Here is a 57,671-nt window from a genome sequence, read left to right on the forward strand (position 1 = left end):
TGTGATATCAATATGCAGCAAATCCGGGTACAGCTGTAAGGACAGCAGGAACAGGACTAAGGGTGTGATTCCCAACAGTACCAGGATCAGGATCAGCCGGATGACCATGAAAGACTCTGCCCGATACGAGTCTGTTTCTTCCACGCTGCGTGACATTCTCGTCGCGGGAGTTTCCACGTAAGGTGTAATCTGTGAAGCACTCAGCCTCTCAAACGAACCCTGTGTGTGTCGCCTGATTATCCGGCGGGAACGGGTTTCATGATTTAATTTCATCAGCATGTTCAGCCCTCCTACATCAGGGACATTCGTGGATTGAAAACAACAAATCTCAATTTCAGTAGAGAAGCAAATCGCGGGCCAGAACAACAAAATCCGTTTTTTGTGAGGTGAACACGAAATTCTTCGCGCTGCTGGTTTTGATTGACAAAAGGGACCCCGGGGTCTATATTTGGTAAAAGATGCATCACTTATACATGTTTAAGTTCGAGGTTGAATCATGCAGCTTACCATCCAGACCGATTATGCGTTGCGGACGCTGATGTATCTCGCTTCACGCGATGATCGAGCGACTGTAGCAGAGGTCGCGGCCCTGTTTGATATTTCCGCCAATCACGTGGCGAAGGTTGTCAACCAGTTGTCTCGCCTGGGTTACATTCGCAGTGTGCGGGGCCTGGGAGGCGGGATCGAACTGGCGATGCCTCTATCCGAGATTCGACTGGGGGAGGTCATCGAACGCTTCGAAGGGAATCTGCATCTGCTGGAGTGTGTGGGAACGGAGGGCGTCTGTGTGATCCAGCCCTTCTGTAAATTGAAGGGGGTGCTGGCGGAAGCGGAACGGCTGCAACGGGAGTATCTCAACAGCGTGACCCTGGCAGATGTGGCGCCGTCCCGCAGACAGTTGAAACAGGTGACCTGAATCCCCCGGGACGCTCGTTTGAAATCGGCCGACAGGAACATGAAGAATGAAGCACCTTTCGAATAAGCCTCTGCAGGAAACAGTGGAGGGAGCACAGTTCGAAGTCCATTTACAGGCACTGATTGAATCTGTAGGCGATGCCGTTGTCAGTGTGGATCGCGAAGGTCGGTTTGTGTTATGGAATCCGGGGGCAGAACGACTTTTTGGCTATACAGCCGAAGAAGCGTTGAGGGAGACGTTGGATCTGATCATTCCAATGGATTCTCGTGCAGCGCACTGGGCGGGCTTTGAAGAAGCGATGCGTACCAATCAAACACGATTGGGCAGTTCTGTTATCAGGGTACCCATGTTAAGAAAGGATCAAAGCCGGTTTCCAGGTGCATTAACTGTCGGGATCGTGCGTGGTGCTCAAGGGCAGATCAGACAGATTGGTGCCATCATTCGCAATGAAGAGGCAAAGTAGAAGAATGCCTGTGAGGAATTTCAGGCTGCAGTCAGTCCACATAGATCAAATAGGCACGAATGCAGAAGGAGAATTTGTCTGGGTCGAAAATGGTGTTCCGCCGAAATGGGGTGATCAAGAGCTGCACTGGTTTTCCGAGATTGTACCACAGCGCAGATTGATGGACTGGTATGCGTTATCTCCCGACAGGTGGTATGAATTTGCCCGACTATTCAGATTACAGCTTAGAGAACAGACTTCGAAATGTGAGAAATTAAGGCAAATGGCGCAGAAGAGTCAGCTGAACCTGGTTTATCAACAGGGGACTCTGAAGCAGAACATCGCTACTGTTTTGGAAGGGTTTGTAATTGAACTGGAGTGCCAGCGGCGTTGGGAATCAGGCTTGATGATTGGCGGTTATACAAAACCAGTCAGGGAGCAGATCCTTGCGTTGGGGGGATTGTGGTTTACCAAGCATAAAACCTGGATGATGCCGGATGAGTCGAGCTGGAAGGTGATTGTTGATTTGCTCCCCGGTGATTTTTAAGTGCTCTGATGATGAGATGGGAAAGTGTGATGGATGCAGGTAGACGAAAATGGGCAGAACTGAGATTTATACTACAGGGGGCCATTCTGGTGGTGGTACTTTCCAGTCTGTTCCTGCTGCTGGAAGAGGTGCCTGCGGAAGAATCTCAGCAGAAAGCGGATCTTCCCAGACAGCTGCATTATCCGACAACCGCCGTTGAGGCCCGGGTCCGGGCACGCATCTTACACGAAACCGTGCATGGTGCGCTGCAGGTAATTCATCGGGACTTCTTCGAGGAAGAGGAGAGCCGGGTGATTCCCTCGCATTCGCTGGAAGATGTGTTTAAGGAACTGGAGCGGAGCCAGGGCATCAAGGTGCGCTGGCTGGCCGTGAACGCGCGGGCGATGAATGTCGACAATGAACCGCGGACGGAGTTTGAGAAACAGGCCGTCAAAGTGCTTTCGGCTGGGAAGGCCGAGTTTGAACAGGTCACCGACAAAGAGTATCAGTTTACGGGAAGCATCCGGCTGGCTTCACAGTGCCTGAAATGTCATCTGCCCATGCGAAAAAGTAACGAGGCGCGGGTGGCCGGGCTGGTCATCTCGATGCCCCTCAAAGCAGCGGACAAAGAGAAATGAGCCGGTCGAAGCATGCCGATTGCTATGTAACGGACTTGGACAATCCCCGTGAATCCCTCGAGATTCAGGGCACCAAACTTGATTTGTAAACAAGGTTAATTTAGATTCACGTCAGCCTTGACGGTTAGTTGCTTCGGTTTTTCGCATAGTCCCGGAGTAACGGGCCCGCCCAATGACTGGCGCTTAACTTATTGGGCGGGTCTTTTTTTGTATCCACTCAAGACAAGTGATTCCGAATGTTCGACGTAGTTTGAGATTTTCGCTGAGACGCACTTCATGTGCAGTGATTTACCAGGAGGCAGAGAGAACGATGAGAGCGATGCGAAACTGTCTGGTTGTTGTGATGTTGAGTGCCTGTCCCCTGGCCGTAGTTACGTTGGCCCAGCCTCCCGCGGAGGAGAAGGCGAAACAAAGTGCCTTCCCGAGGGAAGGAAAGCAAGACGCCTCAGAGAAAGCGGCTCCGCAGTTGTCACTGCCCGAGGCGCGTGAGCGCGCCCGACTGGCGCACCGTTTTTACTCGGCTACGCTGGACGCGATGCACCGGAGTTATTTCAACAGTGCGACAGCGCCGGTGCCGGCTCGTGTAATGGAGCGAATGTTTGCCGACCTGGAAGCGGATGAAAACATCAAAGCCCGTTGGATTGCCGTGAATGCCAACGCCATGAGTGTCGATCATGAGCCCGAAACGGAATTCGAAAAACAGGCAGCCCAGGAGATCGCAGCTGGGAAAGGAACTTATGAGCGGATCGAGAACGGCGTCTACCAGCGGGCAGGCGCCATTTCATTAATGAATCACGGCTGCCTGACCTGCCATCTCGGGTTTGGAAAAAAGAATACCAAAGATCGCTTCGCAGGCTTGATCATTTCCATCCCGGTTAAAGGCGCGCCCGTGAAAGCAAAGACGGGGAGTAACGGAAACTGAGTCGGAGATAAACTGCACGAAACTCGGAAACGGAATCTAAGCAGATTCGCTCTGCAATTAACGAAAATAAAATCGGCCAGGAGACATCGTCAGATCGACAATTCCCTCCTGGCCTTTTGTCGTTCATTTCTCGCTGAGCAGATGATCTGCTTGACTGCTCTTGTGGGAATAATTCACCTGATGCGGCAGCATTTCCTGATTGCCCTTCATGTCTTCTGCTGAGGTGACGAGGCGCAGGTTGCCGGACTCGGGAACAGGCAGGACGATTTCCCACTCCTGGAAGTTGGTTGCTGTGGGACGCACCGGTTGCTCATTCACTTTGACCTGTTTCACGTCGTAATTATCTGAGGTGACGCCGCGAACCAGGATTTGCCCGGATTGCTGCGGTTCGATGTGAGTGATGACCGTGACGGGGGGTAAATCGTCAATGGGTTCCAGGTCGAAGTAGTCTTTGAGCGAGTACGCATAGTCGGAGTCGCCGGCGGCACGCGGGAAGAAGACGGTGGTGTTGACTTCAGAAAAATTCAGACGCCGATACTCGTGCCGGTGCATGACACAACGCCATAATCCATAAGCACAATCGTGCAAGTCGAAATCTTCAATGCGAACACAGGGAGTCCCGCAGTGGAAGGCCCAGTGTGAATCCCAGACTTTAGTATTCCGCATCAGAAACGGATGCTGGTAGTCGGGGCCGATCCCTTCGACATCACTGTCTTCCTTGTTGAATCTTCCCCCGGCAAAACCGCCGAGGTTGATGGCAAACAGTCGCTGGCAGTGTGCTTCGTTTCCATCGAAGCGCACAAAGGGCAGAGTGCGAATATCGACTTCTTTCATGGAACCATCTTTTTGCAGGATGGGCAGGGTCGGGTTGAAATCTTTCCGTTCGACCACTTCAAAACGGAACCCGTCTTCATCACATTCGGCGGCGACGTTTCTGGTAAAGGTATTCAGGCTGTTAGCCCACCAGAACCCGGAGCCCAGGTTTAAATCGTAAGGCAGCACCTGCTTGGGAAGTGGTTTACCGCCCAGTGCCTGGACCGCCAGATTGCGGTCAAAGATATTATAAACTTCGGTTCCATCTTCCAGGAAAAATCCGTGACCGACACTTTTGTAACCGACGCAATCCTTGACCACCAGGTACTGGGTTCCGTGGACCGTGATCCAGCGGTTATGACTGTCCCAGACCGAGAGCCCCGTCAGACTGCTGCCACGCATGGAATCGCCGACAAGGTGATAGTGGATGGGGTATTTTCCGAGCGTGTCTTTTTTCCCCAGATGACGAAACTCGGCATAGCTGATGCTGCCCTTGGAATCAGCGTGATACATCGTGTGTCCGCGAATCCCTTCCGGGTCGGCTGACTCGACAATCACGTTACGGGAAAGGTTAGCCACTTCGGCCCGATATTCACCACTTCCCAGATGATCAAACTCCAGCGGTTTGTCGAAGCTGACGATCTGCCACTTCGAATCAAAGCCGCCCCAGTGCCGCATTTTGGTGATGACTCTTTCTTCCGTCGTGGGATTATCTGCGACACTGTTATCGTCGCCTGATTTTCGGTGCCGGGTGCCGATGTAGCCAAACTGTCTGGTGGTGCCCGAAAGAATGATGCGGTCTCCGACTTTCCAGCCGGGAAGGGGATACGGCATCACGACCCGCGCTTCACCCACTTTGGCAGTCTGATAAGGGAGCTTGACCCAGGTACGTTCCAGGGGAGCACCATGAATATCCATGCGACCGCCGCAGCAAATGATGGCCGGGCAGGTCTCTTTGTTCATGCCCTCAATGTAGTGCAGGCGGATGAGAGCCGTATGTTTCGCGGGGATGGGGGAATCAGGACGTCCCACTTCGAGGGTGGGGGCAGGACGCGCGAACGAAAATGCGTTCTTCGCGTTTTTTCCGTCCGACTCAACGACCATCTGACAATCAAAGCCTTCTTCACAGTAGTGATCGAGGTCTTCGATCCGAATCAGCCCGACTTCGAGTCGGGTATTGCGATCGGAAGCGAATTTGAGTGTTCCCGAGATCTGGATACCACGAATGACGTCTTTCGAATCCACATCATAGACGATCTGGTGATCACGCTGAATTAAGACCTGGGCACCCGCGCCAGGGACTTTGCCTCCCTGCCAGGTTTCAGCGGAAGACCATGGTCCGCTTTGAGCGGAATGAATGACTTTCATTTCTGCATGGTTATGCGTTTCATGTGCCAGCAGGGGCGAAGCTCCGATGACCAGACAGGTAAGTCCAGCGAGGAAATGCACGAGCAGATTTGATGGGAAATGATGCATGGAATCTCTTCTTAAAACGAATTGATAATTTTGGCTATATCCGGCTGCTGTAAGCAGGTTGTGTTATTCATCCAGTTGGTCAGCATCCTGCGTTTTACGCCTGCGGACCGGTCGTTTCGTCAATTGAACATTTTCGAGTTCGATCGGTGTCAACTGGTTATTTCCTTCTTCGACGGTAATGGTGATCTCTGAATCCTGGGGGATCGAATATTTTTTCCCCAGTTTGTTCCAGGGTTTGTCGGAATTCGGATTGTCGAACCAGAGGATCCCCACTTGATACTCGCCTGCGGGGGCGCCGTCGCCGTGCTGATAGGTGGTGAGCTGAAAATGCCCCTGTTCATTCACCTTGGCCCGTGGTCTGGTGCCCCGTGAATCAAATTCCTCGCCATCGGCAGGATAGAACACCATGACTGCTCCCGATGCCGGTTCTCCGTTGATGGTCAATATTCCCTCTACCGTCTGCAAATCAGGCCGCGGATCTTGATTTCCACAACCAGAGAACAGCAACAGGCTCAAGATCGCGATGCTGCAGGGGACATTGAAAACAGACGACTTCACGGAATCACTCCAGCTAAATGGTGGGGAAGGAATGTGGTAAGAGAACATTCCACAGGGGACGCCGCGGGCAGTTCCCCGGCGTCCTGAACTCAACCAGGTCAAAGCGTTGTTTAAAACTCGCCTACAACTTCTCCGCCTCCGTAAGTGCAGAGCGCGATAAAGGTGAGATTGCTCATGTTTTCGCTGAGGAAACGGACTGAACCATCGGCGAGTGCCACCTGCACGCCTCCTGTATGAAAGGAGAGGGGATTGGCCCACTTGTTGGTCGAGTTGATGAAGTTCGGCCCATAGCGTGTGACGCCATCGTCTTCAAAGCCATACATCCAGCCGGCACAGGGGCCTGCCCAGTAATCAAACCAGCCTCCAAACTCGGGGTTGTTCGTGACGAAGGTTCCCGAAGTGCGGTCCTTGTAAATCCACTGCGATCGTCCCGCTGATTCATGCACGATGATTGTGTTCGATGTGCCATCGACGATATCGCGAAACCGTTTCCCAGATCCACCGCCACCAAAGATCCCCAGATTGGAATCCGCGGTGGCACCAGGCACATACACCTGATGGGAGTTACTGTGAATTCCCCGCTGACCGGCGTAGTCCGAAGTAAATGCGCCTCGGTTGGCATCGATGGTCCAGCCGCTGGAGAGACGCATGCGTAATTCCGGCGTCATCTGTGTGCCACCTGGAGTAGACGGGCATTCAAAGAGTGTAAGTTTGGTTTCGATCGCATCCTGGTTTTCGGTATCCCAGAAGGAGTAATCGTGGTTGTAGATGTTTCCGAGAGATGCCTGATCGAAATAGCTCAATGTCTGTGGGATCCAACTGTTGTAGTGAAAGGATCCATCAGCGCGCTGTCCGTAGTAAGTCTCTAACGGAAAGATCTGGTGGGTGCCTGCGTAGTTGTGCAAAGCCAGCCCGATCTGTTTGAGGTTATTCTTACATTGCGTACGTCGCGCCGCTTCACGCGCCTGCTGAACGGCAGGGAGTAACAGTGCAATGAGGATTGCGATAATCGCGATCACGACCAGCAACTCAATTAAAGTGAACCCGCGGCGCGCACGGTTGGATTGCGAACAGGACATGGGAATCTCCGGAGTAGATCTTAAATCGACAACACACAGGCAAACTGTTTCAGTCGCGGGGTTGTCTGGAAGCAATTCCGGTGGGGCTGGCATCGCTGAGATGTTGGCAGGGAATCACAACAGGAATGATTTCTGTTTTGGTTGAGAGTGAGATTCAGTCTCACTACCAAGAGGATAGTCGGTCAGCATTTGAATGCAAGGGGGATCGTTAGAGATCCCTGAAAAAAAGGCATTCTGGATCAATACGTCTTTTGATAGCCGGCTGTTTCTCAGCTTTTGTGACTGATTTTAGACCAGGAAAACCATCGAAGTGAACTGGTCTCTCTCGTTTCGCTCGCGTTCGCGGCTGGGGACCCGGGCAACCACCAGTTCTTGTGTGTAAGGTGCTGATATTAAGCCGCTTACGCCGTTTCCAGTCGTCTCACCATTCTCAGTTCAATGTGTTCCTGTTTCAGACCGGCGTCTTTGAAGAAGAAATCGGCAGTTTTCCGGAATTCGATTGCACTGCGTGCAATCATTCATCGCCAAGTCTGGTGTGAGCCATTTCATTAAGAGGATACGACGATGAAAAATAACCAGAGACGATTCGAAACGTTGACCCGTTTGACACGACGGCTGCACCAGAGCCTCTTTGCCAGACCACGACGACAGTCTGCTGCCCGGGCACAGCAGCAACGCTTTCAGCCGGCGAACTGTCAGATTGAAACTCTGGAAGACCGCAGGCTGCTCACCGCCGCCTTTTCGGAGTTGCACAATCCGAATCCCAGTGATAATTCCGACTTTGGTGACTCCGTGGTCACGCTGAGTACGGGCAATATTGTTGTCACAGATCCGAATTATGATGGCTGGAGAGGAGCCGTCTATTTGTTTGACGGTCAGACGGGGGACTTGATCAGCACGCTTACGGGAGACACGCGCCATGAACGAGTCGGTATTGGCGGGATAACGGCGTTACCCAACGGGAATTTCGTGGTGAGCAGTCCGAAGTGGAGCGGTGGCAATATGGGCTCGGAAGTGGGGGCGGCCACGTTAGTCAATGGTGTGACTGGCCTGAACGGAGTCATCTCTACGGCGAACAGCCTGGTGGGAAGTTCTGAGGATGACGGCTATGGAGGCGGACGAATTCTGGTTTTGGAGAACGGTAATTACGTGGTCACCAATCCTGGCTGGGATTATGGTGAGATATCCAATGTCGGCGCCGTCACGTTTGGTGATGCGACCACCGGTGTGACTGGTGTGATCTCGGCGGCGAACAGTCTGATCGGTGCCAGTGAGCATGATCGTATTGGACATCACTACGGCAATGATACGGGAATCAAACTGCTGGCGAACGGGAATTACCTCGTCGGCAGTCCGTTCTGGGATAACGGATCCAGCGAAGACGCCGGCGCGTTGACCTGGGGGAATGGCACGACGGGGACAGTCGGTATTGTCTCATCAGCAAACAGCCTGGTCGGTTCTACCACAGATGATTTTGTGGGAGACTTCACCAATGGCGATGTAAACATCACCTTACTGGCCAATGGAAACTATGTGCTCACCAGCCCGACCTGGGATAACGGAACAGTGACTGATGCGGGAGCCGTGACATTCGGTGATGGAACCACGGGAGTGGCCGGTGAGATTTCCTCGGCCAATAGCCTGGTGGGAACGACGGCCGGCGACAAGGTGGGAGCCCTGTATTACCTCACTTCCAGTGTGACAGAACTTGCGAATGGCAATTACGTTGTGTCCAGTCCCACCTGGGACAATGGTACGGTGGTCGATGCGGGGGCCGTGACGTTTGGCAGTGGCACGACTGGTGTTTCCGGAGTCATTTCCGCGACGAACAGTCTCGTCGGCGTGACGAAAAATGATCGTCTGGGGCGAAATGGACTCAATACAAACGGTGTGACGCCCCTTTCCAACGGAAATTATGTCGTCAGCAGTCCGGGTTGGAACAATGGTTCGATTGCGGGGGCGGGAGCGGCGACGTTTGGTGATGGAACTACGGGCATCAGTGGTGTGATCACTGCCGACAACAGTCTCGTCGGTACGACGAAAAATGACCTGGTGGGATACGCCGGGGTCACGGCATTGACCAACGGGAACTATGTGGTGAGCAGTCCTGCCTGGAGTGACGATTTTGAATTGGCAGTTGGTGCTGTTACGTTTGGAAACGGCACTACCGGAATTACCGGGGCGATTTCGTCCGCCAACAGTCTGGTCGGCTCCGGTGGTGCGGATAACGTGGGCCGGGGAGGCGTTGTTGCACTTCCCAATGGTAATTATGTCGCCGTCAGCAATTACTGGTCACGCAAAAAAGGGGCCGTCACTTTTGGGAATGGAACGACTGGAATTACAGGCATTCTTTCAGCTGAGAACAGTCTGGTCGGTACGAGGGATCTATCTTACGTCGGTATGGACGGTGTGACCGTGCTCGCGAACGGGAATTATGTGGTCGTCAGTACGGAATGGGCGAATGCCGAGAATTATGATCTGGGAGCAGTCACCTGGGGGAGTGGAACCGCTGGCGTTCAGGGGGTCGTCTCAGCGGCCAATAGTTTAGTGGGAACCAAACGAGGCGATCATATAGGCTCTGATGGTGTCGTGGCTTTGACGAACGGAAACTATGTGGTCAGTAGTTCGGGCTGGGACAATGGTGCGATCATTGATGCGGGAGCCGTGACCTTCGGTAATGGGACCACCGGCAGCAGTGGACAGGTCTCATCCACCAACAGCCTGGTCGGTTCCACGACTGATGATCAGTTAGGTTACCATTATTACTCGGGGCACTCCGTAACAGCACTTGCCAATGGGAACTATGTCGTTGTGAGTACAGAATGGGACCATGGTTCGATTGTAGATGCCGGGGCAGTGACGTTTGGCGATGGCACGACGGGCATCAGCGGTGAGATCACCTCTGACAACAGCCTGGTGGGAGCGCATGAGGATGACCAGGTGGGAGATCACCGGGCGGGGGTTTCCGGAGTGACGGCACTGCCTAACGGAAACTACCTGGTTACCAGTGCATACTGGGACAATGGTTCTATCGATGAAGGTGGGGGAGTCACCTTCGCTGATGGCACCACAGGGGTGACTGGTTTTCTAACGTCGAGCAACAGTGTGGCATCGGAATTGGGAGACAGTTTTTTGATTAAACTCGTGCGGGATGATGTGAATCAGAGTTTCCTGGTGGCCTACGAGGAAGAAGACACGATCTGGGTCGGTTCGCAGGTTGATGGCTTTAGAGGGACGACCTTTGATCTGATCGAAGATGTGGTCGTTTCAGAGCATGATCCGGAAGAGACGATCGATCTTTCCGGACTGGAACCTGTCACCGAGGGGCCCGTGATCTGGTCGGCTACATCTGATAATCCGGATGTGATTCCCGATTCCGGGCTGACTGTGCTGGATGAGGGGGGCAGGCCGCGATTGCGCGTCTCGCCGCTGACAGGCAGGACCGGCACTGCTGAGATCACCGTGCAGGTTGAAGATGGGGGCCTGGATCATGATCTGACGACTCCCGAAGATAATGGCACGTTCCAGCGTTCCTTTGTTTTCACGATTAACGCGATCGAAGAGTCGACGGAGGAAACTCTCGCGTTGCGAGTCGTAGAGACGCCAACCGACGTGGATGCCAACGGGGAAGCGGCTGCTCTGCCTGGGAATGCAACCTGGATCGGTGAGTGGACCGAGTACTGGGTGGAGATCTGGGTGCAGACCGAAAATCTGAGCAGCGCGGGAGTGGCCCTGGTTGGACTTGAGCTGGAGTATCAGACCGCTGCGACTTCCGCGACTGAAATTCAGTTTGGCCCCGCATTCACTCAGAACCAGTCCGGCACAATTGACGATGTGAATGGCGTCATCAGTCAACTGGCGGCGGTCACTGAGACGGTTGATTTGGGTGTCGACAAACAACTGCTGTTTGCCCGCATCAAATTTGAGGCGCTCGTGCAGGATGAACTGGCTCTGGATCTGGCGGGGCACAGCCTGAGTTCGGAGACTCTGTCGTTCGAGATTACGAGCTCGCTGGTGGGGCTGGGGACCGGGCATGTGGTCGAACCTCTGAACATCGAACATGCCCAAACGGAGATCTGGGCCAATCCCTATGACCTGAATGACGATGGTCAAATCAGTTTCCAGGACCTGCTGCGGTTTGCCAGCGTGTATGGGGCTGTGCCGAGTGAGTCAGGTTCCGATTATGCCTGGCTGGCCGATCTGAATCAGGATGGTCGGGTCAATTTCCGAGACCTGGTCCTGTTTGCGGGTAATTACGGAAAGAACAAACTGCAGAAAGTGAGACCGACTCCGGTTCATTATCCGGACAATTACCCTTACGGCTGGAATCAGCAGCTGCAGGCTGCAAGTCAGCCCGTTGTCGTTTCGACAGCAGCCTCACTGACTCAGTCCAAGGCAGATGTAATGCGGGAGAGTGCCGTTGAGGAATTGAGTCCGCGTCTGTCGTCAACAGAACAACAGAAACTGGAAGAGGTACAGGTCGAAGTCGTCGATCTGGCAGGGACGACGTTGGGACAGGTCGTCGGAGACACGATTTATCTCGACGTAAATGCGGCGGGACATGGCTGGTTCATCGATGACACGCCCCGGGATCACAGCGAATTTCAGGCAGACAGTTCCCTGTCATTGATTGCACTGCCGGGCAGTGAAGCGGCGGGGCTGATTGATCTCTGGACGGTCATTCGTCACGAACTGGGGCACCTGCTGGGCGATGAGCACGCCGAGGAGGGAATTATGGATTCGGTACTGGCGCCGGGAGAGCGGAAACTGCCGGACTGGAATGCTGAGACCGATGACTTCTTTGCTTCACTGAATGCAGACTCGGAGTTGCTGGCATTCTGATGTGTTTTGCTCTACTCCGGCTTGCCGATGGTGTTTGTGAAAAACATAAGCGCTTCCTGAAATGCGAATTCGTGATGTCCGGGGGGCGCGCTGAATTTGGGGGTTTTGCCTCCGACCTGTTGATACAGGGGAGTGATCAGCTTGAGACAGCGTTTCGCTTCGGCGGGGCTGAAGCCGTCCGAGACCGCGTTAGAGATATGCAGCGGACGGGGGGTGACCAGCAGAGCCATCTCGGGGAGGTCGAATTTGGGGAGCAGGCCGGGAATGGCGCCGCAGTGACAGTGGCGCTGACGGTCGCGGATGAAGGAGACGCGCATGCTGCCGAAAATTCCCTGGACGGAAGTGGCTGCGATTCGTGGTTCGAAGGCGGCGGCGGAGAGCGCGAGCAGTCCCCCTGTTGAGACGCCGGTCGCACCGACTTTGGCCGGATTCACCTGCGGATCCGCAAACACGTGCTGCAGCAGGATCTGCTGGTGGGCAAACAGCAGGCCGTACCAGCTATAGCCATCCAGGCGTAACAGGTGATCCAGTTCATGGTGCCGGTCGCTGCCTGGTTCCATGCCGACGTTCTCCATCGCATACACAAGGTATCCCTGTTCGGCAAACTGAGCGGCACAGGCATGCTGATAGCTGTTCGGCTCGGAGAGAATCTGGCTGACTTTGCCATGCCCCATGAAACAGACAATGGTTGGCAGCTTTTTTCCTGGCTTAGTCGGAGGAGCGAGACGGAAGAAGCGAAAGATCCGATGGCCATCATGGTAGACGGCGAATTCCTGTTGATGGAACATGCCTCGATCTAAGGCTGCCCCCACCGGTTTGATTGTGAGCTTTCCCGGATAAGGATAGACGAGCTGTTCCTGGAAGGCCTGGCGTTGCGACTCCTGCCACTGGGCCCATTGACGGTTGTTTTGAAATTCGGGTACTTGCAGCGGACGGGCGCGGGTGGCCTCGGCCTCGTAAGAGTAAGTGGAGGGCACGTTGATTGGTCCGGAGGTGCCTGCCTGAAAACCGGGAACCTGACTGGCGGCGTTCGCGTCCATAATCGCCAGGCATAACCACCAGGGGGGCAGTCCCGAGAGTTTCTGGCCGGCCTGGAATTCACAGAAATAGATTGAAGCGAAGTGAGGTTTGTCTTTCACGGTGCCATTACTCGTGCCCCGATAGGCGGCGTTATCGAGTTTTCGCCAGCCATGGTCGCGGGGAGAGCGTCCCTGGGGGAAAGACCAGGCACCGGTGTTGTTGTATTCAAGCGCCGCGAAGACCACAGTTGGCTTTTTGAACTGCAGTTCGACACGCTGGCCGCTACCGCCATCAAACAGATAGCGAGGCTGTCCCTGCAGTTCCTGTGGTAACGCGAGCATCTGGTAATCGCGATTCAAAAATGTGTTCTCATCTACGCCACTGATTCCGGGGACCAGTGGCGAGCCTGCGGTTTTCTCAATCAGATTGTTCAGCTTCGCAGAGACTTTCTGGCTGGCTTTGAGTTGCTTTAACGTGGCCTGCAGGGTGGCGACGTCATCGACGAGCAACGAAGCGGGGTTGTGTTTGAGTAGGGGGATGATTTCATCTGGTTTGCCCGTGGAGCCGTTGAGGTGCAGTTTGACTCCCTGACGTTTGATGGCGGGGACGAGTGACTCATCGTCGAGCCAGCGGGGCCAGAGGCGGATATATTCCACGCCTGCCTGGGCGAAGGCATCGATGGATTCGGGATCAGGAATGAAGCCCAGTTGCTGCGCCTGGGGTAGCAGTTTACGAAACAGCTGCGCCTGTTCCAGGCTTCTGACGCCGACGATGGTCTGCCGCGGATCGCCCTGTTCGCGCACCGTTTTCGCGACCGCTTCGGCATAAGCGGTGCCTTGTTCCTTGAGGTCCAGCAGTACGTTGATTTTTCCCCGACAGAGCTGCAGGGCTTCTCCCAGAGTGGGGATTCGTTCGCCCGCGTATGCTTTGTTGAATGCAGAACCGGCGTCGAGCTGTTTTAGCTGAGACATGGTTAGCTCGGTGGCCACTCCAGTGCCGTCGGTGGTGCGATCGAGTTTGGCATCGTGGAGCAGGAAGAGCGTGCCATCTTTGCTGGTCCTTACATCGATCTCGACGGCGGTCGCTTTCAATACGATGGCCCGCTGCAAAGCAGACAGTGTGTTCTCGGGCCGGTCACTGCTGGCACCGCGATGTGCCACGATCTGTTGGAGAGTGTCAACGGCTGCTCCCGGATCTGATTCTCCCGGGAAGCTCCAGGCCAGGGGGGAAAGCAGCGTCGTCAGACAGACTGCCAGCACGCAGTAAAGTGAGTGTCTCATCGTGAAAACCTTTGATATTCCAGCTGTAAAGAGGACCAGCTGTCCTCCTGAATTCCGATAACAATTGCGCTGTTTATAACGTACCTAAGGACCTGGTGTTGAGCAAATCATCCGCTGGTGATACGGCACAATATTCATAGACTCTTCATGCAGTATCCAGGAACGAACCAGTATCGGGGGAGAAGCTGGAAACTCAGCTTTCCCGGTTGGTGCCGATCTGTATGATTTGTCAGTTCCTGTTTCACAAAGTGATCGGGGGAGTGGTTTGTGGTTCATCCAGTCAGACCATCTTGTCGAACGGCGTGGGGGCGTCAAGCGGAAAGTATGAGTCGAGATCTTCTGAAAGTTCAGTGAGGTGGGTGTGAGTCTGCTGCGAAATGCTCTGAATGTGCTCCGAAATGATTTGAAAAGGAACGAGACATTGGGAACCGGTTCATTTTGTGCTGGTGAAAAACTGGAAAAATCGACGCCGATTCAGGTGCTTCTGAGTCACTTGTGCGTCGTGTTCCGGTGCACGCATCATCCGCCTCGCGCGCGAAGCACAATTACACAAGAATAGGATTCGGGAAGTGCCGATCAAGGGCATTCTATTCAGTTCTGGAGACAGAACTGCACTGGATATCGGGAAGGAGATTGAGCGCATGCTGAAAATTCATGAACGTGAGGGTAGTGAAGGTGAATCGACAGCCTCTACAGAACTTACCTCCGGTGGACTGGGGGACTGTGCACACGATATACTTTTAAGCAGCCGTGCGGGATACAGTGATTGTGACTCACACGGTAGTTTGTTTTTGTCTACAGAGTCTTCAACGTGTTTTACAACTGGGATGTTCATGAATCGTCTACTGCAAGTCCTCACCATTACACTTGTCTCCTGGCTGCTTGTGGGACCGCTGGCTGCGGAGCTCACGCGCTTTGAAATTACCGTACGCGAACCGTTTGCCGATGGTCAGAAATTTGGGCCTGTCGGAGAGTACGAACGGATTAAGGGCCGCGTGTATTATGAACTCGATCCCGAATTGCCACAAAATCAGAACGTTGTCGATCTGAAGCTGGCACCGCGCAACAAAGCGGGCCGCGTGGAACTGTCGGCGGATCTAATCATTCTGGCGCCTAAGGATTTGAGCAAAGGCAACGGGGCGCTGCTGTATGATGTCAATAATCGGGGCAACCTGACTGCCTTGCGGATGTTAAACTTCGCTTCGGGGGGGAATGATCCCCAAACGCAGAAACAGGCGGGTGACGGTTTTCTGATGCGAGAGGGCTTCACCTACGTTTCCAGCGGCTGGGACGGAGAGCTGCTGCCGGGAAGCAGTCGTCTGAGGCTCGTTCCCCCGGTGATTCAGCAGCCGATCACTGGAAAAGTCCGTTGTGAAATCGTGCCGGGCAAGGACACCACGCGGACTGTGGTCAACTGGGCGAACCATGGTTCCTATCGTCCGACGGCCAAGGGGCTCCAGGAGGCGACGTTGACGCATCGTCTGCTGGCCAGTCATCCTCGGGTGCCGATTCCCCGTTCGGAGTGGAAGCTGCATGTCACGGAAGTCGACAGCGATTCGCACGCACAACTGCCGAAAGTGGAACTCGAGTATCCCGCCGGGCTGAAGAAGCTGCAGATCTACGAACTGATTTATGAGGCCCAGAATCCCGTCGTGATGGGAACCGGCTTCACCGCGGTACGCGATCTGGTTTCGGCTTTGAAGCAGGGGACGGGCGAGGGCAATCCGTTACTGGTCGAAGGCAAGCCTGTGATCGAACGGGCGCACTCTTTTGGTGTCTCACAAAGCGGTCGTTTTTTACGCGAGATGATGTACTGGGGCTTCAATGAAGACGAAGCGGGGCAGCGGGTCTTCGAGGGGATCATTCCTCACGTCTCCGGATCAGGGATGGGATCGTTTAACCATCGTTTTGCCCAGCCCACCCGGCATGCGGGACAGCATGACCATCACGATTACCCGCCGGACCGTTTCCCCTTTGCTTATGCTGCCCAGAAGGATCCGCTGTCGGGGCTGACTGAGGGAATTCTAACCCGGTCCGAAGCCAGCGGTACTGCACCCCTGGTGATGCATACGCAGTCTTCTTCGGAGTACTGGAACCGCAGCGGTTCACTGTCGCATACCGATCCTCTGGGGACTACTGATGTTGCGCTGCCTGAGAATGTGCGGTTCTATATCATCGGCGGGACGCAGCATGGTCCGAGCCGATTCACGACCGAGAAAGGGGATGGTCAGACGGCTCCCAATCCCGCGGATTACAAACCGTTCCTGCGTGCCTTGCTGCTCTCGCTCGATAACTGGGCGAAAGAGGGAACCGCGCCTCCGGCCAGCGTCTATCCGAAGATCAGTAAAGGGACGCTGGTGAGCTGGACTCAGAATGCTACCGGGTTTCCAGAGATTCCCGGCATTCGTTATCCGGGTGTCATTCAGCAACCTGCTTACCTGGATTTCGGTCCCCGCTGGCAGAAGGAACGTATCGTGGATCTGCAACCTCCCTTGCCGCGCGGCGATTACAGGGTACTCGTTCCTCGATCCGGGCCGGATGGGAATGAACTGGGATGTCTGTCGGCTCCCGAGGTCGCGGTGCCGGTGGCCACTTATGCCAGTTGGCGCTTACGCAGCGAGAACGGTCCGGCCGCCAACCAGCTTTACAGTCTGTCGGGTTCGTATATTCCCTTTCCGTTGACGAAAGCAGAACGCGAACAACGGGGAGATCCCCGAGCGTCGGTCGAAGAACGTTATGGCACCCTGGCAGCATATCTTGAACAGCTGGCCGCCCAATGCGAGGCTTATGAGAAAGCAGGCTATCTGCTGCAGGAAGATAGAGAGCGGATTCTGCAATCGCAGCGTGAGCGGGTGGTACCGCTGTTTGCGAAAATCAATGCGAAAGCAGAACCCGCAGAGCAGGGTAAGTGAGGTCCGTCATGACATTGATTACACCTGTCTGTACTTTCTGCAGACAGGTGTAATGCTGCGCCGAGGGGAGTTTTATCTACTTCCCTGATGAGCTCTGATTGTGAGTGGTGTGTGTCTGTAACTACTGACTATTAAAGGGGATGTCTGAAATTGTTTCTGTTATGGTGATGTTTCTGACCTGCGATCTTTGTCAGAAATCTGCAGATTCTTTTCAAAACGCGACCTGAAATCAACTTTGAGTGTACGATTACTTATAGAACCGAAACATCGCGAGTTGGCTTGCCTCGAATGCTGGTTGAAATATTTCATGGAACAGAAAAAACAGGAACTGCAGTTCACAACATTGCTGACGGCCCATCGTCGTCAGTTGTATGCGTTTATCTACTCGCTGCTGACCGATCATACGGACGCGGAAGATGTCTACCAGCGCTGCAGCATGATCCTGTGGGACAAGTTTGATCAGTTTGACGCGGAATGCGATTTTCTGCCCTGGGCCATGGGCATCGCCTTTTATGAAGTGAAAAACTTCCTGCGCGTCTCGTCCCGTGATCGGCACCATTTCTCCGAACAGTTGCTGAACCAGCTCTTTGAGCGAATGCAGGGCAGCAGTGCTCCCAATGTGCAACTCTCATCGTTGGAGAAGTGTTTGAAGTCTCTGCGTCAGAAGGATCTGTGGCTGGTGCAGCAGGTTTACTGGGAACGACGAAAATGTGCGTCCGTGGCGGAGGAGATGGGAATGAAAATCAACGCCCTCTATGACCGGGTGGGCCGCATCCGCAGTCAGTTGAGAGACTGTGTGCTGCGACGTGTGTCGGAGGTGGAACATGCCTGAAAAAGAACAACGGAACGTAGCAGAATTTCAGCGGCTGTTACATCGGCTCGCCGACGGTTCGCTCGATCAGACGGAAACAGAACAGCTGGAGTCGTTGCTGCTGGATCAGCCGGAACGTCAGACACAGTACCTGGAACTGATGTGTCTCGATGCTTCCCTGATGGAGCTGGGGGAAATCAGCAGAAGTGTCCCCGACTATAACATCAGTTACCCGCAAGAGAAGAAATCGGTCCCCTGGGGCGTGTGGATGCTGACAGTTTGTGCCGTGGCCTGCCTGGTCGTGGCGGCTGTCCTCTTTGTTTCCACAGGCAATGAACTCAAAAGCAAGGTAGCGCAACAGGAAGTCCCGACGCAACAGGAAGTCCCCGCACCACTGTCTGGCTCTCACCAGACCGCCGACAAACAGCCAGCGCAGGAACAATTCTCTAAAGCGACATTGATCGCAGGACACCGGGCGGTCTTCCGAGGAACACATTATCCCACGCTGACGGGCAGTCGCCTGCGGTTCGCTGAGAACTATATGCTGCAGGACGGCATGGTCAAAATCCGCTTTGCCTCGGGAGCGGAAGTGATTCTCAAAGCACCCGCACTGTTCCAGGTGGCGGATGAAGAGGAACTGGTAGTGAACCTCGGCAAGTGCTCGGTCTATGCACCCGAGGGGGCCGAAGGTTTTAAAGTCAGCACGCCGACCAGTAATGTGGTTGACCTGGGGACGCGTTTTTCCGTGACGGTTACTGAAGACGGTGCCTCGAATGTGGCCGTTGTGGATGGTGAGGCGGAAGTCTCTTCGCTGAGCGATCCCCGCAAAAAGCGTCTGCTCAAAGGGGAGACCGCTTATGTGGGTACCGACCTGAATGTAATGGACGGAGACCGCGAGCAGTCGCCTCAAGACTATATCGACGCCATCCCCGACCACCTGATTGCTTATGAATCGATTCCGGATGAACAGGGGCGGGCAAAGTCGCTGGCGTCTGTCTCCGTGCAGCGGGCGGGAGTGCAGCGCATTTATCAGGCCGACGATTTCATTCTGCCGGTCGTCAATCATTACCGGCCCGGCTCTCATGCGTTCGGGGTCGTTCCCGCCGAGTCTCCCGCTGAGGAATTTAACCGGTTCGGCCCGATGAATCTGTTGTTTGCTTCGGGTTTCATCAACCCGGGCGGAGAGAAAGAAGTGCACCAGGGCGAATTTCAACTGGGACGCAACGGTACCCCCGGCATGAACCTGGTTTTCGATCAACCGGTGGTGAATGGACCTGGTCCTGACCTGATTATTTTCGATGCCCAGTCGATTGCCCACTCACTGGAGGGGGATGTGTTCCATTTGTACCCGCAGACCGATCACCCGACTGCCCGGCCGATAACGGTGCGGAAGTATGACATCGATGGTCATTCCGAGCAGGCACAGATCATGACCGGCTGCCGTTTGACCCAGTTGAGTCCCGATTTCGCCGACGATGGAACGCCGCTGCCAATCGTAGCACGCTCGCAACTGGTGCATCAGGTTCCCTCGCGGCTGTTTGCCGTCGGGATTGATCTGGATGACATGCAGATTCCGCCGGGCGGATCGATTACCGGACTGTTCCTGCAAGATGCCCAGGACGACGCCGACCGGATTGACCCGGTAGTCATTGTTGGACTTCCCCCCCGTTAAATATTGCTTACACCCTGGAATATTATGCTTCAAAGATTCACAACAACCGTGTGCTGGCTTTTCATGACTCTGCTGACGATGTCTGCGGCAAACGCTGCTGATATCTCGCCGGAAATGATGAAGTTCTTCGAGAACGAAGTCCGTCCGCTGCTGGCGGAACATTGCTGGTCCTGTCATGGGGCCAAGGAACAGAAAGGCGACCTGCGACTCGACACGCGCGGCCACACTCTGCTGGGAGGCGAGTCGGGCACTTCTGTGGTTCCGGGCAAGCCGGAGAAAAGTTTGCTGATTGAGGCGGTGCGTTATGAATCGTACGAGATGCCGCCCGCGGGAAAACTGCCAGAGCAGCAGATCAAGATCCTCGAAAAATGGGTTGCGCTGGGTGCACCATGGCCCGGGGCCGACGATACGGTTCCGCTGCGCAAAGAGCGGGGGCCCCGGTTTACTGCAGAAGACCGCGCCTGGTGGGCGATTCAGCCTCTGCAGGCTGTGACAGTCCCTGCCGCGACCGGTGACGGGAGCAAAAACGAAATCGACCGGTTCATCCTCGCTCGTCAAAAAAAGCAGGGGTTAACACTGGCTCCGGAGGCGGATCGGGAGTCGTTAATCCGACGGGTCTATTTCGATTTGCACGGCCTGCCTCCCACGCCACAGGAGGTGCAGGAGTTTGTGCAGGATCAGCGTCCCGATGCCTACGAGCGGCTGGTCGATCGTCTGCTGGCCAGTCCGCGTTATGGCGAACGCTGGGCCCGGCACTGGCTCGATGTGGTTCGCTATGCGGATTCCGACGGCTACCGGGCCGACGGCTATCGTTCAAATGCCTGGCGCTATCGCGATTATGTGATCCGGTCGCTGAATGAGGATAAGCCTTACAGTCAGTTCGTGCTGGAACAGCTGGCGGGAGACGAGCTGTTTCCTGGTGACGTCGACGCCCAGATCGCCACCGGCTTTCTGACGCACGGGATTTATGAGTGGAACAGCCGTGATGTCGCCGGTCAGTGGGATATCATGTTGAACGAATTGACGGACACGGTCGGCGATGTCTTCCTCGGCGTGGGGATGCAATGTGCCCGCTGTCACGATCACAAGTTTGATCCCGTGCTGCAGAAGGACTATTTCCAGTTACGCGCCTTCTTCGAACCGATTCTGATTGAGACCGCCCAGGAAGTGGGGACGCCGGAGCAACTGAAACAATACCGCAGTGAACTGAGTGCCTGGGAGCAGGCGACCAAAGCGATTCGCGATGAGCTCGCGGTACTGGAAGCCCCGTATCGGAAGAAAGCCCGGGCTGTCATCATCTCTTTTCCGCCTGATATCCAGGCGATGATTCACAAACCGGAAGAGAAACGGTCTCCACGGGAACAGCAGCTGGTCGAGCTGGCATGGCGGCAGGTAGAGCACAACTACCGGAATCTCGACAAACAGCTGAAGGGAGATGCGAAAGAAAAGATTTTGGCCCTGAGGCGTAAGCTGGCGAAGTTCGATCAACTGAAGCCGGAACCGCTGCCGCTGGCACAGCAGGTCCGGGATGTCGGGGCGCAGGCGCCTCAGACCAGGATTCCCAAGAAACGGACCGAATGCGACCCCGGTTTCCTGACGATTCTGGAAACACCGGCGGACGATTATTATGGCGCGCCGCAGCCGGGGACTACCAGTCGCAGGACCGCGTTGGCCCGCTGGCTCACGCAGGACAGTAACCCGTTATCGACGCGGGTGATCGTCAATCGCATCTGGCAATATCACTTTGGCAAAGGGCTGGCGCCGCACAGCAGCGATTTAGGTCGACTGGGTGGCCCGCCTTCGCATCCCGAATTGCTGGACTGGCTGACACAGCGGTTTCTGAACGGAGGCTGGCGGTTCAAGAGTCTGCACCGTCTGATCGTCACCTCAGCCACCTATCGACAGTCGACGCAGCATCCTCAGGAAGCGTCGATGTTCGCCCTCGATCCTGCCAACAAATATTACTGGTGTGCGGAGACACGCCGCCTGGATGCGGAACAGATTCGCGATTCGATCCTGGCGGTGACCGGCCAGCTGGATCTCAAGGCGGGCGGCCCCGGTGTGACTCCCAGCGTCCCTCGCCGGTCCATCTATTTGCGGATGATGCGCAACAGCCGTGATCCATTGCTGCAGGTGTTCGACATGCCCCGGTTCTTCACCAGCGTGTCGGCCCGCGATACGACAACCTCTCCCGTGCAGTCACTGCAGCTGTTCAACAGCCAGCAGATGCTGCGGTTCGCCGATCAGCTTGCGCAACGGGCCTTCCAGGAAGCGGCCGCTGTTCCCTCAGCCGATCAGGAAGAGTTGGCTCTGAGGCGCGCGTGGCAAATCGCCTTCGGGAGACCGGTGACCTCGGGTGAACTGTCACAGGCCCGGGAGTTTCTCGATCGTGAATCCAGACTGCTGTCGGAACAGAAACCGACCGTCGATCTGCAGCAGTTCGAAACCGCGACGATGCCTTACCGCAACGGGCAGTCGGTGGTGTTTCACGCCGATAAGCCCTCTTCGTTCTATGTCGCCGATAACCGGCGGCTGACGCCGAATGATTTTACCATTGAAGCCTACTTCCAGATTAAGTCGATCTATGAATCCGGGGCGGTGCGGACGATTGTTTCGAAGTGGAGCGGCAAGGTATCTGAGCCGGGCTGGCTGTTTGGCGTGACGGGCCGCGGTTCGCGCCGCAAGCCGCAAACGCTGGTCTTTCGGACCTATGGTAAAAAGCGGAACGGAAAGCTGGGCGACGAAATTGTCTTTTCGGATCAGCATATTGAATTCAATACGCCCTATTATGCCGCGGTCAGTTTTCATGTGACGGACGAACGGGCCGGCTCGATTGACTTCTTCCTGAAAGACCTTTCGAACGACGATGAGCAGCTGGGGAAGATTACGAAACAGCACCAGACTGTTGAGGTGCACGACAATCGTCTGGCACTGGCCATCGGCCGCATGGTCCAGAATAAGAACAGCCTGTTTGACGGGCTGATTGACGAGGTCCGCCTGTCATCGGCGGCGCTGGATGTTCCGTCCCTGCTGTATACGCAGGAATCCATTACTGAGAAGACGCTGGGGTACTGGCGGTTCGATCCCGTACCGGGCATGTTTGAGGACAGTTCGTCCCATCAGTATGACATCACGCGGGATGACCGGCCGACAGCAGCCAGTGATCCCCGTCGTGCGGCGTTTGCTGATCTGTGCCACATTCTGTTGAACTCGAATGAATTTTTATACGTTGATTGAGGCGCTCCATGTACTCTACACCACATATTGAAACACCCCGCACCCGACGCGAGTTTCTGGAACGCAGCGGGCTCGGCTTTGGTTCCGTTGCCCTCGCCAGTCTGCTGGCACAGGCAGAGAGTTCCTCTGCTGCGGGGGGATCAGTGCCTGTTACAGGGCCTGTTCCTCATCACAAGCCGACGGCGAAGAATATTATCTTCCTGTTCATGGAAGGGGGACCGAGCCACATTGATCTGTTCGATCCCAAGCCGCTGTTGAACAAGCTGGCAGGACAGACTCTGCCGGACAGCTTCGGTCAGATTCTGACCGCCGCCGGGGAATCCCGGTCTCCCTTGCTGATCTCGAAGCGAAAGTGGAAACAGCATGGCGAAGCGGGGACCTGGGTCTCGGACTGGCTGCCCGAAATTGCGACCTGCGTCGATGACATCGCCGTGATCCGCTCCTGCTGGGCCGATGGTCTGAACCATTCCTCCAGTGTCTGCCAGATGAATACGTGCTCGCTGATCGGCGGTCGTCCTTCGCTGGGAAGCTGGGTGACGTACGGGCTCGGTTCGGAAAACAGGAACCTCCCCTCGTTCGTGGTCATGCAGGATAATCGTTCTTCCGTGGTGAATGGTCCGCGAAACTGGGGCACCGGGTTCATGCCCGCGGTGTACCAGGGAATTCGATTACAGGAAGGCAAGCAGCCGATTCCGAATCTGAATAATCCGGAAGGTGTGACAGACGCCCGACAACGCGAAAAACTGTCGTATTTGAAATCCTTGAATCAGGGATATGCCCGGCAGCACGCCCGGCAGACAGAGCTTGATGCACGCATCGCCAGTTACGAACTCGCCTTTCGGATGCAGTCCGAAGCACCCGAGGCGGTCGACCTGAGCCAGGAGACCGCAGCCACCCGCAAGCTGTACGGGATGGATCAGCAGGAAACATCGTCCTTCGGGCGACTCTGCCTGATGTCACGCCGACTGGTGGAGCGGGGCGTCCGTTTCGTGCAACTGTATCATGGCGCCGGCAGTAAGTGGGATGCCCATTCGGGGATTGAGAAGAATCACACCCAGCACTGCAAGGCGATGGATCTCCCCGTAGCCGGACTGATCCGGGACTTGAAGCAACGGGGATTACTGGATGAGACACTCGTGGTGTGGGGAGGCGAATTTGGACGCACTCCCATGTCGGAAAAGGGAGACGGCCGCGATCACAACCCGACCGGATTCACTATGTGGATGGCTGGCGGTGGAGTCAAAGGGGGACAGACCATCGGGTCTACCGATGAACTGGGGCTGCGGGCGATTGAAGATCGGATGCACGTTCACGATCTGCACGCCACGATTCTGCACCTGCTGGGCCTGGACCGGATGAAACTCACATACGAATACAACGGCCGCCCCGAACGTCCTACGGTCAATGAAGGTGAGTTCCAAACGAAGCTGGTGACTGGTTGAACTGACTATTTAAACAAGGGGGCATCATCAGTGGAGATCCCCAGGATTAAGCATTTCGATTAATCCAGTCCTGTTTGTGTTTTCAGATCTCAGGAGCTGGTGGGGATCTCTGAGATCTGTTTGGTGGCGATTCCGACGGGGCGGTCCAGCGGGATGCCGGCACAGGTCAGTAACGTCGTCAGCAGGTCGCCCTGGTTGCCCTTTACATCGGGCAGGAAGCGTCCCGTGTTGATCGCACCGCCGCCGCTTCCGGCGAGGATGAAAGGCAGGTTGGCGCGGGTGTGGCGGTCGCCGTCTTCGAGGCCTGAGCCCCACATCATGATGCAGTTCTCGAGCAGGGTGCCGTCCCCTTCTTTCAGGCTGTGCATTTTGTTGACCATGTAGGCGAACTGGTCGATGTTGAATTTCGTGATCGCTGCGACTTTATCGACTTTTTTCTTCTCACCATTGTGGTGGGTTTGCGAATGGTGCTGGTCTCTGAAACCGAGTTCAGGGTACGAGACGCCATTCGGGGTCGAACCGATGTAGGTGCAGACGCGGGTCGTGTCGGTCTGGAAGGCGAGCACGTTGAGATCGCACATCACCTGCATGTATTCGCTGCGTTTGTCTCCTTCGGGAATCTTGATCTCGATAGGAGGTGAGTCAGTTTTGTGACTGCGGCTGGGGCGGACTCCCGCTTTCTCGAGGGCCGCTTCTTTCTGACGCATTTCGATGGCGGCGATCCGGCGTTCTACCGAACGAACACTGTCGAGGTATTGATCCAGTTTCTTCTGGTCGGTCGAAGACAGCGTACGACGCAGATCGCGGGCGCCGCCGATCACCAGGTCCAGCATGCTGCGATCTAAACTGCTCATTCCGTTTGCCGACAGTCCGTCCCCTTGTTCCTTTTTGTTGAACAGACGGTTCAGCACGTTGCGAGGATTGGTCTCGGCGGGAACCGCCTGGGTCGGCGAGCGGAAGCTGCAGTGGGAATAGTAGGCTTCGTTCAGGCCCGCCTGGTTTTCCTTCCAGGTTTGGGGCATTGTGGCCAGTTCCAGTGACGGGAGGGCGGTAAACGCACCCAGGGAATTCGCGGCGATCTGATCGGCGGAGATGGAAATACTGATCTCGTCCCGCTTGTCCGGATCAGGCAAATCCGCGGTCAGCCAGGTCGAGAGTTCCAGCGCGTGTGGCGCGCCGCGAAACGGACCGTTGGAAACACCCTCGATCCCCTTCATCAGCAGACACTGGTCGATCACCGGGCGCAGCGATTCCAGGGCTGGGGGCGGCGATTTCAGAAACGTCTGGGGATCCTTGGGCCAGAACTGATCCATAATCACGCCATGTGGCATATACATGAATCCCAGGCGGACCGGCGGCTTGAACGCTTTTTTCTCGCTGGCTTCGGCCCAGCCCATGACATCCAGTAGAGGCAGAGCCAGGGCGGCTCCGAGGCCTTTCAGACAGGTACGACGATCGATTGCTTTATAATTGCTCATGGGAAAGCCTTTGGGTGGGTTGCAGAGGAAAACTTAAATTGTACGACGGGTTGCAAGTCCGTCATGCAAAGAGGGTGCTGTGTGGTCCGCCTGTCACTCAATTCGACGATGCGTGAAGGGGTAACTGGTGACGACCTCGGTGATCAGCGTCTGCATGCGATAATCGTCTTTCGCGATCTTCTGCATCAGTTCATCGATCACAATTTCGTCATACCCTTCCAGGCGTCGGCATAATGCATAGGCTAACAGACGCTCGACCAGATTGCGAGAAAACTTTACGCTCTGGTCGGAGATAATGGCTTTGAGTTCCTGGGGATTGGAAAAATTCCTGCCGCCCGGAAGCTCACCGGAAGCATCGATGGACTGGCCGTTTTCGTCTTTGTCGCGCCAGCGTCCGATAGCGTCGAAGTTCTCCAGACCGAATCCGATCGGATCGAGCAGGCGATGGCAGTTGGCGCAGACCGCTTCGGAGCGGTGCAGTTCGGTCCGTTCGCGGAGCGTCAGGTTGGCGATCTGTTTTTTGTCCTGTTTCTCCAGCGAAGGGACATTGGGCGGGGCGGCGGGAACGTGATCTCCGAGGACCTGTTCCAGCACCCAGACGCCCCTGTTGACGGGGCTGGTGCGGTTGGGGAACGATGTTGCGGCCAATACGCCGGGCATTCCCAGGATTCCACCTCGATTGCCGTTGGTCAGTATGACCTTCCGCATCCTGGGGCCGGTGACGGTTTTTTCCAGGCCGTAGATTGTGGCCAGGTTCCCGTTGAGGTACGTGTAATCGCTGTTGATGAAATTCGAAACGCTGCGGTTCTCGCGGACGATGCTTTCGAAAAACAGGCGGGCCTCGTCGTACATGGCTGTCCGCATGTCGGCGGTCATCTGCGGGAATTTCTCAGGGTCGAAGGTCCGCGTGTGTATATCTCCCAGCTTGAGCCACTGCGCTCCAAAGCCATCAAACAGGGCTCGTGATCGCGGATCCAGCAACATACGCGTGACCTGAGCTTTCAAGACCGGTAGCTCATGCAGTTTTCCCTGGTCGGCCAGTGTCATCAGCTCCGCGTCAGGCATGGTGGCCCAGAGCAGATACGAAAGACGCGAGGCGAGCTGAAAATCATCAAGGGGCACGATGTCCTTTTTCGTCTCCACCTCTTTGGCTGGAGTGATAAACAGGAACTGCGGCGACACCAGGATCGCCTTGAGCATCAGTCGGCAGGAGGCCTGGTAGCTGAGCTTGTTCTGTTTTGCCAGATCAAACACATTCAGCAGGACATCGATTTCTGCAGAGGTGGGCGGGCGGCGATAGGCTTTTCGTGCCAGTGACTGCGCGACCTTGCGTACGGCTGCCTGCTCGTCTGACCCGGACCGGGGAGTTTTTCCAAAGAGCTGCTGTTGTATTTCAGTAGGTGGTTCTCCTTCCGGTGCCACCACCTGATTCAGGACTTTTTCAGAGATGGTCAGGTACTGTTCGAGTTGCAGCGGGGACAGCGAATTGAGATAGCCTTCGCCGCTGACTTCGTCCGGCAGACTGGCAACGATGTCTGGATCGACGTCTAAGAGGTCGTGGAGCGTGTTGCCATATTCCGTTTTTGTGAGCCGCCGAATGACAAACGGGCCTGGATCTTTGGGGCTGAGATATTTCACTTTCTGCAGCCATTCTGCAAACATCTGACGTTCTTTGTCAGATGGCTGATCCAGTCCTTCGGGGGGCATGTCGTGCGCTTTCACGCGGGCTGCGGACTTTTTCCACTTCTCGCTGAAGGCGGCATGGCCGGGACTTTGCAGAGCCGGGTCAAAGCTGAGGCCGGCTTCGGTGGGTCGCCTGTTCTGATGACAGTCGATGCAATATTTTTTGATGAAAGGTTTAACCTGTTTATCGAAAAACTGCTTGGCGTCCGTTTTGTGTGCAGCCAGCGTTTTATCTGCGTTGGACTCAGCGTGACCAGTGACAGGGCTGGCCCACAGGATGCCCAGCACCATCACGGTGATCGCGCTACGGACAAAATGTGCCTTAGTGATACTCATTCAAAAACTCCTCAGTCAGCATACTTTATACACATGCATTGTAGTTGCTGTCTGGTACACTGTAAATAACGGGCCGAGCTGAGGTCGCTTCGGGAGAGCCTGGCAATGACAATTCACGGAATTTTCACTCTTAAAAAAACGTGCGAGACGTATCAAACCATATTCGAGGGTGAGGCAGAATGAATTCACAACATGACACTGAGGATGAGCAGGCCTGGGTTACCTCACATCAACCTGACTTGTCAGACATGGGATTTGAGCTGGTGACTCCAGATCGGAATGCGGGGCTTCTCAAGCAACTTGAGCTCGAACTGTCGCCCGGGCATCCGATTTACGGGATCAGTGCCAATGTGCTGGGGGCTTTCAGTGGGACTGATGATATCTTGCTCAAGCTGGACTCTGAAGTTGAAGGGGCGAGGTATGCCCTGGTGCATCTGACCTGGGGAGGCACGCAAACGCCACCCTGGCCCTCGACGCAATTGATCTCTGATCTCGATGAATGGTTGGAATCGGTCATGCCGTCTCCCGAACAAATGGCGGAAATCAACAAATTCAACGAAGCGCGGAGGCGGCGTGAACAGAGACGCCATCAACTCAGCCAGCTGGGATTTTATCTGTTTATTGTCTTAGTGATTGTCACACTATTCCTCGCGTTCATGACTCAGGTTAAGCCTGAATGGTTTGGACTGTAACGTGGAAAAGTTGATTTCTGATCGCGACGAGATTTCGCGTGCTGATGAATTCCATCCGACGCTTCCTGGTGAGCCAGGTCTGTCAGTCGCTGCCAGTCAGGGTAAAAGCCGCCCAGAAGAAGGGGTGGGCGGCTCCGTTACGTTTCTGACGTGAGTCAATCCGGTTGAGTTGCGCCTGCCGTAATGCTTCTGATTTGGTTTTTCCGGCAGCGAGATGTTCAAAGAAGTCCTTCATTAAAAAGGCGGTCTGGCGATCTTCGATTTTCCAGAGGTTGGCCACAACACTGTTGACGCCGGCAAGCTGAAATGACTGCCGGAGCCCTGCAACGCCTTCTCCGTTATTGATCTCACCCAGGGCCGTATCGCAGGCACTCATCACCACCAGGTCGGTGTGTTCCAGGTCCGTTTCCAGAATTTCCGCTCCCGTCAACACCCCTGCCGAACCTGACCTGGATTGATTGAATCCTGCGAAGAGCAGACCTGACCTCAGCAGCGGGTTATTCATTTCTGAGCGAGAGTCGGAATCGAATGTGAACTCACTGGCGGTGACATCATTGTCGCTGGGCAGGAAGATTCCATGTGTGGTCAGCACCATGATTTCAGGTGAAGATGCTGCTTTAACCGATTGTTCTGTCGCCTGCTTTCCGGTCAGCACAACAGGCGGACGTCCACAAAGTTGCTCAATGGCAGGTGTGATACTGGCGGCTTCTGCAGCAGCGAACTTCAGACGCGGCACAGGACTGAATTTATTGAAAATTGCGGATCCTCGTGTTTCGATCGCTGGGGGAGCAGGGGACTGGTCAGCGACTGAGATGTTGGTTTCGAAATCCGGATCCGCAACAATCAGCGGTGCATTAGCAGAGGCACTTTCGTCTGATGGAAGCAGATCCCGTCCACTGACAACCAGGCGGAGCTGATGTGCTTTGATTAACGGTTCTCCTTTTAAGGGAAGTGCTGCCCAGGGGACGAGCCAGAGGGAGGCATCGGGGCTGATGATGATATTTCGGGACTGTTTCACACTGTCCGGCAGAGGGGACCAGAGCTTCTGACTGAGCTGCTGGAGCGCAGCGTTACAGGCTTCTTTCGCTTTTGCTTCCCCCTGCGATACGATTAGAGTAACGCTGCTTTGCAGTTCTTGTGAAGCGGCGTTGATCTGGGCGTCAATGGGGCCCGCTGGGCCGATGTCGATGATTTGCACCGGTTCCTCCCCGGCCGAGGTGGTCCAGGCTACATAGCGGGATTCTTTGCTCTGATCATCGCTGAGCTCTGCGGGGATCTGCAGTCGGATGAAGTCAATCAAGACCGTCTCCGGTTTTAAGGTCTCTTGTACGGACTGATGTGTTACCCAGGCCTGCCCAGACAGCGCCTGATCCTCTTTCAAATTCAATTCGGATTTGAGACGTGTAATACGATCATTGATTTCTGTATTCCGGGGAACCTGGCTGCCGGCAGCAGCTGCGGCCTGAATTCCTGTAATCGCTGCATCAAGCTTCTCCAGGCGTCCTGTCTGGGCTGCGATTCGGTGCAGGCGATGTTGTAACGCCAGCGCTTCATGCGAGGTTGCTTTTCCGTTGATCATCCACTCTGCAGATTGTTTTATGGATGGAGCCCCTGTCTGTTGCTGCCAGGCCATGGCCAGGGACTGGTGCAGAGAGGGGCGGTCCTTCCGATTCAAGTAACTTAACTGATGCGTATCACTCAGGAATGGCAGCTGATCCCTGATATGGCGGCGCGATAATCGGCGTGCCTTGTCGCTGGATTCCAATGCCGCATCAACCTGACCGGACACATATTGATATTGCGCCAAATCGGAAAATGCCTGGACGGTCAGGGGATGTGCGCCCAGGTCCTGGCTGGCGATTTCACTGACTTCCTGCGCCAGGGACAATGCTTGTGCCAGTTCGTTTCGTTGCTGGTGGATCCGTGCTATCAGTAAGCGTAATTGTGAGACCTGCTGGTGTCTGAGTCCCTGAATGGGCATCCGTTTCTTCAATGCCTGTTCGCAGTTTTCGAGGGCAGCATCAAGTTGCCCCTGTTTCAGGTAAACGCGGGCAATGGTGCTGAGTGTGACAGCGGTATGTAGTTTACGGTTGTGTTGTCCGAAACCTTTTAATGCGCGTTGCAGATGAGGCAGCGCTTGTGTCAGCTTGTCTCGGTGAAGCAGGTCTTCGCCTAAGCGGCGGTAGGCATCTGCTGCTCCCATGGAAAACTTCTGCGGACTGTTCTGATAGAGCTTCACACTCCGTTCGAGATAATCGGAGGCGCTGGGATCGCCAATCGCGCCCAGTCCAAATCCGAGTGCACTGTAATAGGACGCGACCGTAAGGGAATCGGTTCCGCCCGCTGCTTCGGCGATCTCGACGCCTTTGCGAAAGTGAGCCAGCGCACTGGCGTGATCTCCCGCTTGAGAACAGAGGTAACCAAGCTGGGAATGTGTGAGAGCGGTTTGCAGATTGTCTGCAGGGAGTTGTGCGGCACGAATTGCCAGTGCCCGTTCCAGCAAAGTTCTGCCCCGGGTTGGTTCTCCTAACAGAAATTGATTCCAGCCGGCTTCATGCAATAAAGTGGCTGTGTTGAGATGATCGGTTCCATAATGCTGTTCATACAGAGGCAGGGCCTGCTCCCACTCAGCAGCAGCTTCCCGTCGCTTGTCCTGTGAGAGCAGGACCTGTCCCAGTAGATTATGTGTCAAACCCCGGGCCTGGCCACTCATCTGATCGGCTGGTAATTCCAGAATCTTTCGATACAGGCGCGCCGACTCAGCGGAGCGATTGAGACGTTGTGCGATTGCTGCCTGGTCTGACATGACCAGAAAGGCCGTTTCGGTATTTGTCAACTGATTCTCCTCAACCAGTTTCCACGTTTTCGCAGCATACTTTTGTGCCAGGGGATTCTTGCCTGCCCCGATCAGAGAAGTCACGATTTCACGATGTTTCCTGATATTTTCGGCAGGGGCAGTCTGGTAAATCTTGTCGTAAAGATCAAACAGTCGCTGATAGTTGTTTAAGGCATAGTCTTGATCGATATCGAGAGCGAAGCGGGCTGCCAGATGATAGGCGCCCGCCAGGGCAGGGCTGTTGGGAGCGAAGAGGGCTTCCTGGGTGGCGACTGCTGCATCAATCTGCTTACGCCCTTCTGCTGGCTGTCCCGTCATGGCCGTCAGCCAGCCGACCGCGATGAGTTCATTGAGCGTCTGTGGATGTTCGTCGCCGTAGAGTCGGCGATGTTCCTCAACGGACTCTCGGGCGGCTTTGAGAGCTGACTGATACTGTTTCTTACTGGCCAGCTTTCTCACCTGGGTGGCTGCAGCGTCGGCCTGTCGTTTCCATTGTTTTGCCTGTTGGGGATCCAGTTGACGCACCTGCAAATGAGTTCCCTTTGTCCAGCCCCGCTTCGAGGAACCAGGAATTTTGATCAGCAGCCAGCCTTGATTTTCCTGGAAGCCCCAGACGGTGCTACCCTGTTGCAGACGGGTAACGACCTGTTTGCCTTCGTAGACATCCGCGGCACCATCGATCACCACATATTGTTGAACGGTCGGCTTTTTCTCCTGAGCCAGCAGTGAAACGGGCAAAGCCAGCAGGAGTGCCTGGCAGAGAATTCCCAGAAGTAACGTGTTGTGGGAGAGAGTTGTCATCGCTTCGATCTTTTCTTTAAGGAGATCTATCGGGCTGATGAGTTTCATTAGAAACCTATGCAGTTGAGACCTGTTTAAGTGAGCGGCTGATTTTTATCTCTTATTCTGCTGGTGGCTCGTCTCGGGGCGTTGCGTTTAACGCGGCGAGATTCTGCTGAGCCTGAATGGTTGCCCGATGATCGGCCCCCAGTGCTTTCTGGTTAATTTTCAGCGATTGAGAGAGCAGTGGTTCTGCCTCTGATTTCATTCCCTGCATCCGATACAGGTTTCCCAGTCTTCCGAGTGCGACAGCGGTAGCAGGATGTTCTGCGCCCCTGGTTTTTTGCGTGATTTCCAGAGCTTCCTTGAAGTAAGGCAGTGCCTGGGAATACTCTTGCCTGGCAAAGTAATAGTTTCCCAGACTGTTGAGCGAATAGAGCAGGTCGGGATGCTGTTCATCCAGAGCATCGCGGCGGATTTCGAGGTTTTTTAACATGAGTTGCTCAGCCTGGGCGTATTTGTCCAAATGATCATAGATCATGACCAGGTTATCGCGCAGGATTGTAGTTTGCAGATGATTTTCTCCAGTCTCGCTGGAAACGAGTTCCAGGCACTTAAGGAAGATCGGTTCTGCTTTCGCATATTTTTCCTGCATCACGTAAATTCGTCCCCGCTCATGTAAGGCATTGACCGTCTCGGGATGCGTTTCTCCCAGGGATTTTTTTCGGATCGCATGACACTGTTGCATATGTTGTTCTGCCTGGGGATAAGCCTGCATCTGCAGATAGAGTTTCGCCATTTTGTTATGCACAACTGACGTTCGGTAATGATCTTTCCCGTAGTTCTGAGTCATCACAGACAGGATCTGCCGATAAAGCGTTTCTGCCTGTTTATATTTTTCCATCGCTTCGTAGAGGGACCCCAGATTAATCATCGCGGAGACGGTTCCCTGGTGCTTTGGCCCCAGTTGGGTGCGGGCCAGGTTGAGGCTTTCCTTGAGCAGTGGCTCAGCCTTGGAATAGCGTTTCAAAGTTACGTATAGCGATCCCAGGTTATTCAGTGAAGCCGCTGTTTCAGGATGAGCATTTCCGAAGACCTGGCGACGAATCTCCAGGCATTCTTCCGTGTAAGAAGTGGCTTTTTCCAGGTCCTGCAGTTCGTGGTAGGCGACTGCGGGAAAGGACATGACGGATGAGGTATCTGGATGATATTTTCCGTGGACCGCTTTTACCTGTTCCAGAGCCTGTAGTCCGAGTTGCACAGCCTGTTTGCGATCCCCGCTGGAATACAGCTTCATGGCTGCGGAGTATGTCTCTTGCGCTGACTTGATTTTCTGCATTTGCTCTGTGGTTAACTGAATCGGGCTGGCCTGCTCGCGGGAGATCCAGCCGTGCTGCTGGGATTTTGGATCCTTGACCTCATACCAGTTTTCAGTCGCCGCAAACGCCCAGAACCGGTTTCCCTGTTTGACTGTTCTTAAAACTTTCGCATCCTGACTGCGATCGACTTTGATTTCTGCCTCGGGAGTGTCGACGATCAGCATCGGCCCTTCCGCAGACAGTGCAGGGCGAGTCAGCACAACACACAAAAGTCCGATCAAATAACCTGTATGAATCAGTCTGGTTGTTTTCGTGGCTTGCATGATAACCTCGCATTCTGAGAGTGTGTTTTCAGGAGACGAACTCGGTGAGATGACTCCGCAGCATCTCAATCAGGGGCGATAATAGGTGATCGTGACCGACATGATGGGCGTGGGATCAGCCTGGAACTTCACTGTTTTGACTTTGTTATCCGTTTGTGCGCCCTGCACGATCAACCCACCGCGGGTTTCCGGTTGTTTTTTTCCGGCCAGGCGAATTTGAGACTTCAAGGCTCCCAGATTTGCAGGTTGCTCTTCAGGCTGAACTCCTCGCAGCATGGCAACCAGGTCCTGTTCATCTTCATTTAAAATCGTGGGTTGGGGTTTGGCTTGCTGGAGTTCCTGAAAGACGGTCATCTGGATCTGGCCGGTGTGCCGTCCGTAGTCCATGGCACGTCTGGCCGATTCTGCTTCCGAAAGAACCTGAAACTGCTCAGCGGTGTTGTCATCTTCCATCTGATACCCCTTGACCACGGTCCGTGTGTGATCGGGGGAGAGAATCCATTTGTTGCAGTCGAGGTCCCGCTTGACCTGACGGTACAATGTATTTTCGCCGTTGACTTTGAGCACGATCCCCAGACGCCCTTTGGCTGAGCTGTTACGAATCAGTGCCATTTCGACTTTCTGGCCCTCTTCCGGTTCAGCAACAAACGCCTGGCCGTCTTTCATTGTGACGGGCACCTTCCGGCCGTCATAAAAGATTTCAAGTTTTACCGGAGCAGCGGCGTCCATTAGCGGGAAAGTGTCCTGCTGCTTTTTCACGCGGGCTGCTGTGCTCAGGATCTGCTGTTGTTTCTGTTTCTGCTGGTCGTTGAAGGATAGCTGTGTCGAACCGCCGTCAAAGGCGCCTCGCAGGAAGAAGCTTTCTCCGATACCTCCGATTGACTCGGCGTCCAGGTCGACATCAAAGACTTCGCAGGCCCGCTCTAATTTGCCGTTTGCTTTAACAAAACAGAGAATGCCGACCGAAGCACGCTGATTATCATCATGGACCAAAACGATGCCTGTCAGAAAAGCATCGGCTGCCTTTTTTTCTTTGCCCCATGCCAGTTTGAATTCAGGGCCAAAAAATACCTGGCGCCCTGCTTCCGTTAAATGATCAGCGTCTTTGAGTTCAGCGGCTTGTGCGCTCGCATCTTTGATGATATTGAGCTGGCGAGCTTCATCAAATGGATTTGCCAGGATCAATCCGACTTCCAGGCGGTCTGCCAGCAACGAATTCAGGGCACCCGCACTGGCGGTGATTTTCTCACCCGGTTTTTTGACACGGAACTTTAAAACTCCGACGGTTTTGAGTTGGCGCTGATTGAGATAGTCGATGACCTGGGGGATCTGTTTCTGGAGTCCCTGTTGAATGGTCTGGGCCTGGCTCATCCCCGGCACGACCATGATTGTTATCGACGCGATCAGGAGTGTGAATGTCATTTTCATGATGCGGACCTGGTTATTCATGCTAAGTTAGTTCCCTATGCGTTCATTGAAGAATGAGAGTGAGTCGTTCACTTTCTACACTGTAAACGACTCAGAATCGTAAATCTTCCCGTCATTTCTGAATTTTTTGGAATCAGCGTCCGCAGCCCTAGGTTTGTATCTTCAAGTGGTCAGTCCTGAATTAACGTTGTGTCTGAAACTGTACGAAGACAAGGGGTTAAGGAACGGTTCAAAAGTAGGTAAAGAGTGTGCCACAATGTGAAATGTGACCTCTTTTAACTTGTTTCGTGGTTCAGATTGACTGATTCACGTTCAACGACTTTCGTTTTTACCTGTGTGTGTAAACGCGGCCCAGAAGAATGGATGAGCGGCTCCATTCCGATCGCGGCGGGCCTGGATGCGTTTGAGTTGCGCCTGCCGGAGTGCGGTCGATTTATTCATTCCCTGGGCGAGATTGGAAAAGTATTCTTCCATCAACAGGGCTGTTTCCTGATCGGGGATACTCCAGAGTGATGCGACGACGGATTCTGCACCGGCCAGTTGGAAGGCCTGCCGGAGTCCTGCAACACCTTCCCCCGAACGGATTTCACCAACGCCGGTTTCGCAGGCACTGAGTACGACCAGACGCGTTCCACGCAGGTCGGTACTGATGATTTCCAGACCGGTCAATACGCCATCATCTTTCTGTTTTCTGAGTGCTTCCGGTCGGTTGTTGCACCCCGCCAGCATCAGGCCACAACGGAGCAGGGGGTTGACATCTCCCTCTTGATTGGTCGGATAGGTCTGCACCATCCGCGACATCTGATCCAGGGCGGCTGTCCGCAGGGCTGCCAGGTCGGGATCGATGGGCTCTGTCTGTTCGGTTGTGTCTTTTTGCTCTGGCGTAGATGGCTTCGTTGAAGCGGATTCTTTTTTGCTACTACTTGGCTTCTTGAGCTTCAAGCCGGTCGCGTCCATCTGTTTCTGATAATGGTCCCGTTGCTCGGGATCGTTCAATTTATCGAAAACCTGAAAGAGGCGGTAATAGGAACCGAACATCAGTTTTTTATTATCCGGCGAGATTTTTTCCCGGATTTCAACTGCGCGTTGCAGCTCGGTGGCCGCGTCCTGATAGCGTTTGCGGCGTTCCAGAAACTGACCGAGCAGGCTATGGGCCAGAGCAGTCCGTTCGGATTCCGCCCCATAGACTTTTATTCGCAGGGCCAGATTGTCCCGAAAACGTTTTTCTGCTTCGTCAAACTGTTGGTTCCGTTCCAGCAGCCGGGCCATCTTCAAGTCGGCAGCAATCGTATTGATGTTTTCCAGTCCGTATTTCTCTTTGTAATATTTGATCTGATCTTCTCTGGCTTCACAGGCGAGGGCGTAGTCTGCTGATTTTTCGGCAGCGGTGATTAACAGGGAGCGGATAGTATGCACGGCTTTCTCATTGGGGCCTCGGACCCGGGCTCCCATGCGCCAGGCCTGTTCATAAGAGTTTGTTTGCGTCTGGTAATCTTTCAGGGAACCACAGAGGCTGGCCAGGTTTTTGAAAGCGTACATGGTTTTGGTGCTGGGGCCGTCGTTCAATAATCTGTAATCCAGCTGAAATTCATAGTAGGGGCGCGCTTCCTCATAACGTTTCAGGGCCCTCAGTATCCGGCCTGAAAGTCGGGCTGAGTTGAAGGTGGCAATGCCATTGAGGCCCTGGATTTCGTTACAGATTTCAAAGGCCCATTGGGCGGGGACCAGGGCTTTCTGATACTCTTTGGCCTTGTAGGATTTGTTAGCAGCATTATAAATTCTGGCTGCATGGTAGAGTGCTTTTTTCTGTTCCAGGCTGACGGCAGCTTCATCGGGCAGGAAGAATCCATGCGTGCTCAAGACGAGTACTTCGGGGCTGTGGATCGATTTGAAAGCGGCCTCCGTAGCCTGGGCTTCGGTCAACAGACGTGGGGGACGCGTGTATTTGCTGATGGGGGGCGCAATTCTCAAGGCTTCCTGGGCCGTGCCGGGCAGCAGACTGACCGGCCCCAGTTGTAAGCCGGACTCTGGCTGCTCGGTCTGACTGAGTCCGAACAGATTATAATCCGGATTGGCAAAGATGACCGGGGCCGTCACGCCTGAGCTGGAACCTTGGCGATCTGCCAGAAGTTCCCTTCCGGAGACGACAAAGCGAAATTCGAACTGTTCGACGGCGAAACGGTCTTTCTCCAAGGGGAGAGCCGCCCAGGGAACCAGCCAGAGCGAGGCGTCCGGAGATAGAATGACCTGCTGCACGTTGGTTAAATGCGGGAGCAGAGGTTTCAGTGTCTGCTGGAACAGGGCCTGCAGTCGTTTTTGAGTCGCCGCGGTCGCCTGTGATTCGCCGGTCTGCAGGGTTTGAGCGGCCCCTTTCTGAATGGATTGCAGCCCCGTCCGTAGAGTGGCTTCGATCTCCGAGGCAGAGCCCAGGTCAATGGTTTGGATGCGGCCCTTGCCAGTGGGGGGAATGATCCAGGCGGCGTAGCGGTGTTTTTCCGATTGAGCACCATCTGCTTCGATTGTGTAGGGAGTGATGCGCACAAATTCCACCAGTACTGAGTCTGAGGGCAGTTGTGCCCGAATCTGTTTCAGGGTGACCCATTCGCTTCGATTGAGTTCCGCATCGGCAAGACCCAGCTGCTGGATCAGTGTCTGTTCCTGGCGATTCAGCGCATCCAGCCGAGCCTGTTTCTGCTGTTCGTTGAGATCGGATTTTAATGCGAGGGACGCCAGTTCGCGTCGAATGGCAAACAGGTTTTCCGCAACCGAGCGGGCGGCTCCTTTGAATTGTCTTAATAGACGCTCGTGGCTGGAGAGGGTTTCCTGGACCAGGGCTTTGCGGTTGAGAATCGCTTCCAGACTTTTTTCCATCAGGTACTCGTTATCACGCTGCGACCACATGATGCCCAGTGCCTGTTGGTACTGCCAGGCATCATAGCCGGTGAGAAAACGGAGCTGCTCCTTCTGGCTCAAGCCGGGCAGCACTTTGTCGGTAAAGCGTTTTGAAATGCGGCGTTGACGATCGAACGCGTCCGCAGCCTCATTCCAGTTTCCGGAATGCGCTTCCACCACCGCCAGCATGCCCAGGACCTGGGCCAGCTCGCGGTCATCCGAATTCTTTCTGTCTGCAGTCTGTCCCAGCTGCTGGTAAATCTTAAGAAGTTCCCGCAAGCTGCGCGCTGCGACTTCCCGGTTGCCATTCCTGTATTCCTGGGAGGCCAGCTGATACTGAAGCATTAACGTCTGGGGGTGATGTAAGCCCTGGGTGCGTTGGGATGCGGCTAATGCTTCCCGGGTGAGTTGAATCGAAGTCTGGTCATCGCCGGTCAGGAGGGCGATGGCGGAAGAGGTTTTGATATACAGCGGGTGATCTTTGCTGAACTTGCGCTGCACCAGCGGCATGAGTTCTTTGCTCAGTTTGATGGCCTGTTCCCATTCCCCGCTCTGTTGTAACAATAACATCAACTCATATTGGACTTCGATGTTGTCGGCGCTTTCTCCACGGTCCGCTTTGCGATTTGTGAGGATGATTTCTTCATATAGTTTGCGGGCTCCGGAAACATCTTCCAGTACATACAACATCCCCGCCAGTTGCCGTTTGCCTGAGAGCGTGTCTTTATGTGAAGGACCAAATGCTTTTGTACGCAGCTCAACCGATCGTTCGATCAGAATGCGTGCCTGGGTGATATCCCCCTGGCGTTCATACATGACTCCCAGGTTGGCCAGAACAGTGGCCTTACCTTCGATATCTTCCGGGAAGTGGCGTTCGCGAAGTTTACTGACCCGTTCCAGAGTCGTTCGTGCGTCCCGGTATTGTGCGGCCCGGAACTGAATTGCGGAGAGCATTTCCAGGGCGCGCACCGTATCGAGATGGTCTTCGCCTTTCCAGCGTTCCAGTACGGGTAAAGTCTCTTTCAGAATGCGGATGCTTTTGAGGTACTCGCCTTTTTTATCCAGTTCGATCCCGTAGTTCGCCAAAGCTGCTGCGGTGTCGGGGTGATTCGATCCGTAGACCTGCTGCAGGTTCTGCCAGACTTTCTGCTGGGCCTGATGTCTTTCAGCGGAATAGGTCGTCGATTTGATGTTCTCGATCTGCTTGAGTAGTTGAATTACTTCTTTCAGGAGTCGTTTCTGCTGATCGGTTTGTTTCGGGGTTTGATGATCGGCCAGGGGGATCCAGCCTTTTTCGTTGAACTCGGGATGCTTGACCCAGGTCCATTTGCCCTCGGTTTTGAAGGCCCAGACTGTCTGTCCCGGCTGCAGGGCAGCGATGTTCCGGTTTTCCACCCGGAGGCTGGTGGGCTTTGTGATCTCCACCAGCTGTTCGGCTGAGGCAGACTGGAGCAGCATTGTTCCAATCCAAATCCCGAAGATAAGTCTCGAGAGCAATTTCATTCGATCACCTGACTTTGATCCGGGTTAGACAGAAGAATCTGGTAAAGCTGTGAACGCGATCAATATAAAACAACGGACCCGCAGGCTTAGTCGTTACCTGGTTTCAATACTGATTGTTTTCTTAATCAGCTGGCTGGGGTTATTTTTGAGCCGACGCTGGTCGTCTGCGAAATTGTAGAAATCGTGAACGAAGCGATCGTTGACATTCTTTCCCCGCAGCAAAACCCCGGGACTGAATTGTTGGGGGCTGGCAAAGACGGTAATGAATTCGGTACCCAGTTGCGGTTGAATTTTAATCGAACCGGTTTCCGGGAAACGATATACGCTGCCATTTTTTAAGGGCAGCACCTGTTTGGTTAAAGCGACTTTGCGACCACGGGCGCTGGTGCCTACCAGTTCGATAAACAGATCGACGCCGGTTTCATTTTTGATGTTGATCACCATCTCGTCGCCGGGTGAGAACAGATTGCTTTTCTGGTTAGTGCTCACTTTCAGGTTGCGGGCCAGTCCTTCGGCTAAATGGTCCGGACGAGTCAGACCATCGACGGCAGCGATGGGAGTGCCGATACCCAGCTGGCGTACGACCCGGTCGTAATAGTCCTCCCAGGTATCGCGGCGGATCACACCGCCGGTGGATAAGCCTGCCAGTCCCAGTTGTGTGAACTGGGGAAGTTTGAATACCGCATTCAACTGCCCCGGTTCTTTGAGGCCCAGTTCGCCGGCGGCCTGGGTGAGTGTCAGTGGCGCGTCGATGAATTTACGGGTGGTGGCGGTTAAGGGTTCATTTTTCACGTTGCCCCCCAGAGCTGCCTGCATGGCGGACTGGAAGCGTGCTTCATCCTTATCGAGCAGCTGGTCCATTTCCTGCTTGGGGATGTAGAGGCGTAGAATGTCTCGTGTATTCAGGCCGGTGTTATTCGGGAGTGCCTGAAATGCAGGGCGGATGTTGTCCGAGAAACGTTTCATTCCCCGGTCATGACAGCGCATGCAGGCCAGCCCGTTACGGACGACTTTGTCTTCCGAGAATTTGTCGGTGACGATTGTAGTGGGAGCTTCCAGGATGCGGTTGCCTGCGTTGTCGGTGACCAGATAGGCCTGCAGTCCGTTGGGCAGATTCCAGATCATCTCGCCGCCGGCATAATGGAAATCGAGCGGGTCGGCGAACATGTTCTGCAGACCTTTGCTGGTCTCGAAATCAAAGCTTTTCCAGTAAGCACCGTCTCGAGAAGGGTGCCGTTCGACAATGCGATTGTTGCGCGAAACTCCGGAGAGCGTCATGCCCGCCCGGCTGGCAATAAAGTTCTGCAGGTTTGCTTCACTGTCGACGCCGATCAGCTGTTCGAGCTGATTCAATTCATGCGGCAGTTCGAGAAGATCTTCATAGAGTGGCGATTGGGTGGCGACGCTGATCAACCAGTCAATGCGGACATAGGGTACCGGTCTGATCAGACCAGCTGGCTGGAGGTAGACCTCCCGGAGTTGCTCGAATGTTTCTGCGTTTTCATAGGCGATGCCATACGGGTATTCGAGCAGGATCATGTCGAATTTGTCGACGTTGGTATTGCCGGGCAGCTTGTGAGGTGAAACGGGGGTGACGACCGATTCATGCCAGCCCAGTTTGCGAATATCAACGGCGAAGATCGTATTAGTATCCGGATCGACGGCAATCGGTTTGACGATGTCGGGCTGCCAGGACAGGTGGTTCAACGCTTTGGTCAGTGCAAATTGCTGTTCGCGCAGTTCTTCTGCGGTCGCACCTGCGGTCAACAGGTGGTTGCTGCTGAAGAAACGCAGAAAGGGACGGTCAGAGCGGGGCGTGGCCTCCACGAATTTCAGAATCTGCTTTAAGACAAATTCGGTGCCGATGGTATTGGCAAACGCGGGATCCTGACTCGCTTGAGCAGGGACGGCAACATCTTCGGGAAAAGCAGGGGCTTTGGCTTCGATCCATTTGCGGACGATTTCAATTTCTCCCGCACTGAGCGGAGGCCGCGGTGCTTCCGGCATGCGGAAGTCTTCATCATCGGAAGCGATGTAATCGTAGAGCACGGATTCATCGACATTGCCCGGCACGACGGAGCCTGCTGCACCGACAAACGTGCTCAGGTCGAGAATATTGATGTCTGCTTCCCGACGCGTGTCTCCGTGACATTCCAGGCAGCGTGTGCGGAAAATCTGTTTGACTTCCGCTGACAGGTTTTCTTCCTGTGCCCTGACCGTCATCGTTAAACATGACAAAGATATGGCAATTAGAGACAGTAATTTCCACGGGTTTGACCGGCTGCGGCTCATGCCTCACCTCTCTTGAATTCTCAGGTTGTGACAGTTCAAAACGGGTAGTTATCAATGTAAACGACTGTCCGTTCAAAATCTTCCCGGGTCTTTCCATTTTTTAGAAGAATTCATCCAGTGCCGGCCAGAGGGCTCTGCCTCCTCTCATTCTCCAACTGGATCGAAAACTGAGGCAGCGGACCTGCACCATTATAGTGAGGGACTATATTTCATCCGCCTGTTGCCTGTGATGCATCGAAATAACCCCTGTTTTTAAAGGGCTGGGGAAACATTTTGTTTTTTTGAGGAAAATCGCGGAAGAAATCTGACGCGTGCCCGTTCTCCTGTTGAAAGCCGGAACAATGCTGAGTCTGGCAGACAACTGAATCAATTTTATTTTTGAAAGGGAGAACCATGTCCAATCTCATCACATTCGTATTGGATCTGTCCATGATCGTCAGCGGAGTGGGAATCCAGGAAGATCTCAGTGATCTGCATCTGGATGCAGACTGTAACCCATCCGAAATTCAGATGCTGGAAAACACCGTGAACTGGGACGACAACATCATCCATCAGGGAGTCGATGTCGACGAAAGACTGCTGGAAAAGTACAGCAATCTCGTTTGAGTCCCGCAAAGACCATTCAGCTCACAAACTTAAAACCACCAACGTAAACAGGAGCCATTGTCATGTTTAATATGAAACTTCTCAAAACCGCTTTACTCTGTACCGCTGGCCTGGTACCGCTTTCAGCCGGGCAGGTTGCCCAAGCCCGTTCCTACGCACAACCGCCGGTGCGGTGCGTGATGAAGCCGGTTGTGACCTACCAGTTTCAGAAGCGACGTTTTACGCATTTTGTCACACGGTACGACCACTTTGGCAGACCGTACCGGGTCAGGCAGGTTTGTTACAAAACCGTCCGCGTTCCCGTGACGACCTGGGTTCGCGTGTGTTACTAGACTGTCGTCTGTTCCGGGGATGTCTGTACCCATTGCCAGAGACATCCCTTTACCGGGGAAGCGGGCGGAATCTGCTTGAGATCCAGAACGTTCCCGGCTATCGTAGGGGAATGTCCACATGCGAAAACCTCGAATCCCGATCAGATGAAAAACTGGCGGACCTGATTAAAGGTCAGGGAGAGACGTTCGCGCAGAAACAGGAAGCAGAAGCCGCGTTTAATCTGTTGTATGGGCGACATGCCTCAGTTCTGCTGGGATTCCTGAAGGTACGCTGCAGTTCGCATATCGTCGCAGGGGACATTCCCAGGAGACCTGGTTACGGGCCTGGCAGAAAATACCGGAGTACTTTGACGGCTCCCATTTCCGTGGCTGGTTATTTCAGATTGCGAAGAATCTGTTGCTGGACGAATTTCGAAAAAAGAAGATGACCTCACTTTCTGAAGGGATGAATGCGCCTGAAATGCAGGATGCCGCTCAGGCTTTCATCAATCAGGAAGAGAAACAGCAGTTGCAAAATTGTCTGAGTCAACTGGATGACTCCCGGCAGCAGATCGTTCGTTTGCGGCTATCAGGGCAGAGTCATCGCGAAATCAGCGATCAGCTGCAGATCGACTACACAACGGTTCAAACCCGTTTCCATCGAGCCAAACAGTTCCTGGAAGAGTGCGTCCAGTCGACACGGAAGGAGACTGCCTGATGCTGACCGCTTTCAATTTACCTGAAGAGACGGATGAACTGCGAGCCTGGCTCGATGGCATACTGCTTCAGCCGGAGCTGATGTCGGTTGTTTCTCAATTAGCGGCCGTGTATGCAGCAGAGAACGAGGCGCAGCCGAGCCTGGATGACGTTTTACAGAATCAGCGGGAGTCCGTGTTAGAGCAGGGCTGTCAGGTGCTGTCACCACTTCAGATACAGCAGTTGTTAACCCATCCGGAGCTGCTGCTCGAACTGCAGGAGCAACTCTTTCTGGAGGGAGGGGCTTTCTGGCAGGAGCGGATTGCGGCGCTGACGGATGAGACGGAAGTCTCTCGCGGGCAGGACTGGCTGAAGCAGCAGATCACAGAACCGCCTGCGACCGAGATGCAAAATGTAACAACCTCGCCTGCGTTCCAGACTGTCTCCTATCGAAAAATTGGAATCATTGGTTTCGTCTCAGCGGCTTTGGTACTGGTGGCTCTGTTTCTGAATCAGGAGCCGGATGCTCCCCAGGGCTGGGGTTGGAATCGACCAGGCGCATTGACGGCAGATGTGCCACCGGCTGAATATCTCAATCAACTGGCCGATTCCGCGGAAGAGTGGTTTAACAAGCCGACGGAGACCAAAGCGGCTCTGGAAACACGCTTGAAACAGTTTCGTGCGGGGTGTGAGACTTTGATCAAGGCACCGCATCCACAGTTATCCCAGGACGATCGAACCTGGCTGGTCGAACGCTGCCAGGCATGGGCCGGGAAACTGGATGAACAGATCACTGCTTTGAACGAGGGGGCCGATCTGCAATCTGCCGATAAGGCGGCTGATGCCCTGATCCGAAAACTGGTCAAAGCCCTGCGCACGCGTGCGAATACCGTCGGTTAATGTCGAATCGTCTTCTATGATTGCCTTTGTCTCCAGGCAAAATCCTGCAATTCCAGCAGAAAGCGAAAGAGGTTGCCAGCGTTGGGGAGCATCCAACCGAGCAAGGTGAATTCGCTGCTGTTACTGTTTGTCATTTACGCGTATTGAGTTCGTCCAGCATCTCCAGCAGATTGTTGGTCAGGATTACCGAGGCATCTTTCTGGACGACATTCGTGCCGAGCCATGTTTCATAGCCGCCGAGCCGATGCTGTTCGGGAGAGGGCAGGTAGCCGTGCCGACCGTTGGCTAAGCCGATGACCATGGTGCGTGCGAACGGGCTGCGATCCTTGATTTCCAGCCCGATCTCCACCAGTGTCTCGAACGGAATGCCGACGATGGCATACTCACCAATACGAATCGCCTGCAGGGTGACGGTGAGGGTGTCTTCTTCCCGTTCCTGCGCCTGGACCACTTTGCGTGCGTAGTTTTGGGCCTTGTTGGGCAGCCTGGCGATGTCGTTCTTGTCTTTCAAGGCGAGCACTTTTCGTGCAGCGGCTACATCTTCTGCTGTGGGGCGACGGTATTTGAGGTCGACTTTTCTCTCAAGCATGTCGATGCTGATATCGCGTTTGTGGTTCTCAATCTTTTTGTAAGCAAAATACGCGGTATCAGCGGCTTTGCTTGCGACAATCCGGACCTGTTCGAACGGCTCCCGCGGGGGACGGTTTACGAGAAAGGGGATGTTGTTGATATCGCCCGAGGCGCCATTGGACATCATGGCGACGAAGTTCTGATCCGCACGCAGGCGCGCTGGCATCAGCCGGGCGAACTCGCCGAAGTAATCTGCCGAAGCGTGCTTCTTGGGAATGCCTCCCACATAATGCAGAGCATAGTTGGCCAACAGGGCCAGCGGTTTTCGCTTCTGATTCTGAATGGACAGGACCATCAGTTCCGGATCGACGGGGCCCGCCGGCCGGTCCAGCACCGCGGCGCTGGTTCCCGGATTCATTTTGACGATGTCCATTTTCCCAAAGGGATTCGCAGGCATCTTGCCTGGCTTCAGGAACCAGCGGCGATTGAAGACTTCTTCAGGAAGATCATGCGACGCCATGCCCAGCGCAGCGACCTGCTGTTTCTCGAACGCCTGAATGATTGCCTGGGCGAGTCCGTTGATCAGAACTTCCCGATAAGCGACATCCCCGGGGGAACCTTCCGTTCGGTTGGACGGGGGCGCCGAATGCGTATGCGTCGAGGAAATCAGGATGCGTTCGACGGGAATTCCGGTCTTATTTGAAGCGATCTGTTTCGCTTCATTCAGCATCTCGGGGGGAGCGCCGAGCGCATCGAGTACTACAATCGCGACAACGGTCTTGCCATCATTCAGGACGATCGCCCGGGCATGCAGCGGGTCGTGGATGGCACTTTGATCCCTGGCTTTGCCACTACGCAGACTGAAAGGAAATAAGCGTGGTGAAACATCAACGGCAGAGGCGCCCGCCCGGAGTTGCGGCGGCTCGGCCTGCGTCTCAGTGCCAGGTCCCGTGATACAACAGACGAGCAGCGTGAAGAATATAGTTCGCCAATACATGGTATGCTCTTTCCGTCAAAGGGTGATGCTGATTACCAACTGTTATAAACAAATGGCTGCTTCCGTCCAGCAAAAAGTTCCTGACGACTTTTTTACTCGTGTCTGTAGGCAGAAAGTGCAGAGTCAGGTTCCATATTGTAAATCTGATCTGACTGAGTATGATACTCAATGTGCTGATATTATATTCAGTATCTCAGTGTGATATGAAGCTGCCGCGGCAGTATATCAAAACGAATCATCAATAATTTTGCACGGATTTATTCCCTCTCAGAACGGGTCCGTGCAGGTTCATCACAAGTTAGATGCCTTTAGAGAAATGACTCTCCACTTCCAGGTGCTGGGAAAACCAGGCCGCGATAATGCACTTTTCGTTCGCGTCGAGTCGGGACAATCGACCGCGCGATTACTGTTTGACTGTGGCGATGGATGTTTATCGAGCCTGCCATTTTCCGAGATCCAGGCGATCGATCATCTGTTCTTTTCGCATCTGCACATGGACCACATTGGCGGTTTTGATTCGTTTTTCCGTTGTACTTTCAATCGTGATGTCAAGTCGAACGTGATTTGGGGACCTGCCGGTACGTCTGCCATTCTGCACCATCGATTTCAAGGGTTCTGGTGGAATCTTCACGCGAATCAATCTGGAACATGGTCTGTAAACGACGTGCACCCGACCCACGTTGAACGATTCCGCTACGAGATTCGCGAAGCGTTTACTGAATGCCACAAAGAGGGTAAGACCGAACAATGCAGTCCGCTACTGGAAACGAGCGACTATTCGGTCTCTGCGATCCACCTGAAGCATAACGGCCCCTGCCTGGGGTATGTGGTTCGAGAAAACCCGAAGTGGAACATCCAGACCAACCGTGTTGCTGCAATGGGCCTGCGTCCCGGTTCATGGATGAAAGACCTAAAGAGTGACACTGCGACTCCGACGATTGACATCGAGGGCCGGACATTTGATCTCGCGGCACTACGAAACGATTTGTTAGTTGAATCACCTGGCGAATCGATCGCGTACCTGACTGATTTTCTGCTGGACGAAGCAACGAGCGAACAACTGCAGGAAGTTTTAGGCGATTGCACCACGGTTGTCTGCGAGGCGCAGTACCGGGATCAGGACATCGATCTTGCACAACGCAACTTTCACACAACGACCACAGCGGTCTCCCAGCTGGCCGCCCGCTCCGGTTTCGGCAAACTCGTCTTATTCCATCTATCCGACCGGTATACGAGAGGTGAATGGGGTGAGATGTTGACCGAATGCCGAACGATCTTTCCCAACACCGAGTTCCCCAAAGACTGGAACATCGAAGCGGAGAGCAACGGCAGCTGACAAGGCGTGGCACCTGAGCATGCTCATCTTTTGGTGATTCACACAGAAAAAGGGACGGTTTATAAAGGGGGCAGTATAAATAAAAAGTCCTGACCCCTTTTAATTCCTGCAAACACTTAGACATAAAAGGAAGCTGGACTGAATGGTACTTTCAAGTTTTAACTCGTTTCAAGAGACATTGGGGCGGAATAAAGGGGTCAGGACTATTTAATGTAATTAAGAGTCCTGACCCCTTTTGATTTTTCCTTTTGTCTGGTGGAAGATCATTAATTGACTTTATGGAGGCATCATCTTCGCTGGGAACCTTGGCCCGAGAATATATCACATATTTGACTTTCCGTGGCAGGGAAGGTGCGGCGCTTCCCGCAGAAACGGGCGAAGTTTGATTCGAAGCCTCTTTTTTTCCCAGAATGGGCTGATCCCGACAATGACCGTTCTTCCACGGCTGGCTCCAACTTTTTGAAAGTGGAGTGAGCATGATGGTGATGAAACCGAAAATGAAAACAATCGGCAACTTAATTTGGACTGATTGGGTTTGCGAAGTCAATTTGTTAATGCCTCTAGAATCCATCCTGAAGCTACTAATATTGTCCACTGTCAGAAAACTGTGACTGCGTAAAAAAGTACTGGTTCGACAGAAGATTATTCATTATGAATGGGATACTAAAGTTTAGTGGTTTTGCAATTTCAGGACAAGTTCAAATAAAAACTCACATTGCATTCAGTTAATAAAGGCATAAAGGGGCAGCGACTCTTTTTAATTAGTAATACTTGGATAGCACCGTAAATGCGACCTGTGAATCATTACTGAGAACAAAGTATTTCGCATACTTCGTGCACTGTAGACAATGTAATAATATTGGAGCTGCAGAATAAGATGCAGCAAGTTTGAATGTCCTGTCCAGCGAAGACACATAATTACAGAATCGCATACCAGAATGAGTTTTGACCGCGCTGTTTCCCTCGCTCGATACAACTGGCCGCTTTACCTCACCTGCTGCCTGGTGGCAGCTGTTGGATTTACCATCTGGACGACCCAGCTGGGGCCGCCGCTCATCCTTTACCTGGGACTCTTCGGTGCTGTGGTTGCGACCTGGTATGCGATCGCGTCTTTCGTCGCATTTCACATCATGTTTGATCGTCCTGATTTTCTTTCCGGTGATTGGCTGACTCGTTGCGTCGAACTGCCGCCCCAATCATGTGTCCAACTAAGTATCTGCGTCGAGGAAACGACTCTCCCAGTCCCGAAAATATTTCCTCTCGCCGAATACATCGAACTGGACCTGTTTGACGAATCCCTGATGACCGAACCGGCAATTGCCAGAGCAAAGCAGAAGTCTGGCGATTCCCCGATTCTCGCCACCAAACCAGATGCACTGCCGCTGTCAGACAACTCTTCTGAATTGACAGTGGTGACTCTCGTTGCGCACGAAATCCGCGATGCGTCACAGCGCGAAGCACTTTTTCGGGAGCTGGCACGAATCACCACCCCGGGAGGGCGGCTGGTTATTGCCGAACATCTTCGCAACGTTGCAGCCGCTGCGGTATTTGGCCCGGGGTTATTCCATTTCTACCCTCGGTTCACCTGGATAACGCTGGCGAAAAATACAGAACTCGAAATAGAATACGAATTCGATATCACGCCATTTTTCCACATCTTTGTGTTGCGTCATTCGGGATGCAGCCAAAAAGGATATGAACAGAAAAGGTTCCAGGAACCATAAATTGCGGGAAGAATAAAGGGGTCAGGACTATATAATGTAATTAAAAGTCCTGACCCCTTTTAATTTTCCAGAAAAAGATCAGGGGTGAAAAAAGGTGTCAGGAACCTTAATCTACTTTTCGAGGTCTGCCTCGGGGTTTTAAAGTACTTTCCAGGTCGAGTTGTTGGACTGTATTTTCGGTCCACTCCTTATCTCCAAACGGGGTGCCGCGTTGAATACTGCGTGTCAGCGCCTGTTCTTCGCGATCAGTCAGACACTGGTTAACATGTTCAAGCCAGCCCGGTTTGCGTCTCTGTGGCCAGGGAGCTAACAGAGGCTGCGGTTCGGTTGTTCCCTGATTCCAGTGATACAGGCTGCCCCAACGCCAGTCTTCGGCCCGCTTTACGAGTTTCGCCGTTAAGGCATTCCGTTCGACATAACGGCACACCGTATAGAAGTGCTCGTCCTCCTGGATCGGGAATGATTTGAACCGTCCCTGGTAAACGTGGCCGGAGCCGGTGCTCTTGCGATGGGCGTGCCAGCGTTGAGTGTGGGTCAGGGTTAGCCAGCCTGTGAAGCGGGAGAGCTGACCATCTTCACTGGGATGGACGACCAGATGCCAATGGTTGGGCATCACACAATAACTGAGCAGCCGTATCTCAAACCGCTCGACCGCTTCCGACAAGATCCGTTCAAACGCGGCGTAGTCTTCGTCCGTCTCAAAGATCGTCATCCGGGCATTCGCTCGGTTCAGCACATGATAAATATATCCTGCCTGGGCAGCGCGTTTTGGTCGTCCCATAATGAGAGAATTCTAGCGGAAATTACCTAAACTGTCAAATTAAGGTTCCTGACACCTTTTACTTCCTCAAAACGTTTACATCAAACATTAAACTATCAATGTCCCGACCAGTTCGAGAGAATATACGCTCAACAACTGGCCGCATAATTCACTCTTCGGGAGTCCGCCAGTCTTGGGCTATCGCAGAGTAACAGCGACTCTTCTATTTACATGATTAATTTCGAGGTACCTGAATGAACAAATTTCTTTGTAAAAATAATACCTTGCTTGCTTATATCATCTTCTGGTCTAGTTTCTTGATAATTACTGTCCTTGATTATTTATTAATTAGAGTAATTGGAATGGATTTGGAAGTAGCACCTGGAGAACTATATATATACCCAGATAAAATCTTAGGACCTCTTTTTTTGGCTCTAGCATTTTCTTCTACTCTGCTACTACTAGTCTCTTCTTTTTACATAAAATTAACGAAGAATAAAGTTATCAACGCATTTCTTGCTGTAGTATTTTTCTTACTCCAAGTAATCTCTAATTATGTTATATATATTTTTTTTATTATCATTTACTTTCTGTACATTTTAGGAAGATCTTTAGACGGAGTTCTCTATCAATAGAGTAAGCCAAATGAATCATGAAGCTAAACGAAAAAAATTAAATCGGCTTATTAACCCGAAGATGAAGTTTTAGCAGTCGTTCAGATATTCATGGGAAGAATAAAGGGGGCAGGGCACTCTGATTTTTTTCAATAGTTAATGGGCGTCTGGTTTGCTTTGTCCTGCGAGGCCCAGGCGGTTGAGCATCGGGCCGATGGTCAGGCCGCCGACGAGGATGGAGAAGGCGACGACGACGTAGGTCATGGTCAGGATGAGTTCGCCGACGGTATCGTACTGTGATTGCTGGGCGTGGATCTCTTCCTTGAGTGAGAGGGCGAGGGCCACACTGATTCCGCCGCGGAGACCGCCCCAGGTCATGACTTTGATCGCATGCGATGTGAACTGTCGGCCGGTCAGCTTCTTCACAAGGGTGATCACCGTGCCCACGGAGAGGAACCGCGCCAGAAGTGCCGCGGGGATGGCCAGTGCACCAGCCAGCAGATATTTCTCGTGGAACGACAGCACCAGGACCTCCAGGCCGATCAGCACAAACAGCACCGCGTTCAGCAGCTCGTCGACCAGTTCCCAGAACGTGTCCAGGTGATCGCGGGTTTTGTCGGACATCGCCAGTGTGCGGCCGTGGTTCCCCAGGATCAGCCCTGCGACGACCATTGCCAATGGCCCCGAGAGGTGCAGCTTCATCGCCAGCGCGTATCCGCCTGTCACGACCGCCAGCGAAATCAAAATCTCCGTCGCGTAGTGATCGATGGATCGCAACAGCAGGAAGGCGAGCAGCCCCAGCACAAAGCCCAACGCAATGCCGCCGCCAGCTTCGAGGGCGAAGAGTTTTGCAACGTCGCTGGCATTTGTCTCTGCGACCTCTGTGTCTGCTTGAGCCTCGTGCGGAGGTTCCTGTTCGCTCTGCTGAACGACCTGGTTCGACTCCACTTGCGGATTTTCGTCTGTGTGTGACTCGCCATGCCCGCCCAAACCGGCAATGCCCAGGAGTGCGATAAAGACCACCACGCCGACGCCGTCGTTGAACAGCGACTCACCCGCGATTTTGGTCTCCAGCGACTTGGGGGCGCCGAGGCTCTTGAAGATTCCCAGGACTGCGATTGGGTCGGTGGGGGCGACGATGGAACCGAAGATCAGACAGTAGATGAAGCGGACCTCGATGCCGAGCCAGCCGGTGATGAGATAAGTGAGTCCGCCGACGATGAATGTCGTAGCGAGAACGCCGATGGTCGCGAGCAGGGCGATGACTGCAGTTTGTTCCTTAAGGTCGTTGAGGTTGACATGCAGCGCCCCGGCAAAGAGCAGGTAGCCGAGCATGCCCTGCATCAGCGTCTGGTCGAAGTCGATGGAGCCGATGAGCGTTTCGGCCGCGGTGAGCACCGTCGCCCCGGGCACGATCCGATCGATCAGCAGCAGGGCGATTGCGTGCAGCATCGCTAACAGCATCAGGCCGACCGTTGTGGGCAGCTTGAGCAGTTTGTGGTTAATGAATGCGAAGGCCGCTGCGAGGGCCACGAGGATGCCGGCGATATCGAAAAAGTTCATGGGCGATATTATAGGGACCTGCGCCGGGAAGAAAAGGAGTCTGGTGGTTTCGCGGTAGAGAAAAAACAACGGGCTTCGGTTGGCCAGGCTGACCTGTTACCGGCCAGGAAAGCGGTTCTGGTCCTGGTTAACGATGTTCATCTCCGGGGCTGCGTTGCGCTCTGGTAAAATACGTGCCTGGTTTCCTGACTGCGGTGCCGGTTCTGAAGCAGAGTCTGTCCTTTACTTTTTGGGGCATCCATGGGTGCTGACGATCTGGTATTTTGTGAATCGGCGTGGGGGCGTCAAGAGGAATGGGGGTGTTGACTGGCTCCGAGTGTGCAGTGAAGTGGGGGGGAGTCTGGTGTGAATTGCTCTGAATGTGCTGCGAAATGATTTGAGATTGTAGGAGACAGCGGGAACCGGTTCATTCTGTTCCGGTGAAAAGCGGGAAAAAACGACGTCGATTCAGGTGCTTCTGAGTCACAAGTGGGACAGGTTCCGGTGCACGCATCATCCGCCTCGCGCGCGAAGCAGAATTACACAAGAATACGATTCGGAAAGTGACGATCAAGTGCAATTTGTTCCGTTCTGGAGACAGAACTGCGCTGGATATCGGGAAGGGGTTGCAGATCTACCTGCAAGTAAGATCCATGATTACTGTATACAGGTTCCAGTTTGAGTAAAATGGGTTTAAATACCTGTTAAAACTGGAAAACGAGCATGATATTCAGATATAAATATATGGTTATGTGCCAGCGGGCCTGCCTATCAGCTGGTGATCAATCCGTTTAATGCTTATATGATGGTCTCATTTCTCAAGAGCAGAGATCTGTTCCTGCAGCCATCACATAAGTATTTACCCGCCTGCAGTTTCTATAACAGAACGAGACTGTGAAAGATGTAAGGATCAGATTGCATGCTACTACCTGCTCGAACTGACGACCTGTCCGCTATTTTGCGTCAACGCATTTCTCTGTGTCGGTCTCATTGCTGTGCGTGATGCAGTTCTTTACAGGAATCATTCTCTTGGATTGTGTCTCGTTGCATCTGTTCTTTCGGTAGTTTTCCCTCTGCAACAAACCGGGCTGAATCACTTACTTCTGAGGAGTTAGCAGGATGCTGCTTACTAACTGGCTAAAAACACTCACATCCCGTTTGCGGAGACGGACTGTAGTTCGTTCCCGCGATCGCAGGGCTCTGCGTCGTTACTGGCTGACGGTCTTGAACAATCAGATCTCCACGGTCGAAGTTCTGGAAGATCGGACCATGCTGACGACGATCACAGGGACGACACCAGACGGCACGGTGGCTGAAGAGGATCATCCGGTCAATCAGTACGGTGCTGAGGCACACTGGATCCCCATCAACTATTCCGAATCCGAAGCAACTCTCATTGCAGGTGAAGCTCCTCCTTTTTCTGTCAGCGACACGTTTAACCTGAGTTCACTGTCCGGGGCCAACCATACGATTTATCTCGATTTCAACGGCCATACGACAACTGGTACGTACTGGAATGAATACTACGCATCCGGTAGTAGCATCGTCACGCCTGCTTATGATACTGATGGCAACGTCGCTGTATTCAGTACTGCTGAGCATGAAGCGATGCAACGCGTTTGGCAACGGGTTGCTGAGGATTTTGCTCCATTTCATGTGAATGTGACAACTGTAGAGCCGCCAACCAGCGATCTGATTAAGAGTAACACCTCAGATACCAGATGGGGAGTGCGTGTCGTCATTGGTGAGAACACCTTCTACGACGACGCTGGTGGCGTAGCATTTCGTGAGTCGTTCAACTGGAACACGGACACACCAGCCTTTGTGTTCAACACGGAAATGTCTGAAGTCGCCTTGGCAGTCACCCACGAAGCGGGACACACACTGGGGTTGACCCACGATGGTACATCAACCGAGGAATATTACCGTGGTCACGGCAGCGGTACAACGGGCTGGGCTCCGATCATGGGGGTTGGCTATTACCAGAATCTGGTTCAATGGAGTAAGGGTGAATATACGGATTCCAGTAACAACCAGGACGATTTGAGTATTATCACAACTCAAAACGGGTTTGGTTATCGTGCCGATGATCATGGTAGCAGCATTGGCACTGCATCAACTGTTACCAGCGGTATGGCTTCCGGCATCGTTGAACGAAACACGGATGTGGATTATTTCCAGTTCACTACTAATGGTGGCGATGTCCTTATCGATCCATTTATCGAGGAACCCAACCTCGACATTCTTGCCAGATTATATGATGCAGGCGGTGCTCTGATTCAGACCAGTAATCCTGTTGGTGCTCTCAATGCTTCTTTTACCGGACTGTCGGCAGGCACGTACTACGTGTCTATCGAAGGGACAGGTGAAGGAAGCGTTTCGGGAACGGGTTACTCGGATTATGGGAGTCTGGGACAGTATACCATTACTTTCAGTGCGCAGGTTCCGACGCTGGATGTGATCAGCGATATGACACTAACGGAAAACGCTTCTTTACAGACGGTGAACCTGAGCGGTATCACTGCAGGCCTTGGAGAGTCGCAGCCTTTGCGAGTCATGGCGTCCAGCAGTAATACGGACCTGATTCGGGATCCGCTGGTCAGCTACACGTCACCGGACGGAACGGGGACATTGACGTTTACTCCAATTGCTCATCAGCGTGGTACAGCAACGATCACTGTGACGGTGGAGGATGGAGGTCTTGATGGTGACCTGGATACACCGAATGACAATGTCATGTTCAGCCGTACCTTCGATGTCACGGTGAATGCAGTCAATGGTGTGCCGACCATTTTCAGCCAGGGAGAACTCCTGCCTGATCCGGCAGCGAATCCGGCAGCAGGTGATGAAACAGGGAATGCAGTTGCCGTGGATGGGGACTGGATGGTCGTGGCTGCTGCATCTTATGACGATCGCGAGGGAATCGTTTATCTGTATGTTCGGAATGATGTGAATCAAACCCCGGATGATCTGACAGACGACACATGGGATTTTCATTCGACAATCTATGCCCCGACGAATGGAGTTGAACCAGGGTATTATTTCTTTGGCCAGTCTGTCGCCATTGACGGAAATGTGCTGATTATTGGTGCCTCTTATGCAGACGATGGTGACCTTGCCGGCTCTGTTTATCTGTACGAGTTAAATGAGGGGGCGGACCCGGGGCACGAGGATGATGTCTGGGTGCATCAGCGAACGTTCACGCAACCAGCAGACGGGCTCTTCGGGGCCCCCTTTCCCAGGGGCTTCGGTCCGTCTGTCTCAAACTTTGGTCACAGTCTGGCGATTCAGGGGCAGACAATTGTGGTTGGGGCCCCGAATGCCGATGTGGATGAAACAGCGAAAAGAGCAGGGGCCGTTTATGTCTTTATGACGGATGATGGCTGGAACACTTATTCCACCAGCAAACTTACGGCCTCGGATGCGACTGAATATGCTTATTTTGGAGAAGCCGTTGCGATCAGTGAAGATGAAAACACGATCATCGCGGGGGATCCCTATCATAACTTTGGGGATCCTTCTGGTTACCAGGATGGTGCCGTTTACCTGTTCAGCAGAGACACCAGCGGAACAGCGAGTCCGGGAGATGATAACTGGTCAGAGTTCAAAATGTTGACCGCTGTCGAAACAGACTCACGGTTCGGTTCTTCTGTGGACATTGAGAACGGAATCGCTGTGATTGGCTCTGACGGTGATGCTTATGTGATTCAGGAGTCAGAGAACTGGGATGTTCTCACTTCCCTGGCAGGCATTGGTGAGGCAAAGCCGGTTCGATTTGGCTGGGGAGTTGCGATCAGTGGGGATGTGATTCTCGTCGGTAGCCCGGACTATAATAATCCGGCTGATCCGGGATCCATCTATCTATTCGATGGCTGGAATGGTTGGGGATCTCCTGATTTAGAACAACTGTATGCCCTGGATCCGAATCTGAATGAATCCTTATTCACCGAAAGTATTGCCATCAGTGGCGGAACAATTATCGCTGGCTGGCGTAATCATGCCCACGATGGAGTTCAGACGGGGGCTGCCTACGCCTATGAATATCAGCCTGTCATCGATCTCAAGGCGGATATCACAGACGGTAGTCTGGTCATCAATAACCTGACCAATGAAAATGCCTCGGTCAGCCTGTCCGTGAGTGAAGGTGCGCTGGTCGTGACTCATCCGGACAATCGCCTGGTTCCGCCTGTAGAGGGAAATCAGGTCAATTTGACTCAATTCACGATTCCACTGTCCGCACTGATTTCAGGTGAGATCTATATCAACGGCGGCACCGGCAGTGAATTCGTGAGCGTTGATGCTTCCCTGGAGTCTGCGGGATTGAGGGTGATCTTCACCGGTGGAGAAGGGGGCGGTTTTGACAGTCTGGAGTTAACCGGGACTGCGAGTTCTGCCGAATATCTTTTTGAAAATGAACACGATGGCAAAATTCAACTGAATGGTTCGGGGCTGGATTTGATCAGCTATACCGGGCTGGAGCCTATTACGTCTTCCATCGATGCGGCGCAGGTAACACTGGCCTACAGCGATGCCGACGAAACGATCACTGTCAGCAGTCCCGCGAGTGGCCAACTCAGTGTGGATTCAACCGCCGGTGAAATTATTACTTTCCAGAACTTCAGCGGCAAACTGACGCTGGATGCAGGGGCCGGAATCAATACGCTGATCCTGAATGATCTGGGAGCCAGTCTCACTGCAGATTTTGAGATCCTCGACAGCGCGGGGACTGAGACGGTGATTCTGGGGGATACTCTGAATCTGGGGAGCGGGAAGACTACCATCGCTGCCGAAACGGTTCAGATTGCAGGGGCGGTGACGGGGGCAGGTGATGTCGAGATCGCTGCGACTACTATTGAATTCGCTAATACAAACAGTTCGCTCAATACGGGGGATGGTGATCTCAGTCTGCTGGCTGAGAATACGATTAATCTCGGGGAAGTGATCAGCACGGGGACGGTCGAGATCACGTCCTTAAATGGCGACATCAATGACAACAATGACGGCTTGAACAATATTACGGCATCGCGGGCGATTCTGTCTGCGGTCAATGGCCTCATCGGTTCTACCCTGGAGACAGAAGTCCGAAATCTGGAAGCGGTGGCATCTGGTGGTATTGATATCACCAATACCGGGGATCTGATCATTGGGGGCATCAGTGGGTTGGAGGGGATCGAATCGGCTTATGGTGCGGTCAGGATCTTTTCATTCGGGAGCATAGAAGTACAGGAGAATGTCTCCTCTTATACAAATCTGTTGCTTTGGACGCAGGACTCGGCAGTGGCCAGCCTGGATGAAGATATCCTGGTCCACTCAGGGGTGAGGTTGTATTCCGAGACAAACTATGTTGCCCTCTATGCCGACGATGACCTGACAGTCGAGGAGCAGGTGACGCTGGAGACGCTCTCTTCCAACATCTATCTGCGGGTTAATTATGATAGTGCCGATGGTGTCGGAGGTGTGCTCAATC

The 57,671-nt window shown here is 53.7% G+C and carries 34 protein-coding genes (1 of these 34 running past the window's edge); 19 read left to right on the plus strand and 15 right to left on the minus strand.

What is annotated here, in order from left to right; translation table 11 throughout:
* On the minus strand, positions 1-279 hold a 279-nt coding region (locus RID21_RS18405), incomplete at its 3' end, for a hypothetical protein (protein WP_350191333.1).
* 217 nt (positions 280-496) lie between these two features.
* On the opposite strand from RID21_RS18405, the gene RID21_RS18410 reads away from it, so the two are divergent.
* The 5 genes from RID21_RS18410 (at position 497) to RID21_RS18430 (ending at position 3,444) form a co-directional block, all read left to right on the plus strand.
* Complete coding sequence (locus tag RID21_RS18410) at positions 497-916, plus strand: RrF2 family transcriptional regulator (protein ID WP_350191335.1); 420 nt, start codon at positions 497-499, stop codon at positions 914-916.
* Positions 917-962: 46 nt separating this feature from the next.
* Positions 963-1,379: a PAS domain-containing protein gene (locus RID21_RS18415; protein ID WP_350191337.1), complete on the plus strand. Its 417-nt coding sequence runs from the start codon at positions 963-965 to the stop codon at positions 1,377-1,379.
* The gene (locus RID21_RS18420) at positions 1,363-1,905 is read left to right on the plus strand and encodes a DUF488 family protein, N3 subclade (protein WP_350191339.1); all 543 of its coding nucleotides are present in this window, start codon (positions 1,363-1,365) and stop codon (positions 1,903-1,905) included. The genes RID21_RS18415 and RID21_RS18420 overlap by 17 nt, the downstream gene beginning before the upstream one ends.
* 29 nt (positions 1,906-1,934) lie before the next feature.
* Positions 1,935-2,522 (plus strand): c-type heme family protein, encoded by a 588-nt coding sequence (locus tag RID21_RS18425; protein ID WP_350191341.1) that lies wholly within the window; start codon positions 1,935-1,937, stop codon positions 2,520-2,522.
* Between the two features lie 310 nt (positions 2,523-2,832).
* Entirely contained in the window at positions 2,833-3,444 is a 612-nt protein-coding gene (locus RID21_RS18430; protein WP_350191343.1) for a c-type heme family protein, read from the plus strand.
* Positions 3,445-3,567: 123 nt separating this feature from the next.
* Here RID21_RS18430 and RID21_RS18435 read toward each other — a convergent pair whose 3' ends face one another.
* From RID21_RS18435 to RID21_RS18445, 3 genes are all read right to left on the minus strand, one after another.
* Entirely contained in the window at positions 3,568-5,733 is a 2,166-nt protein-coding gene (locus RID21_RS18435) for a G8 domain-containing protein (protein ID WP_350191345.1), read from the minus strand.
* Between the two features lie 63 nt (positions 5,734-5,796).
* On the minus strand, positions 5,797-6,291 hold the full coding sequence (locus RID21_RS18440) for a hypothetical protein (RefSeq protein ID WP_350191347.1): 495 nt from the start codon (positions 6,289-6,291) through the stop codon (positions 5,797-5,799).
* A gap of 110 nt (positions 6,292-6,401) precedes the next feature.
* A complete protein-coding gene (locus tag RID21_RS18445) occupies positions 6,402-7,370 on the minus strand; it encodes a DUF1559 domain-containing protein (RefSeq protein WP_350191349.1) in 969 nt (322 codons plus the stop codon).
* A gap of 564 nt (positions 7,371-7,934) precedes the next feature.
* Between RID21_RS18445 and RID21_RS18450 the strand changes: the two genes are divergently transcribed.
* Positions 7,935-12,212: a hypothetical protein gene (locus RID21_RS18450; RefSeq protein ID WP_350191351.1), complete on the plus strand. Its 4,278-nt coding sequence runs from the start codon at positions 7,935-7,937 to the stop codon at positions 12,210-12,212.
* An 11-nt stretch (positions 12,213-12,223) separates the two neighbouring features.
* On the opposite strand, the gene RID21_RS18455 is transcribed toward RID21_RS18450, so the two are convergent.
* Positions 12,224-14,512, minus strand: a complete 2,289-nt coding sequence (locus RID21_RS18455; protein ID WP_350191353.1) for a glycerophosphodiester phosphodiesterase family protein — start codon at positions 14,510-14,512, stop codon at positions 12,224-12,226.
* Between the two features lie 833 nt (positions 14,513-15,345).
* On the opposite strand from RID21_RS18455, the gene RID21_RS18460 reads away from it, so the two are divergent.
* The 5 genes from RID21_RS18460 to RID21_RS18480 all read left to right on the plus strand — a co-directional run bounded on the left by RID21_RS18460 (position 15,346) and on the right by RID21_RS18480 (position 24,586).
* The gene (locus tag RID21_RS18460) at positions 15,346-17,424 is read left to right on the plus strand and encodes an alpha/beta hydrolase domain-containing protein (RefSeq protein ID WP_350191355.1); all 2,079 of its coding nucleotides are present in this window, start codon (positions 15,346-15,348) and stop codon (positions 17,422-17,424) included.
* Positions 17,425-17,731: 307 nt separating this feature from the next.
* The gene (locus RID21_RS18465; RefSeq protein ID WP_350191357.1) at positions 17,732-18,256 is read left to right on the plus strand and encodes a sigma-70 family RNA polymerase sigma factor; all 525 of its coding nucleotides are present in this window, start codon (positions 17,732-17,734) and stop codon (positions 18,254-18,256) included.
* Positions 18,249-19,907, plus strand: coding sequence for a FecR domain-containing protein (locus RID21_RS18470; RefSeq protein WP_350191359.1), 1,659 nt, complete (start codon positions 18,249-18,251; stop codon positions 19,905-19,907). The genes RID21_RS18465 and RID21_RS18470 overlap by 8 nt, the downstream gene beginning before the upstream one ends.
* 78 nt (positions 19,908-19,985) lie before the next feature.
* Positions 19,986-23,144 carry a DUF1549 domain-containing protein gene (locus tag RID21_RS18475; RefSeq protein WP_350191361.1) on the plus strand — a complete coding sequence of 1,053 codons (3,159 nt, stop codon included), beginning with the start codon at positions 19,986-19,988 and terminating at the stop codon, positions 23,142-23,144.
* Between the two features lie 8 nt (positions 23,145-23,152).
* Positions 23,153-24,586: a DUF1501 domain-containing protein gene (locus RID21_RS18480; RefSeq protein ID WP_350191363.1), complete on the plus strand. Its 1,434-nt coding sequence runs from the start codon at positions 23,153-23,155 to the stop codon at positions 24,584-24,586.
* A gap of 89 nt (positions 24,587-24,675) precedes the next feature.
* Here RID21_RS18480 and RID21_RS18485 read toward each other — a convergent pair whose 3' ends face one another.
* Both RID21_RS18485 and RID21_RS18490 read right to left on the minus strand, forming a co-directional pair.
* Complete coding sequence (locus tag RID21_RS18485; protein WP_350191365.1) at positions 24,676-26,064, minus strand: DUF1552 domain-containing protein; 1,389 nt, start codon at positions 26,062-26,064, stop codon at positions 24,676-24,678.
* Positions 26,065-26,157: 93 nt separating this feature from the next.
* On the minus strand, positions 26,158-28,083 hold the full coding sequence (locus tag RID21_RS18490) for a DUF1592 domain-containing protein (RefSeq protein ID WP_350191367.1): 1,926 nt from the start codon (positions 28,081-28,083) through the stop codon (positions 26,158-26,160).
* Between the two features lie 179 nt (positions 28,084-28,262).
* On the opposite strand from RID21_RS18490, the gene RID21_RS18495 reads away from it, so the two are divergent.
* The gene (locus RID21_RS18495; protein ID WP_350191369.1) at positions 28,263-28,775 is read left to right on the plus strand and encodes a hypothetical protein; all 513 of its coding nucleotides are present in this window, start codon (positions 28,263-28,265) and stop codon (positions 28,773-28,775) included.
* A gap of 82 nt (positions 28,776-28,857) precedes the next feature.
* Here the strand turns inward: RID21_RS18495 and RID21_RS18500 are convergent, their stop codons facing one another.
* From RID21_RS18500 to RID21_RS18520, 5 genes are all read right to left on the minus strand, one after another.
* Positions 28,858-32,412 carry a CHAT domain-containing protein gene (locus RID21_RS18500; RefSeq protein ID WP_350191371.1) on the minus strand — a complete coding sequence of 1,185 codons (3,555 nt, stop codon included), beginning with the start codon at positions 32,410-32,412 and terminating at the stop codon, positions 28,858-28,860.
* A gap of 100 nt (positions 32,413-32,512) precedes the next feature.
* Positions 32,513-34,033, minus strand: a complete 1,521-nt coding sequence (locus tag RID21_RS18505) for a tetratricopeptide repeat protein (protein ID WP_350191373.1) — start codon at positions 34,031-34,033, stop codon at positions 32,513-32,515.
* A 69-nt stretch (positions 34,034-34,102) separates the two neighbouring features.
* A complete protein-coding gene (locus RID21_RS18510) occupies positions 34,103-35,482 on the minus strand; it encodes a hypothetical protein (protein WP_350191375.1) in 1,380 nt (459 codons plus the stop codon).
* Between the two features lie 291 nt (positions 35,483-35,773).
* Complete coding sequence (locus RID21_RS18515) at positions 35,774-39,811, minus strand: CHAT domain-containing protein (protein ID WP_350191377.1); 4,038 nt, start codon at positions 39,809-39,811, stop codon at positions 35,774-35,776.
* A gap of 138 nt (positions 39,812-39,949) precedes the next feature.
* Entirely contained in the window at positions 39,950-42,079 is a 2,130-nt protein-coding gene (locus RID21_RS18520) for a c-type cytochrome domain-containing protein (RefSeq protein WP_350191379.1), read from the minus strand.
* Between the two features lie 462 nt (positions 42,080-42,541).
* On the opposite strand from RID21_RS18520, the gene RID21_RS18525 reads away from it, so the two are divergent.
* The 4 genes from RID21_RS18525 to RID21_RS18540 all read left to right on the plus strand — a co-directional run bounded on the left by RID21_RS18525 (position 42,542) and on the right by RID21_RS18540 (position 44,661).
* Entirely contained in the window at positions 42,542-42,754 is a 213-nt protein-coding gene (locus tag RID21_RS18525) for a hypothetical protein (RefSeq protein ID WP_145440758.1), read from the plus strand.
* A 62-nt stretch (positions 42,755-42,816) separates the two neighbouring features.
* The gene (locus tag RID21_RS18530; protein WP_145182726.1) at positions 42,817-43,086 is read left to right on the plus strand and encodes a hypothetical protein; all 270 of its coding nucleotides are present in this window, start codon (positions 42,817-42,819) and stop codon (positions 43,084-43,086) included.
* A gap of 271 nt (positions 43,087-43,357) precedes the next feature.
* Positions 43,358-43,783: an RNA polymerase sigma factor gene (locus tag RID21_RS18535; RefSeq protein WP_350191451.1), complete on the plus strand. Its 426-nt coding sequence runs from the start codon at positions 43,358-43,360 to the stop codon at positions 43,781-43,783.
* Positions 43,783-44,661, plus strand: a complete 879-nt coding sequence (locus RID21_RS18540) for a hypothetical protein (protein WP_350191381.1) — start codon at positions 43,783-43,785, stop codon at positions 44,659-44,661. Before RID21_RS18535 ends, RID21_RS18540 begins: the two co-directional genes overlap by 1 nt.
* A 130-nt stretch (positions 44,662-44,791) precedes the next feature.
* On the opposite strand, the gene RID21_RS18545 is transcribed toward RID21_RS18540, so the two are convergent.
* Entirely contained in the window at positions 44,792-46,228 is a 1,437-nt protein-coding gene (locus tag RID21_RS18545; protein WP_350191383.1) for a hypothetical protein, read from the minus strand.
* Between the two features lie 316 nt (positions 46,229-46,544).
* Between RID21_RS18545 and RID21_RS18550 the strand changes: the two genes are divergently transcribed.
* Together RID21_RS18550 and RID21_RS18555 are read left to right on the plus strand one after the other, a co-directional pair.
* Positions 46,545-47,564, plus strand: a complete 1,020-nt coding sequence (locus tag RID21_RS18550) for an MBL fold metallo-hydrolase (RefSeq protein ID WP_350191385.1) — start codon at positions 46,545-46,547, stop codon at positions 47,562-47,564.
* Between the two features lie 1,004 nt (positions 47,565-48,568).
* Entirely contained in the window at positions 48,569-49,288 is a 720-nt protein-coding gene (locus RID21_RS18555) for a class I SAM-dependent methyltransferase (protein ID WP_350191387.1), read from the plus strand.
* 106 nt (positions 49,289-49,394) lie between these two features.
* Here RID21_RS18555 and RID21_RS18560 read toward each other — a convergent pair whose 3' ends face one another.
* The gene (locus tag RID21_RS18560) at positions 49,395-50,069 is read right to left on the minus strand and encodes a transposase (RefSeq protein WP_350191389.1); all 675 of its coding nucleotides are present in this window, start codon (positions 50,067-50,069) and stop codon (positions 49,395-49,397) included.
* A 749-nt stretch (positions 50,070-50,818) separates the two neighbouring features.
* Positions 50,819-52,225: a cation:proton antiporter gene (locus RID21_RS18565; protein ID WP_350191391.1), complete on the minus strand. Its 1,407-nt coding sequence runs from the start codon at positions 52,223-52,225 to the stop codon at positions 50,819-50,821.
* 1,098 nt (positions 52,226-53,323) lie between these two features.
* Here RID21_RS18565 and RID21_RS18570 point away from each other — a divergent pair.
* Positions 53,324-57,671: the start of a beta strand repeat-containing protein gene (locus RID21_RS18570; protein ID WP_350191393.1), read on the plus strand. The gene runs 6,539 nt beyond the window's last position; 4,348 of the gene's 10,887 nt are visible here — the first part of the coding sequence; the start codon lies at positions 53,324-53,326; the stop codon falls past the right edge of the window.

It is taken from the genome of Gimesia sp. (assembly GCF_040219335.1).
GTDB lineage: Bacteria > Planctomycetota > Planctomycetia > Planctomycetales > Planctomycetaceae > Gimesia.

Coding starts and splice junctions, on each gene's coding strand:
- RID21_RS18500 (WP_350191371.1), bottom strand. CDS start 32,412: ATGACAACTCTCTCCCACAACACGTTACTTCTGGGAATTCTCTGCCAG.
- RID21_RS18565 (WP_350191391.1), bottom strand. CDS start 52,225: ATGAACTTTTTCGATATCGCCGGCATCCTCGTGGCCCTCGCAGCGGCC.
- RID21_RS18505 (WP_350191373.1), bottom strand. CDS start 34,033: ATGCAAGCCACGAAAACAACCAGACTGATTCATACAGGTTATTTGATC.
- RID21_RS18525 (WP_145440758.1), top strand. CDS start 42,542: ATGTCCAATCTCATCACATTCGTATTGGATCTGTCCATGATCGTCAGC.
- RID21_RS18435 (WP_350191345.1), bottom strand. CDS start 5,733: ATGCATCATTTCCCATCAAATCTGCTCGTGCATTTCCTCGCTGGACTT.
- RID21_RS18560 (WP_350191389.1), bottom strand. CDS start 50,069: ATGGGACGACCAAAACGCGCTGCCCAGGCAGGATATATTTATCATGTG.
- RID21_RS18475 (WP_350191361.1), top strand. CDS start 19,986: ATGTCTGCGGCAAACGCTGCTGATATCTCGCCGGAAATGATGAAGTTC.
- RID21_RS18420 (WP_350191339.1), top strand. CDS start 1,363: ATGAAGAGGCAAAGTAGAAGAATGCCTGTGAGGAATTTCAGGCTGCAG.
- RID21_RS18510 (WP_350191375.1), bottom strand. CDS start 35,482: ATGAATAACCAGGTCCGCATCATGAAAATGACATTCACACTCCTGATC.
- RID21_RS18480 (WP_350191363.1), top strand. CDS start 23,153: ATGTACTCTACACCACATATTGAAACACCCCGCACCCGACGCGAGTTT.
- RID21_RS18445 (WP_350191349.1), bottom strand. CDS start 7,370: ATGTCCTGTTCGCAATCCAACCGTGCGCGCCGCGGGTTCACTTTAATT.
- RID21_RS18455 (WP_350191353.1), bottom strand. CDS start 14,512: ATGAGACACTCACTTTACTGCGTGCTGGCAGTCTGTCTGACGACGCTG.
- RID21_RS18460 (WP_350191355.1), top strand. CDS start 15,346: ATGAATCGTCTACTGCAAGTCCTCACCATTACACTTGTCTCCTGGCTG.
- RID21_RS18530 (WP_145182726.1), top strand. CDS start 42,817: ATGTTTAATATGAAACTTCTCAAAACCGCTTTACTCTGTACCGCTGGC.
- RID21_RS18495 (WP_350191369.1), top strand. CDS start 28,263: ATGAATTCACAACATGACACTGAGGATGAGCAGGCCTGGGTTACCTCA.
- RID21_RS18515 (WP_350191377.1), bottom strand. CDS start 39,811: ATGCTGCTCCAGTCTGCCTCAGCCGAACAGCTGGTGGAGATCACAAAG.
- RID21_RS18520 (WP_350191379.1), bottom strand. CDS start 42,079: ATGACGGTCAGGGCACAGGAAGAAAACCTGTCAGCGGAAGTCAAACAG.
- RID21_RS18415 (WP_350191337.1), top strand. CDS start 963: ATGAAGCACCTTTCGAATAAGCCTCTGCAGGAAACAGTGGAGGGAGCA.
- RID21_RS18545 (WP_350191383.1), bottom strand. CDS start 46,228: ATGTATTGGCGAACTATATTCTTCACGCTGCTCGTCTGTTGTATCACG.
- RID21_RS18490 (WP_350191367.1), bottom strand. CDS start 28,083: ATGAGTATCACTAAGGCACATTTTGTCCGTAGCGCGATCACCGTGATG.
- RID21_RS18410 (WP_350191335.1), top strand. CDS start 497: ATGCAGCTTACCATCCAGACCGATTATGCGTTGCGGACGCTGATGTAT.
- RID21_RS18540 (WP_350191381.1), top strand. CDS start 43,783: ATGCTGACCGCTTTCAATTTACCTGAAGAGACGGATGAACTGCGAGCC.
- RID21_RS18430 (WP_350191343.1), top strand. CDS start 2,833: ATGAGAGCGATGCGAAACTGTCTGGTTGTTGTGATGTTGAGTGCCTGT.
- RID21_RS18465 (WP_350191357.1), top strand. CDS start 17,732: ATGGAACAGAAAAAACAGGAACTGCAGTTCACAACATTGCTGACGGCC.
- RID21_RS18550 (WP_350191385.1), top strand. CDS start 46,545: ATGACTCTCCACTTCCAGGTGCTGGGAAAACCAGGCCGCGATAATGCA.
- RID21_RS18485 (WP_350191365.1), bottom strand. CDS start 26,064: ATGAGCAATTATAAAGCAATCGATCGTCGTACCTGTCTGAAAGGCCTC.
- RID21_RS18470 (WP_350191359.1), top strand. CDS start 18,249: ATGCCTGAAAAAGAACAACGGAACGTAGCAGAATTTCAGCGGCTGTTA.
- RID21_RS18425 (WP_350191341.1), top strand. CDS start 1,935: ATGGATGCAGGTAGACGAAAATGGGCAGAACTGAGATTTATACTACAG.
- RID21_RS18450 (WP_350191351.1), top strand. CDS start 7,935: ATGAAAAATAACCAGAGACGATTCGAAACGTTGACCCGTTTGACACGA.